This is a genomic window from Lysobacter rhizosphaerae (assembly GCF_054779795.1).
In genome coordinates this window covers 142,547-196,265 of sequence record NZ_BAAGXO010000004.1, presented here as the reverse complement: position 1 = coordinate 196,265, position 53,719 = coordinate 142,547, and the positions used below count along the sequence as shown (strand labels likewise).

The window sequence follows — 53,719 nt, the reverse complement described above, 5'->3', positions numbered from 1 at the left end:
GACGCGGCTTTGGCGATATCGCAACGTCACGTCAGTCGCGGGTCGCCTCGAACACCTTGAATCCGCGGTCCTGCGCGACCGTGCGCACGCTGGCGAACTTTTGCGCCAGGAGTTCCGCTTCATATGGCAGGTGCCGGTTGGCGACCATCCACAGGCGGCCCCCGGGGTTCAGCGCCTGCGCCGCGACCGCGATGAAACGGCGGCCGATGTCGGGACGGTCGGCGCGGCCCTGGGCATGGAAGGGCGGGTTGCTGATGATCGTGTCGTAGCGCCGGCCCAGGCCGGTGGTGACGTCATGCCAATGGAACTCCAGCGCCACCTTTCCCGCCTGGGTGGCCAGGTTGGCGCGCGCCAGATCGAGCGCCCGGTATTCCGCTTCGTACAGGTCCAGTGAGGCGATGCGCGGGCAGCGCGCCAGCAACTCGCTGGCGAGGTAGCCATATCCCGCCCCCAGGTCCGCGGCGGCGCCCTGCAGGTCGCCTGGCAGGTGTGCGGCCAGCAGGGCCGACGCCGGGTCGATCCGGTCCCAGGCGAACACGCCGGGGCGGCTCAGGAAGCGCCCACCCGCGATCTCGCGCGGCGCATCCAGGCCCAGCCATGCCTCGAACAGCGCCGCATCCGCGGTGCCGTCCAGCGGCGCGGTCCAGAACACACGGCATTTGTTCTTCGACAACTGGCCCAGCGGCCCGGCGAGCCTGGCCAGGTCCGCCTCACCGGACTTGGCGCCCTCGTCGTTGCGCACGCACGCCAGCACGCGCCCGCCCGGTGCCGTGCGCGCGATCGCGCGGGCATACAGCGCTCGCGCCTCCTCGCGCTGGCGCGGTGGCAGGACGAGCACCAGCGGGTGGCGCGAGTCCGCATCCGCTTCCACCAGCGCCAGGCCCGAGCGCTGCAGCGCGTCGGCGTCCGGCTTGAAGCTCTGTTCGCACACCAGGCCGGGCAACGCCCGCTGGTGCAGCGGCCAGCCATCACGGGCACGCAGGAACAGCGCGCCGCCCTCGCGCGGCCACGACAGGGAGCCGTCGGCCAGCGGAAGCAGCAGGGTTTCGAGCGCGGAATCGGGACCGTCGGCGTACACGCTCGGCTTTCACCTGATAAACCAGCGCGGATTCTACAGGGCGCGTTCTATAGGGCGTGTTCTACCAGCGTGGCCCCCGCCGCTCCCGTTAACGCGGCACCAACATTCCCGAGGGCATGATCGAATCCGCTGTTCAATCGGGAGATCACGATGCGTGCATTATTCGTCGGTGGTTCGGTGGACAACGCCGAACTCGACCTCGATACAGATCGCCCACCCCTGCATTACCCCGAAAACACCGGCGCCGGCCAGTCGCGCTATCGCCTCCACCACGTCGGCGTGCGCGACCAGGGCGACATCGCCTACGTGGTGTACGCAGCACCCGACCTCCCCGACGAAATGGTCAGTACCGTCAGCGACGAACGCAACTACCCGCGCCGTTTCCATGCCACCCCGGCCCTGATGGCGCGCTGATTCCTACCCGCGGCACGCGCGAAACCGGCGGCGTCTGACCTTTGTTGTCGGCAAGCGCGGCCGTGGATGCGGCAGATGAGGACGTAGCTAGACTGGATCGGATCCTGGAAGGGGAGCGGCAATGCGCGTGCAGGCGGCGATGCTTTCCACGGTACGGCTGGGCACGGGAGCCCTCGTCCTTGCGCTGGCCGCCTGCGGTGGCGGTGGCGGATCCGGTGGTGGCATGTCCACTCCGCCGCCTCCACCCCCACCCCCGCCTCCGCCGATGACCGACGCGCAGTTCCTCGTGTCCGCGCCGTCGCCCTTCACGCTCAACTGCGACGGCATGGCCGCCGCCGGAACGCTGTACCAGAACGCCGAGGTCGAGCCGCATGTCGCCGTCGACCCAAGCAACCCGGCGAACCTGATCGGGGTCTGGCAACAGGACCGCTGGTCGAACGGGTCCTCGCGCGGCCTGATGAGCGCGAGCTCGGCCGATGGCGGCCAGACCTGGACGCGCACGCCGTTGCCGGTATCGCGCTGCGGCGGCGGCACATTCGCCAATGGCGGCGACTACGCGCGCGCCACCGATCCGTGGATCACCTTCGCGCCCGACGGCAGCGCCTACGCGATGGGCCTGGTGACCACGGGCGGCTCGTTCGAACCCGGTTCCGTCAATGCCATGCTGGTAGTGCGTTCGACCGACCGCGGCCGCAGCTGGAGCGCACCGACGACTCTCATCCAGGATGGTGAAGGCTTCTTCAACGACAAGAACACGATCACCGCCGACCCGTTCAACGCGGCCTTCGTCTACGCCACCTGGGACCGGCTGGTCGCCGGCGATGCGGGCGGACCGACTTATTTCACGCGCACCACCAACGGTGGCGCCAGCTGGGAGGCGGCACGCGCGATCTACGACCCGGGCGCGGCGAGCCAGACCCTGGGCAATGTCATCGTGGTCGCGCCCAACGGCACGCTCGTCAACCTGTTCACCCAGATCGACCGCGTCTCCGCCACCGTTACGGCGGCGCACCTAGATGTGATCCGCTCATCGGATCGTGGCGCGACGTGGTCGCCGCCCGTGCGCATCGCTGACCTGCTGGCGGTGGGAACGCGCGACCCGCAAAGCAACATCCCGGTGCGCGACGGCTCCGACCTCGCGCAGATCGCCGTGGCGCCCAGTGGCCATCTCTTCGTCGTGTGGCAGGACGCGCGCTTCAACAACGGCACCTTCGACTCGATCGCGATCTCGCGCTCCACCGACAACGGCGTGACCTGGTCGGCGCCGTCGCGGGTGAGCGCCGCGAACGTGGCGGCGTTCACGCCCTCCGTGCACGTGCGCGCCAACGGCGATGTCGGGGTGACCTATTACGACCTGCGCAACAACACCGCCGCGGCCAGCCTGCCGACCGATTACTGGCTGGCGCGATCCGGCGATGGCGGACTGACCTGGACCGAAACGCACGTGGCCACGGCCTTCGACCTGACCACGGCGCCGCAGGCGGGCGGTGCGTATTTCCTCGGCGACTACCAGGCCCTGGTGAGCCGCAGCAACGTATTCGTCCCGTTCTTCGTCAAGACCAGCAACGGCGACCTGACCAACCGCACCGACGTCTATGCCGCGCCGGCCATTACCGTCACCGCGCAGAACGTGTCGCCGGTGTTGCAGTCCGTCTTCTCCCGACGCATGCGCGCGCCCGAAATCCAGTCGCGCTCCGTACCTCCCGGCTTCCGCATCGACGCCGACCTGCGCCGCGACGTGAGCGCGCGCGTCGAACGCAACATGCGCTGGCGCGTGCCGGCATGGGGCGAGGCCACGATGCGGGCAGCACCGACATCGCCGCCTTGACCACGCCTCGCGTTGCAGCTTGCGAACGACAACGGAAGAAATCCGCCGCCGCTTGCGATGACGCAAGACGACCGTTCGTCGGATTGACCCTTGCAAGAAAAAAAGCACGCGCGTAAGGTGCGCGACCTTCGCCACTGCGCGACATTTTCACAATACGAACTTCCATGACGACCTTCTTCCACATCGCCAACCCGACTGCACTGCGGCCTTACGGCCACGGGCTGGCCGCGTGCGGCTTGCCGCGTGACGAACGCGCGCAGAAGGGCTTCATCCACCAAGACTGATCCTCGCCAGCGGAGATCGGTCACCCCGATCTCCCGAGGCAACGCGAACGCCCTCGGGTTCCCACCCGGGGGCGTTTTGTTTTTTGCCGTTCGCAAAGGGATTTTCGAAAGTTTTATCGCGATTGCATCGCGCTCCCCGAAGCATCCGGACAGTGCTGGTCCGAGGCAGGGAAAGCCGCGAAAGCGCTTCATGCGCTGTGCCTGGATGCTTCGGCACGGGCGGCAGGCGGATGCACTCGCGCACGGATTGGCCTCTTCGACGAGAGGTCAATGCGGAACATCGATCGAACGGTTCGCAGCGGTGCGGGTTTGGATCCCGTCCGGTGCGCGCGGCCCTGCCGTGGCGTATGCCGAGGATCGGGAGAAGGTGTTTCGCGAGCGGACGATAGCTCAGAGGCAAGAGTAGCGGCACTTGATGCCGACGGTCGCCGGTTCGAATCCGGTTCGTCCACCACTGGATAGCTCAGTCGGGTAGAGCATCGGTCTTAAACACCGAGAGTCGCGGGTTCGAGTCCCGCTCCAAAACGACCTGTTAAGTCGTTATCCGGGCGAAAGCCCAACCAGGAAACGCCCCGTGCGGCGTTTCGCCAAGCGCCGCACCGCGTGTGCGGCGTGCAACGGAACACCGCAGCGGTGAAGTCGCCGGGCCTGCGCCCTCGAGGCAAGCCGGCGATCGCTGGAAACGTGGAACGGCAGCCGCATCGCCGTCCCTGCGAAGAACGCGATCGTCGCCTTGCGGACAGCGCGCAATGCTCCGCGGCTTCGGCGTCAGGGGCGCTTCCACCTATTTCTTCGGAAACGGAGAAAAGCCGCCGGCTGTTCGGCGGTGCCACTCGCTGCGGCTCGTTTTTGACCACCGGTTTCGGTGGGACCGTCGCGGCGCGAGCCAACAAGGAGAATTTCCAATGTTCTGGACCAAGAGGGTCGTGATCGGTGATGGCGAGCGCGGCCTGGTGTATCGCAACCGTCAATTCGCAGGCGTGCTGGCGCCGGGCGTGTACCGCTGGTTCGATCCGCTCGCGCGCATCGAAGTGAATGTGCACAACATCGCCAGGCCCGAGTACGGCGGCAATGATGCCGATGTGCTGATCGCCACGCTGGGCGGCAAGCTGGACGAGACGTTCGTGCTCGCCAACCTCGGCATGGACGAAGTCGGTCTCGTGCTGAAGAACGGCAAGCTCGAGGATGTGCTCGCACCGGGTACGCGCAAGCTGTACTGGAAGGGCCTCGTGCCGGTCCAGGTGCAGGCGGTGTCGCTCGCGAACGGCCTCGAGGTCGAGGCCGGCGTGGTCAAGCGCCTGCGCCAGCTCAATGTGCTCGAGCGCATCACCGTGTCGTTGATCGTGCCGGAGGAGAACGCCGGCCTGCTGTTCATCGACGGCAAGCTGGTGCGCACGCTCGCCCCGGGCGCCTACGCCTTCTGGAACTTCCAGAAGAACGTGGGTGTCGAGCTGGTCGAGTTGCGCGTGCAGTCCATGGAAGTCTCGGGCCAGGAGCTGTTGACCCGCGACAAGGTGAGCCTGCGCGTGAACCTGGCCGCGAGCATCCGCGTCGCCGATCCGGTGGCCGCGCGCACCAAGGTCGCCAAGTACGGCGACTACGTGTACCGCGAGCTGCAGTACGGCCTGCGTAAGGCGATCGCCGCCAAGACGCTGGACGAACTGCTCGGCGACAAGGCCTCGCTCGACGCCGACATCTTCGGCTACGCGCGCGGCAGCGTGGTGCAGCTGGGCATCGAGGTGCTCGGCGTCGGCGTCAAGGACGTGATCCTGCCGGGCGAGATGAAGGACATCCTCAACAGCGTCGTGCAGGCGGAGAAGGCGGCCCAGGCCAACGTCATCCGTCGCCGCGAGGAGGCGAACGCCACGCGTTCGCTGCTCAACACCGCGAAGCTCATCGAGGAGAGCCCGGTACTCATGCGTTTGAAGGAGCTGGAGGCTCTGGAGAAGGTCACCGAGAAGATCGACAAGCTGACGGTGTTTGGCGGCCTGGACGGCGTCATGAAGCAACTGGTCAGCCTGAAGCAGTAATCTCCACGCGACGGGACGGATCCCGTCGCGTGGAATCTTTCAACGAAGGGATTCCCCATGAACACGCAACACAACCACTACGAGTTCCTCCACGCCGAGGGCGCCACCACGCCGATCAAGGGCTGGGTGCATGGCGTCCCGCTGGAAGACAAGGCGCGGCAGCAGCTGCGCAACATTGCCACCCTGCCGTTCGTCGGTCCGTGGGTCGCGGTGATGCCCGACGTCCACCTCGGCATCGGCGCCACCGTCGGTTCCGTCGTGCCGACCAAGGGCGCGATCATCCCGGCCGCGGTCGGCGTCGACATCGGCTGCGGCATGGCCGCGGTGCGGACCACGTTGCACGCCAACGACCTGCCCGACGACCTGGCGCTGCTGCGCAACTCGATCGAACGCAGCATCCCGGTCGGCAACGGCCCGGGCGGCGACCATCGCCGCATTCCCGACAGCGTCGAGACGAAACTGGCGCAGTCGGACCTGATGGCACGGCTCGCGGTGATCCGCGACAAGCACCCGAAGATCCGTCCGGACAAGGTCGACAAGCAGATCGGCACGCTCGGCGGCGGCAACCACTTCATCGAGATCTGCCTCGACGAGGCGGATCGCGTTTGGGTGATGCTGCACTCGGGTTCGCGCGGCACCGGCAACATGGTCGGCACGTACTTCATCGAGCTGGCGCGTCGCCAGCTGGAGAAACGCGTGCTCGGCTTCCATCTGCCGGACCGGGACCTCGCGTTCTTCCTCGAAGGCGAGGCGCTGTTCGGCGAGTACGTCGAGGCGGTGTCGTGGGCGCAGGACTACGCGCGGGCCAACCGCGAGGCGATGATGGCGCGGGTGCTGCATGAGATGCGCCATCGCCTGCCGAAGTTCCAGTTGGACAAGGAAGCGGTGAACTGCCACCACAACTACGTCCAGCGCGAGGATCACTTCGGCGAGTCGCTGCTGGTCACGCGAAAGGGTGCGGTCAGCGCACGCGAGGGCGAGCTCGGCATCATTCCGGGCAGCATGGGCGCGCGCAGCTACATCGTGCGCGGCAAGGGCAACGTCGACAGCTTCCATAGCTGCAGCCACGGTGCCGGCCGCGTGATGAGCCGTACCGCCGCGCGCGCACAGATCACCCTGAAGCAGCACCGCGAGGCCACCGCGCATGTCGAATGCCGCAAGGACGCGGGGGTGATCGACGAATCACCGGCCGCCTACAAGGACATCGACGCGGTGATGGCGGCGCAAAGCGACCTGGTAGAAGTCGTGCACACGCTGCGCCAGGTGGTGTGCATCAAGGGGTGAGGAGGCGCGCTCATGCGCCACTGGCGCATGCGCCGACGAACGCCCGACGGCTGTGCCGGCGGGCCGGGACAGGAGCGGCGCTTCCCTGCCTCTCCCCGCTTGCGGGGAGAGTGCGCCCCAACGGGGCGGTGAGGGGGAGCGAGCACAGCGAGCTGCTTTGCTCTTCTGGTTCTCGCCAAAACAACGGCAGCTCGCTGCGCTCGCTCCCCCTCTTCTGCCCTTCGGGCATCTTCTCCCCGCACGCGGGGAGAAGAATTTACGTTCCCCCTCTTCTGCCCCTCGGGCATCTTCTCTCCGCAAGCGGGGAGAAGAATTCAACCGATGCGGGGAAGCGTGGCGAAGCTGTCGCCCTGCGGCACGCCATCGGGCCCGAAGCGGCGCTCGGCGAAGACGATCGCATCCGTCCCGACCAGGACGATGGTGCTGCAACGCGTGCCGTAGCGTTCACCGCGCACGAACGGCGGCGACAACCAGCGCTCCATGTCCAGGCCCACGCCGGTGTCCGGCAACGCCGCGTCGGGCGCCGGCAGCGTATCGGCCAATGCCACAAACAGCGGCTCCAGCGCCGCCGCATCCACTTCATGCGAAGACACCGGTGAATCCAGCCAGGCCCGCAACGCCCGCGTGGCATGGCCGCTCTTGGGCCAGGGCGCATCGAACGCGCCGTTGGACATCGCATGCACGCCCGGCGACACGGCACCCGACCCGGCTTCGGGATGGTTTGTGGCGAATATCAGCGCGTCGCCATCCCAGCACAGCAGGTTGTAGCGGCCGTGTTCCATGGCGATCGGCGCCAGCCGCGCGGCGTAGGACGCCGCATCGTCGTCGCCGCGGGCGAAATCGCGCACCAGCGCGCCGCGCGATCGTGGCGCGGTTTCCGGATTGCGCCCCACGCGCACATTCGTCACCGCCGCCAGGCGTCCGCGCGTGGACACCTGCAACCAGCTGCCACCCGCCTCCAGGTCGCGTCCGCCGTAGACATCCGGCTGTTCCGGATCGGGCGCCGCGGCCGATGCAGGGCGCGCATGCAATTCATCGCGGTTGGCGATGAGGGCGAGCGCATAGCGCGGATGCTGCTGCCAGGCGGCGGCGATCAGGCACATGTGCGCATGATAGGCGCCTTCACGCCTGCAATCGCGCGCGCAATGGGACACACTGCGCGCATGACCGTGTATGTCGACGACGCCGTGCATGCCTGGCGTGGCGAGCGCTGGGCGCACCTGATGGCGGACACGCTGGAGGAACTCCACGCCATGGCGGCCCGGCTCGGCATCCCGCGCCGCGCCTTCCAGAACAAGAGCAGCGGCGCGCACTACGACGTCACCACGGCGTTGCGCGCACAGGCCATCGCCCTCGGCGCGGTGGCGATCTCGCGCCACCACGACCGCGCGCAGGTCAAGGCGGTGATCGCCCGCGCCAAGGCGCAGGGCAATGGCGAGGCGCCCTAGTTACAATGCCGGCCGCACCGCCTCCTTGAACCGAGCACGATCATGTCCGAGACGCCCCCCGACCACCTCTCCAACGACCCGCGCAGCAAGTTCTACGACGAAGCCGTGCTCGAACGCGGCATCGGCATCCGCTTCAACGGGGTCGAACGCCACAACGTCGAGGAGTACTGCATCAGCGAGGGCTGGGTGCGCCTGCCGGTGGGCAAGGCGCTGGACCGCCGCGGTCAGCCGATGACGATGAAGATGAATGGCACGGTCGAGGCCTGGTTCCTTACTCCGGCTGGTGAAACGAAGGAATGACGTAGGGCGGGCGTTGGCCCGCTAAAGCCTGTCGCGCCGGTTCGTCACCGGCCGTAGTTCACCGTTATCAGCCGCGCGCGCGGCATTCGTCAGCCGGGCGCTCGCTGATACGGGAGGCGGATTCACGCCTTGAGCTTGTACCCGGTGCGGAAGATCCAGGCGATCAGGGTCATGCACAGCGCCAGGAAGCCCAGGATCGCCGCCGTGCTCACCACGACGTTGACGTCGCTGACGCCGTAGAAGCTCCAGCGCATGCCGCTGATCAGGTACACCACCGGGTTGAACAGCGCGACCTTCTGCCACAACGGCGGCAGCATGCTGATCGAGTAGAACGCGCCGCCGAGGAAGGTCAGCGGGGTCAGGATGAGCAACGGAATCACCTGCAGCTTCTGGAAGCTGTCCGCCCACACGCCGACGATGAAGCCGAACAGGCTGAAACTCAGCGCCGTCAGCACCAGGAAACAGCCCATCCAGAACGGATGCACGATTGCGTAAGGCACGAAGAAACGCGCGGTGACCAGGATCAGCGTGCCCAGCATCAGCGACTTGGTCGCCGCCGCGCCGACGTAGCCCAGCAGGATCTCGCTGGTGGACACCGGCGCCGACAGCAGCTCGTAGATCGTGCCCGACCACTTGGGCAGGTAGATGCCGAACGAGGCATTGGACACGCTCTCGTTGAGCAGGGAGAGCATCACCAGGCCCGGGATGATGAAGGCGCCATAGCCGACGCCGTCGACGTGGCCCATGCGCGAACCGATCGCCGCACCGAACACGATGAAGTACAGCGACGTCGACAACACCGGCGACAGGATCGACTCCATCAGCGTGCGGAAGGTGCGCGCCATCTCGAAGCGGTAGATCGCACGGATCGCATGCACGTTCATGCGCGCCCTCCTTTGCGGTGCACCAGGCTGACGAAGATCTCCTCCAGCGAACTCTCGCTGGAATGCAGGTCCTTGAAGTCGATGCCGTGCTCGTTCAGGCGCCGCAACAGCGTGGCGATGCCGGTCTGTTCCTGCTGGGTGTCGAAGGTGTACACGAGCGCATGGCCTTCGCCGGCGATTTCCAGGTTGAAGCCGGCCAGCCCGTCGGGCAGTACGGCCAGCGGTTCCTGCAGCTGCAGGGTCAGCTGTTTCTTGCCGAGTTTGCGCATCAGCACATGCTTGTCCTCGACCACGATCAGCTCACCGTTGCTGATGACGCCGATGCGGTCGGCCATCTCCTCGGCCTCCTCGATGTAGTGCGTGGTGAGGATGATGGTGACGCCGGCTTCGCGGAGGTTGCGCACCATCTGCCACATGTCGCGGCGCAGCTCGACATCGACACCGGCGGTGGGTTCGTCGAGGAACAGGATCTGCGGCTCGTGCGCCAGGGCCTTGGCGATCAGCACGCGCCGCTTCATGCCGCCGGACAGCGCCATGATCTTGCTGTCCTTCTTTTCCCACAGCGACAGGTCGCGCAGGACTTTCTCGAGATGGGCCGGATCCGGCGCCTTGCCGAACAGGCCGCGGCTGAAGCTCACTGTCGCCCACACCGTCTCGAAAGCGTCGGTGGACAGTTCCTGCGGCACCAGTCCGATCTTTGCCCGCGCGGCGCGGTAATCGCGCACGATGTCGTGGCCGTCGGCGAGGACGGTACCCGTGCTCGCATTGACGATGCCGCAGACGATGCTGATCAGGGTGGTCTTGCCCGCGCCATTGGGCCCGAGCAGGGCGAAGATCTCGCCGCGACGGATGTCGAGGTCGACGTGCTTGAGCGCGACGTGGCCGGACGCATAGGTCTTGCTCACGTCGCGGATGGAGATGACGGCATCCACGCGAGGTACTTCCACCGGGGCAACCGGCTGATCGTAATCGACGTGCGGTGCGGGGCCGTGGGCCATGGGCTCAGCCGAGCTCGCCAAGGCTGCGGGCGGACGCCGCCGGCGCGTCGCTCGTGAGCCGCGCCAGCCCCCCGCGCACCAGCGGCACGGTGATCCACGCCACCGGCAAGGCAACGGCGAAGGCGAGGCCCCAGTTGTTCAACCACACCTGCAGCAGGCCGGGCTCGAAACCGTGGTGGAAGGCGGACATGGCGAAGCTGATCGTGGCGGACATCACCGTGACCATGGAGGGGACGAAAGCGAACTGGGCCTGGCGCGGCGTGAGGAGCATGGCGGGCGTCTCGGCGGGGGATGCAGCAAGGCTAGTGGCTGCGGCGGACGCTGATAAGCCGTCGTGCGAGGGAGGCATCATCCCGGTCACGGGGCAATCGGGCCGGGCTCGCGGGGTACGCCCGCGCGCATGCCTGCATGAATGCGGGCCAACCCCATGGGGCGCAAAACGGCGATGGCGGTCAAGTTTCCCGAACTTCGGGCGGCGACCCACCCCACCTCGCCATAACGGCCACCTAACATCACGCCACGGAAACCATCACTCGGGGGAAAACATGAAACGACTGCTACTGGTTGCTTCGCTCGCGCTGTTGTCGCTGTCTTCGGTGGCCTTCGCCAAGGGCCACGGCAAGGGCCACGGTGGTGATCACGGCGATCATCCGCCGGGCAACCATTACGGCTGGCACAAGGGTGAGCACATCGACGTGGTCTACCTGCAGCCGCGCTACTACGTGGAGGACTACCGCGTGGTCCACCTCGCACCGCCGCCGCCGGGCCATCGCTGGATCCGTCATCCCGACGGGCGCTACATCCTGGTCGCCGTGGCGACCGGCATCATCGCCGACATCCTGCTGAACCACTGATCCCCGACCCTCCGTGCGATGCCGACCGGCATCGCACGTTCCGCAAAAGGAAGGACTCCAATGAGACGCCTGCTCCTGGCCGCCTCGCTCGCATCGCTGCTGCTCACCACCTCGGTGGCACTGGCCGACGGGCACCATCATCGTGGCGGCGACCGCCATCATCACGACCACGATGACGATGATGACGACGACGATGGCTACCGGTACAAGCACCGGCACCGCGACTACCACCGCGGCGAGCGCATCGAAGTCGTGTACATGGAACCGCGCTACTACGTCGAGGACTACCGCGACTACGAGCTGCGCGAGCCGCCGCGCGGCCATCGCTGGGTGCGCACCGAGGACGGCCGCTTCATCCTCGTGGCCGTGGCCACCGGCATCATCGCGGACATCCTGCTGCACCACTGAGCGGGCACAACGCAAAGAACAGAAGCCCCGCGATTGCGGGGCTTCTGCTTTTCACCGGCATGCATTGACGCTGCGCGCGTCCGACCTGAGACACGTTGCCGCGGGCGCGCATATCCCCCGGTTGGGGGAACGCGGCGTCGCCCGGCGGGTTTCGCACGACAATGCGCGTCGAGGGAGCCTCCACCCACCAGGAGTCCCACCATGTCCAGATCGATAGTGGCGCTCGCCGCGCTCGCCGCCGCGATCAGCGCGTACGCGGCCGCGGCCGCGACGGCCGACAAGTCCACCGCCGCCGACCAGAAGCTGATCAAGAGCGCGATGCAGGCCGCGCCCGCCAAGGTGTCGGCCAATGCCAGCATCGTCGAGATGGGGAAAGACGGCATGCGCACCGTGCGCGCCGGCAGCAACGGTTTCACCTGCATGGCCGACAACCCCGTCACCCCGGGCCCCGATCCGATGTGCCTGGACGCGTCCGCCATGGAATGGGCAAACGCGTGGCAGGGACACAAGGACCCGGCCGCCGGCAAGATCGGTTTCATCTACATGCTGGCGGGCGGTACCGATGCCAGCAACACCGATCCGTATGCCGACAAGCCCACCGCGAGCAACCATTGGGTCAAGACCGGCTCGCACGTGATGATCGTGGGCGCCGATCCGGCGTTCTACGACATGTATCCGAAAGCTGCCGATCCGGACACGTCGGTGCCCTACGTGATGTGGCCCGGCACGCCGTACCAGCACCTGATGATCCCGGTGAAGTGACGTCTGCCGTGACGGACGTTTAGTAGCTTGTCCGCCCCGTCGCCGACCGTGGCCGGCGACGGCGCGTATGGCTTCAACCGCCGAGGAAATCCGTCTTGCCGATGCCCACGCCGTTCCGGCGCAGCAGGTTGTAGGCGGTGGTGGCGTGGAAGTAGAGGTTGGGCAACACATAGGTGAGCAGGTAGGTCTGCCCATCAAACTTGAGTTCGCCGGCACGGGTCTTGAACGACACCGCACGGGTCTCGCTGCCTTCGAACTGTGCCGGGGTGAAGCCCTCGAGGTGCGCGATCGCGGCGGCGATGCGTGCATGCAGTTGTTCGAAGGTGGTTTCGTTGTCCTCGACGCTGCGCGGCTCCACCCCCGCTAGGCGCGAGGCGCCGCGCGTGGCCATGTCAGTGGCGATCTGCACCTGCCGCACCAGCGGCAGCATGTCGAAGATCAGGCGCGACTGCAGCAGCGTGTCCGGATCCGCGCCCTTGTCGCGCGCGTGCGCCTCGCCTTTTGCGAGGACGTGGTCGAGGTTGCGCAGGGCGCGCACGAACACGGGAACGGAAGCGTCGTACATGGACACGGACATGGAGGTCACCGGATGGAGGAAAGAGCGAAGGTTACCGCTACTCCCCGGTTTCGATTAGGCGGTAAATCCGGGACGCCCGATCCCATGGGCGGGCCGTGGCGTCACCGACTGCACCGGATCCCACGCGTGGGTGGATCCGGTGCAGTGGCTCCGGTGCAGGCAACCCTGGTCCGGTGGCGTGGCCCGTATGAGGGGTGCTCCGCATCCTGCAGCCGCGCGCTTACGGCGCCTTGTCCGACTTCATCCTGGCGGCATGGCCCGCTGCCATTTCCTCACGCGAAAGACTGCCATTCCCGTCGGTATCCATTTCCGAGAACATCTTCTTCGCGCCGGCGTCGTGCTCGGCCGCGGACAGCATGCCGTCGCCATTGGTGTCCATCTTCGCGATCTTCTCCGCCGACGACATCTCGCCATGACTGGGCGCGTCCATCGCGGCGTCGTTCATGGTCTTGACCTCCTTGGTCTTGGCGGTTGCCTTCATATGGCGCGCATCCATTTCCTGGGCGGTGACGTTGCCGTCGCCATTGGCGTCCATTTCGCCAAACATCTTCGTCACGGCCGCGGCGTGTTCCTGTGCCGATATCTTGCCGTCGTTGTTGCTGTCCATCATCTTGAACATGTCGCCGCCCTCGTGATGGGCGATGGCCGTCGTGGCGACACCGCACAACAGCACGCTGGCGGCGGTGCGGATCGTCATCGACCGGCGTTGTTTCGTATCGTTCATGCGCATTCTCCGTGGTCGCGCACCAGGCGCGAGGAAATCCCCGCGCGGAGCATGCTCGCGGCGGAGTGAGCGCCCTGTCATCGCGTGCATCGTTGCCGCACCGGCAAACTGAATGCGCCATGCGAGCTGCCGCAATGGCTTCGCAAAAAAAGAGCCCCGCGACGCGGGGCTCCGGAATTCCGGCGCAATGACGGATCAAAGCTTCAGCGTGCCGCTCTCGACGATCGCCTTGCCATCAAGCGTCACCGTGCTGCCGGGCAGGAACAACACCAAGCCATAGGGCACCGAGTTGTTACCGCCGGCCCAGACGTTGACACCGGTGCCGACGGTTACCGAGCCCGCTGGAACCCAGGTGCCCATCGCACTGGTGGCGGCCAGCTTCACGTTCGGATTGATGCCGAAGTCGACGAAGCCAAGATCGTTCTTGCGCGCGTCGTCGACCGCGTCGTATTCCGCCTTGAGGTCGGCATAGCCCGGGCCCTCACCGGTCATCGCCGTCACCTTGCCGCCGCTGACCGTCAGCGTGAGGTTGTTGACTTCCTTGCCGCGGAAGTAGGTGCGCGATTGCACGACCTTGCCTTCGGCGCTGCCGGCAACGGGAGTGGAATAGACCTCGCCGGCGGGCAAATAGGTGGATGCCGCGGCGGCGCCGGCCTTCATGTCCTCGGCGGAAACCACGCCATCGCTCACCAGGACCGGCCGGCCCTTCAGGCTCAACTTCAGGTCGGTGCCGTTCGGATTGGTGATGTGGACTTCGTTGCCCGCCGCAAGCGCCGTCTTGACCTGGGCCCCGCGCGTCTGCAGTTCGCTGTAGTCGAGGTTGACGCCGTTCCAGAACGTCTTCGCCAGTTCGTCCTCGCTCATGCCGTAGCGTTCGGCGCGCCACGCGGTGGGATACAGGTTGTTGCCGAGTTCGACCGTGCGCACGTTGCGGAGGAACTTCTGCATCACCGGCTCGTCGGCCTTGCCACGCGCGGCGCTGCGCTTGGGATCGGCCCCTTCGAACAGGTTTTCGGTCGCGTTGTTGCCCAGGGAGATGTTCACGTTGACCATGTCGGCCAGCTTGTTGCCCACCGCATCCATCTGCGTGTCGTACTTCTCCGGCACGTCGAAGAACATGCGCTTGGCGAGGCGGTCGCTGCTGTAGGTCACCAGCGGGAAGGCGCCCACCTTGCGCACGTTGACCGCCAGGTCCTCCAGCAGCTCCGCGTCGCTTGGGCGGCCGGAGATGAGCACGATCTCGCCTTCCTTCACTGCGGCGCTCTGGGTGACCACGCGCTGGGCGAGCTGCTCGAGATCGGTGTAGGCCGTCTTCGCCGGTTCGGCGACGGGCGTGGCCGACGCAGCGTCTGGCGCAGTGGCCGGCGTGGCGGTGGCGGCAGGCGCATTGGCTTCGGGCGATGGCGAACGTTGGCAGGAAGCGAGTGCGGCAACGACGGCCAGCGCGAGCGCGGTCGCGAGGAATGGAGGTTTCATGGCACGGGTTCCATAAGCCCGGACGGGGCGGAGCAATCGGGGGAACGCGTCGCTGCTGCGGTAACGGCCACCGCCAGTCGGGAGAGCGCCGCGCGAGGCCCGCGCACGGGTTCCGGCGATGTCCCCACCCGATCGGGGGATGGTTAGGCGTGCACGTTGCGGCACGGTTGTGCCGGTCGGGTGGACAATGAATCCGGTCCCGGCGCAACGAGGTGCATCGTGCAAGGTCGAATCATCCTCACCCTGGCGTGCCTGCTGGCCGCGGCCGGCGCCTCGGCGCGGATCAGCAACGTCACGGATCCCGATGCCCCCCGCAGCCTGCCGGCGCAGGGCCCGGTCAGCGTGCAATGGGAAGATCCCGCCCAGTTCTCCGAGATCCGCTACAGCCACAACCCCAGCGAGTCACGCCGCGGCCACTGGGTGGAGCAGCTGGCCCGCTACCTGCGCGAACAGGCGCAGGCGCGCCTGCCGGCGGGCGAACGCCTCGAGGTCGTCATCACCGACATCGATCGCGCCGGCGATTTCGAGCCGCAACGCAGCATCAACCTCCAGGACACGCGGGTCATCCGCGAGCTCTATCCGCCGCGAATCGAACTGCGCTTCCGCCGCCTCGATGCCGGCGGCGGCGTGATTGCCGAAGGCGAACGCAAGCTCACCAACAGCGCCTTCCTGCATACAGGCCGGACCGACAGCGATCCGCTGCGCTACGAGGAAGACCTGATCGACACCTGGGTGAAGCGCGAACTGCCGGCACCCGTCCGCGCCGGATCATGAGGCCCTGAAACACGAAGCCCCGCATTGCGCGGGGCTTCGTGGTCTTGGCGTTGGCCGTACGCGGGATTACTTGCGATCCGCCGCACTCGCATCGCGCGCCGCGCGGAACTCCGAGTCCTGCGCCCAGTTCGGCCACTGCGTCGAATTGGCGAGGTCGCTGCCCAGCGTGTAGAGGACCTGCAGGTCGCGCGCCATGCCGGTGAACGGCCAGCTCGCTTCCCATTCGTCGGCCGGCTGGTGGTAGCGGTCGCGGGTGTAGCTCTCGCTCCACGCCTTGCTGGCGGCAACGCCACCCTCGATGCGGTCGTCGCCCGAACCGTACGAGATCGCCGGCACGCCGCGCTTGGCGAACGGGAAATGGTCGGAGCGGAAGAAGTGGCCGGCTTCCGGCTTCGGATCCGGCGAATACGTCATGTTCCACTTCGCCGCCGTGGCGACCAGCTGGTCGATCAGATCGAGCTTGGCGCTGCCGGAGATGTTGAAGTCGCGCGCCGGTCCGTGCGGATCGAGCGCGTCCATGTTGATCACGCCCACGGTCTTGCCGAGCGGATACAGCGGCTTGGACGAGTAGTACTCCGAACCGAGCAGGCCCTTCTCTTCCGCGGTGACGTTGAGGAAGACCAGCGAGCGCTCGGGCTTCTTCTTCGCATGCGCGAAGGCGCGGCCCAGCTCGATCAGCGCGGCGGTACCGGTGGCGTTGTCGACCGCGCCGTTGTAGATGCGGTCGCCCTTGGCATCGGGCTGGCCGACGCCGAGGTGGTCCCAGTGCGCGCTGTAGATCACGGTCTCGTCGGGACGCTTGCTGCCGTCGAGGCGGCCGACCACGTTCTGCGACGTGATCACCTTCGAATCGACGTCGTAGTCCGCGCTGAAGTTCGCGCCCTTGATTTCGACCGGCTTGAAGTCGCGCGTCTGCGCCTGCTTCTTCAGCGCGTCGAAGTCCAGGCCCGCCTGCTTGAACAAGGCCACGGCGAAGTCGCGCTGGATCCAGCCTTCCAGCGGCGTGTGCGCCGCGCGCGGATCATCGCGCACCACGTCGAACATGGTGTTGGTGTTGGAGTTCTTGACCGTGGCCCAGCCGTACGACGCCGGATCGGTTTCGTGCACGATCAGCAGGCCCGCGGCGCCCTGGCGCGCGGCTTCCTCGTACTTGTAGGTCCAGCGGCCGTAATAGGTCATCGCCTTGCCGCCGAAGTCGCCCTGCCCGGTTTCGAAGTCGGGATCGTTGATCAGGGCGACGATGATCTTGCCCTTGACGTCCATGCCCTTGAAATCGTCCCAGTTGCGTTCCGGCGCCTTGACGCCGTAGCCGACGAACACCAGTGGCGCGTCCTTGATGGTGACGTGCTTGTCGCCGTTGAGCGCCGCGCGCACGGCGATCTGCTCGCCCTGCGTCAGCGCCTGGGCCTTGCCGCCCTCGCTCATCGACAGCATCGGCGTACCGGTGATCTCCGAGCGCAGCAGCGGCACGGCCTGGGTCCAGGTGCGCTTGCCGTCCTTGATGTCGCCGCCGGGCTGCAGGCCCGCGGCCTGCATCTGCGCGGAGACGTAGGCGACGGTCTTGGCTTCACCCGCGGTGGCCGGACCGCGGCCTTCGAACTCGTCCGAGGACAGCACCTTCACCTCGTCCGACAGGCGCTTGGGATCGAACGTCGGCGCCTTCGGGTTGGCGGCCAGCGCCGGCTGCAGGGCGAGGGCAATGGAAACGGACAGCAGGGAAACGGCGAGCGATTTGTTCATTCGGCACCTGGAAGGAACGCTGGCTGGCAGCGGGCGAGCGGTAGCAGGCGATGGTAGCAGCGGGACTCCGCCGGCGAAGCGATGACTGAAGGCATACCCGTGCCGCCTGATGCGGCATGGTTTTTCGTGCCCGTCGTCACGGAGCCGTCGCACGCCGCGCACGCCGTCACCACCTGGTTGAGCCGTTGCCCAATGCACTGCGAAGGCTGAATGGTTTTCACGGCGCATTAGTACTCGCGCGCCTAGGCTGAGTGCATCGCCCGCCGGGAGCGATGGAGAAGGACGATGCGCAGGCCATTGTTCGTTGCCGTCATCGCCACGCTCCTGCTGCCCTCCGTATTGGCCGCACAGCCGCAGGACGCCGACAGCAAGGAGGCTGCGCACGTTGCCGACGCGCAGGCCACCCCGGCCGCGACACCAGGCAACCACGCATCATCCCGAAGCCTGATGGGCATGGTGATGGGCGCGATGATCCAGTCCGCTGAGCAACAGTCCAAAAGCAACCCGGCCGCCGGCCAGCGCGATTCCCCCAAGCAAGATCCCGGCAAGACGAAACCAGCCGACGCCAGGAAGGATCCGGCGGCACGGACGAAGCCCGTCGCCGAGCAGGTCGCGGTGCAGTCCGAACCCTAGTCGCGAGCCGCGCTGCCACCTGATGGCTGGCCGGCTGCGTCGGCAGCAGTCTTGGCTTCACCGATCCGGAACCGGCATACGTGCCCGCCGCGGATGATGCATTCCATGTGATGGATGCGGTGCGCGGTGGCGGCTTCCATGAAGGCGAGATCGAAGCGGCAAACGTCCGGGTGCTCGCGCGCGAGGGCATGGAAGACGCAGTTGTAGGCCTCGACCTGTGCCTCGCCGCCACGCTGCGTCGGCACCGCTTCGTAGCCGAGCTGATCCAGGCGCGCGGCCAGCGCCTCGGCAACCTCTTGGCGCGAGTTCGCCTCGGCCGCGGGCTCGGCCGCGCCGAGTTGCCGGCCCAGCTCCACCAGCAGATCGCGTGCGCCGGCGTCACCCAGCCGCGCGATCACGCCCTCCAGCAGGGCGCCGGCAATCTGCCCGTAATTGCGGGGGAACAACGCGTGCGCTTCCGCCGTGAGCCGGAAGCGCGCCTGTGGCCGGCCGCCGCTGGGTTGCGGCGCGCATCGCTCGACCCAGCCGCGCGCGATCAACGCGCTGAGGTGCTGGCGCACCGCGTTGTGGCTGATGCGCAGGCGCTCGCACAACGCCTCCACGCCCGTGCCTTCGGGCTGCTGCAGCAAGTGCCGCAGCAGCGCCTGCTGGGTCGGACCGAGGTGGCGCAGTTCGGCCATGCGCGCCTCAGCTGGCCTTGTCCGGGAACTGTTTCGCCAGCGCGCCGGCCATCGCGTCGGCGATCGTGTCCATGTGCTTCTGCATCGCCGCCCAGGTCGTCGCTTCGGCCTTGGCATCACCGCGCATCACTTCACCGATCTGCGCGGCATGGTGGGCGCCGTGCGCGAGCAGCAGGCCGCGCACCGCATCCTGCGGCAGGTAGGGATTGGCGCCGGAGAGGAAGACCGCGATCTCGCCGGCGTTCTGCGTGAGCGTCGACATGGCCGCATCCGCCGCGGCGCGGTTGCCGGCGCGCTCGGCGTCGGTCATCGCCTTCACCGCACCCCAGTGTCCGGCCAGCAGGGCGAGCATGCGCTCACCGGCAGGCGGTCCGTAGAAACCGGCGACGGCACCGGCCAGCTGCTTCGCATTGGCGACCACGGCCTGCGCGGCCGCCTCGCTGCGCTTGGCATCGCCGGCCTTCACCGCGAATGCGTACTCGCGCGTGTTGGCGACGTGGCCGTGCCACAGCGTCCGCAACGTCGCCTGCAGTTTCGGCGCGGGCACCGCCGCGGTTGCGGCGGCCGGCGCACTGGCATGCGCGCCGTCGTGGGCCTGCGCCGCCGGCGCCAGCAGGCCGGTCATCAGCAGAAAGGTCAGGTATTTCATGGCATTGCTCCTGTTCGGTCGCACACCGCGACAGGCGCATTCGGACACCGTCCGACCCTACCCACAACCTTGTTATGTGTAAAGCACTTGTGGCCTTGGCAGGGCGTAGGGCAACCGGTTCCCTGCGCGGCGCCGTCAGCGCGCAGCGAAGCGCCGGAACGCCTCGATGGTGCGGGCGATGCCGTCGTCGTCGACATCCAGGTGCGTGACCAGCCGCACCCGCGGGGTGTAGCCGATCGACAGCCGGATCGCGGCGGCGTCCATCTGCTGCTTCAGTTCCGCCATGCGCGCGCTCGCGACATCGATGAACACCATGTTGGTGTGCTGCCCTGCGAGCGTGATGCCGTTGAGTCCGCGCAGGCCGTCGGCCAGCGTGGCCGCGCGCCGGTGGTCGTCGGCGAGGCGCGCGACATGGTGGTCCAGGGCATGCAGGCAGGCAGCGGCCAGCAGGCCGGCCTGGCGCATGCCGCCACCGGCGACCTTGCGCCAGCGCCGCGCTTCCCGGATCAACGCGCCGCTGCCCAGCAGCACCGAACCGACCGGCGCACCCAGTCCTTTCGACAGACAGACCGACACGCTGTCGAAATGGCGCGCGATCTCGCGCACCGGCACGCCGTCGGCGACCGCTGCGTTGTACAGGCGCGCGCCATCCAGGTGCAGCGCCAGGCCGTGTTGCTGGCACAGCGCGCGCGCATCGCGCAGGTAGTCGTGCGGCAACGCCCGGCCATGCCAGGTGTTCTCCAGGCACAGCAGGCGCGTGCGGGCGAAGTGCGGATCATCCGGCTTGATCGCCTGCGCCACGACGTCGAGTGGCAGCGTGCCATCGCCCGCCTGCACCAGCGGCTGCGGCTGGATCGAGCCGAATACCGCGGCGCCACCGCCTTCATACCGGTAGGTGTGTGCGTCCATGCCGACGATGTATTCGTCACCGCGCTGGCAATGCGCGAGCAGCGCCAGCAGGTTCGCCTGCGTGCCGCTGGGCGCGAACAATCCCGCCTCGAAGCCGAACTCGTCCGCCAGCCGCTGCTGCAGCGCATTGACCGTCGGATCCTCGCCGTAGACGTCATCGCCGACCTCGGCGCGCGCCATCGCTTCGCGCATGGCCGCGGTGGGCCGGGTGACGGTATCGCTGCGCAGATCAATCCAGTTCATGGGGGTATCCCGACAGGTGCAGGGGCGCAGGATAGCCGCTTGCGCAGGCCTGCCGGCGCAGCGCACGGCGTGAACACGGCAGCCGTGCGCACCGGGGTTTATGCTGCTCGCGTCCACCGAGGGACACGCGATGAATACGCACTCCGAATACGACCCCGACGACAACTTCGCCCGCGCCTTCGGTGCGGAATCCGTGCTCGACGAGGACGCGGCGCTCGAGGCCGTGGCCTGGCAGTTGCTGCTGCTGATCAATCCCGGCGACGAGGATGCGGCGATGCAGCAGTTCGCGACCTGCCGCGATGCGCTCGACGAAGGCACCGATCCGGTGGAAGCGTTGCGCGACGCCATCGACTGGAAGTCCGGCTTCTTCATTGCCGGCGACGATCCGGCCGGCCTGATCGACGTGCTCAACGAACTCGCCTCGCGCTACGACCTGCGCATCGACTGGGGCGTGGAGGATCCGAGCGACGAGGACTTCCTCGACGACGCCGAGGTGCCGGCACTGATCGGCACCGCCTTCGATCGCCTGCGCGAGCACCACTACACGCTGTGGACCTGGGAAACCGGTGGCGAGGACCACGCCGGCTGGATCACCCGGCAGCAGGATGACGAGGCACTGCCGCTGGTGGCCGGCGCGCTCGGCTTCCACGTGCGTCCCGGCGCCGGGTAGTCGCGCCGGGTTAACTCGCATCATGCGCAGGACGGGTGCGCGCACCCGTCCCGCGGATCGCGGCCGGCTTAGCCGGCCAGTTTGCTCAGCATGCGTACCCAATGGTCGACGTCGTCGCCGAGGGCCTTCACCGGCAGGCGCTCGTCGCGGCCGTGCGCACGCATGTCGTCGGGCACGATGCCCCAGGAACCGTCGACGCCATAGACCGGGATGCCGTTCACGCGGAACGGACGCGCGTCGCTGGCGCCGGTGCTCATTTCGGGGATCACCGGCACCTTCGGGAACATCGCGTGCACGCTGTCGGTGTAGGCCTTGAGGACGTCGGGACGCAGCGGCGAATCCAGCGACGCCACGGCGTCGTCGAGACGCGTCACTTCGACCTTGTCGCCGGCGATCTTCTGCAGTTCGTCGCGGATCGCGTCGGGCGACACGCCGGGCAGGATGCGGCAGTTCACCGTCGCCTTGGCCATCTGCGGCAACGCGTTGGGAGCGTGGCCGCCGGTGAGCATCGTCGCCACGCAACGCGTGCGGGTCAGGCCCACTTCGCCGACGTCGGCTTCGATCGTGTCGGCCGCGGCGCCGTTGGCCGGGTCCTTGAGCCAGGCGCGCATCGCATCGCCAAGCGCACCGGGCTCGCTCTTCTGGCGCTCGCCGAAGTAGGCGCGCGTGGTCGGGTTGAGCGCGGGTTCGAAGCGATAGCCGGCCAGCCGGTTGAGTGCATCGGAGAGCTGGTAGATCGCGTTGTCCGGACGCGGCTTGGAACTGTGGCCGCCGGCGTTGTGCGTGGTGAAGGCGTAATCGGCGTAGGTCTTCTCCGCGGTCTGGAAGGTGAAGCCGAGCGGGCGCTTGTCCGGACCGAAGCCACCGCCACCGCCGTCGGCGTTGAGGCCGTATTCGGCATCGAGCATCGACTTCCATTCGGTGGCACCGAGCAGCGCGCCCTTGCCCGTGGTTTCCTCGTCGCCGGTGAACAGCACGACGATGTCGCGCTTGGGCTTGAAGCCCTTCGCCTTGAGCTCCAGCAGTGCGGTGGTCACCGACACCACGCCCATCTTGTCGTCGCTGGTGCCGCGACCGTAGAAGTAGCCGTCCTTCTCGAGCAGGGTGAACGGATCCACCGACCAGTCCTCGGCCTTGGCCTCGACCACGTCCATGTGCGCCATGAGCAGGATGGGCTTGGCCGTGGCCTTGCCGGCCGCCGGCCAGCGCACGATCAGCGCCGCGGTGTGGTTTTCCGGCGTGGCGTCGTAGGGCATCACACGGATGTCGCTGTCGGCCCAGCCCGCGGCCTTGTACTGGCCGGCGAGGTACTGCGCGAGTTCGGGCACTTTGCCGCGCCCGGCTACGGTCGGTGTCTCGATGGCCTGCTTGAACAATTCACGTGCCTTGGCATGCCATGGATTGTCCGCGGGTGCGGCAACGGCGGAACCGGCGAGCAGCGCGGTGGCGAGTATCACGGTACGCATCAAAAATCCCCCTGGATGGAAACGACAGGCCGAAAGCGCGGTTATACCGTGGGCATCGGCGGCGAAATGTGCGGTGGAGCCGGCATGGCTTTGCCGGATGTGGTGGCTGCGCCGTCGATCACGCCACGTCCCGCGTGTCGCGATAGCCCTTTCCCGACAACGACAGCAGTAATCCGGCGATGCTGACAAGGCCGATGACCAGGTGCATGGTGTTGGCGCCCGAAACTCCGGCCAGCGCCAGCGGCTTCATCGCGCTGACACCGCGCTGCATGAGGAAGTGCAGCACCGCCAGCGCATACATCAGCGGAATCAGGGCGCGGTAACGCAACAGGACGACAAGGAAGACCAGGCCAAGCAGTACCTGCTCCAGCCCCATGCGTGCCATCAGTCCGATGATGTTCTGCGCCGCACCGGCGGGGTAGCTGTCGAGCGGCATGGTCGACACCGACTGCGCGCCGCCGTCCGCGCGCAACACATGCACCAGGCCGAGCGCCACCTTCATCAGCGCCAGCGGGACGAACAGCCACAACGCCAGCGCATGCCCGCGAAAGCGGTTGTTGGCGCGCGCGGGAAAGATCCTGTCCAGCATCGATGGCCCCCTCGGCGGCGCTGGGATGGCGTCGCAAGCGCTCGAGTATTCCCAGAGTGCGGGGCACGCGCGTGTGCCGGTAGTCCCGCTGGGGCGAGGACGTCACGACTGCAGTTGCGCCTCGATCGTCAGATTCTCCAGGTCCCGTCCGAGCGACGCCGCCGCCACCAGTCGGCCCGCGCGGAAATAGCGCGCCGTGCAATCGTGCGCGGCCGGGCTGCCATCGAGGCTCACTTCATCCCAGCCGTTGCCGTGTCCGACGTAACGCAGGTCCAGGCCGTAGTGATGGGTCCAGAAGAACGGCACGTCGGTGAAGGCTTGCGCGGCGCCGAGCAGGTTCGCCGCCGCGGCCTGGCCCTGGCGCTGTGCATGCACCCAATGCTCGACGCGCACCAGGTCGGCGCCGTGCCGGTAGCGCGCGACATCCCCGGCCGCGTAGATGTCTGGCAGCGAGGTCTGCAGCTGGGCGTCGACGAGGATTCCATCCTCGACCGCGAGTCCGGCGGCGGCGGCGAGCGCGGTGCAGGGCTTGACACCTGCGCCCACGATCACCACGTCGGCGCGGATGCGGGAGCGGTCGGACAACGACAGCGTCTTGCCATCGAAGCCCGTCGCGGTCGTCTGCAAGTGGAACATCACGCCGTTCGTGGCGTGCAGTCCGGTGAGGAAGCGGCCCAGCTCGTCACCGAGCACGCGCGCCATCGGCACGTCTTCCATCGCCACGACATGCACCTCGAGGCCGCGCGCGCGCAGCGCGGCGGCGGCCTCCAGGCCGATGAAGCCGGCGCCGATCAGTGCCACCGACGTCGCGTGACCCACGGCAGCAATGATCCCGCGCGCATCCGCCAGCGAGCGCAGCAGATGGACGTTCGGCAGGTCGAAACCAGGCACCGGCAACCGCACCGGTTCCGCGCCTGTGGCCAGGAGCAGCGCGTCGTAGTCGATGGGTTCGCCGGAGCGGATGGTGACCTGGCGCAGGCCGGTGTCGAGGCCGGTGACCTCGCACGCCAGGCGCAGGTCGATCCGCTGTTCGCTGTAGAACTCCGGACCCTGCAGGGGAATCCACTCTTCCGGCGCGGTGCCGGCGAGATAGTCCTTGGACAGATTGGGGCGATCGCAGGGCGGCGCGCTGTCGGCGCTGAGCATCGTCAAGGTCCCGGCAAACCCCAGCTGGCGCAGCCGCTGCGCCGCCGCGAAGGCCGCCGCACCACCTCCGACGATCACGATGCGCCCGGGGTGTTCGCGCGCAGACGCGGGCGCCGCAACACTGTCGCTTGGCGCGGACTGTGCGCTCACGAATGCGCGGTCATCGACGATTTCGACTTGCCAGGTCGCCAGCGCCGCGAACGCGGGCGCCTTCAACGCGATGCCGGTGCGCAGGCTGAAACAGGCGTGATGCCAGGGACAGTGGACCTCGTCGCCGACCACCAGGCCTTCGGCCAATGGCCCACCGTAATGCGTGCAACTGCCGCTGACGGCGAAGAGGTCGTCGCCGCGGCGCGCCAGCAGCACGGGAGCGCCGTCGACATGACCGGCGAGAACGCCCGTGGCGGGCACGCTCGCCAGGGGCACGCCCTGTGCCAGGTCGGGGCCGGTCGGAACGGTGTCGGGCTGCGCCATGGCATGACTCCTCGCGTCCGCGCGGCCGCCGGCATGCGGCCCTGTGCATTGGATGCCTGGACCGGCGGCAGGTTCCCGGCCCGGGCGCGGGTCGAGCGTACTCCTGCCGGCCGGGAACCTCTTCCGCACTCGTGCATCTGTTCGGATAACCCTCGCCGATTTGAGACCCGCCCCGATGCTCGATGCCCGCCTACATGTCGTGGAAGCGCCCGCTTCGCCTCCCGCAACTACCGAGGATGTGCGGCCCTCGCGACAGGAGGCCGAAGCCGCGGTCCGCACCCTCATCCGCTGGGCCGGCGACTCCCCCGCGCGCGAAGGCCTGCGCGACACCCCCGCGCGCGTCGTGCGTGCCTACGAGGAATGGTTCGGCGGATACACGATCGATCCCGCGGACCTGCTCGGCCGCACCTTCTCGCGCGACGGCTATGACGACATCGTGTTGCTGCGCGACATCCCGGTGCGTTCGGTGTGCGAGCACCACATGGCCGCGATCCGCGGCGTCGCCCATGTCGCCTACCTGCCGGGCGAGCGCGTCGTGGGCATCTCCAAACTCGCGCGCCTGGTGGATGCCTATGCCCGGCGCCTGCAGATCCAGGAGCGCCTGACCGCGGAGATCGCCGACACCCTCGCCAACGCGTTGCAGCCACGCGGCGTGGCGGTGGTCATCCAGGCCTCGCACGAATGCATGACCTCGCGCGGCGTGGGCACGCCCGGTGTCGGGATGGTGACGCGGCGGCTGCTCGGCCAGTTCGAGCAGGAGCCGTACCGGCGTGACATCCTCGCGGCGTTGTCCGCGTGATCCACGAGAGGCAGTTGCCATGATTCTCCCAGACGCCCGCCATGCCCTCGACTACGACGCACTCGCCGAAGCCACGCTGGTCGGCCTGGTGCAGCGCGGCGATCGCCTGGCGTTCCACCAGGTCATGCGGCGCTGCAACCAGCGCCTGTTCCGGGTCGCGCGCGGCGTGGTCAACGACGACGCCGAGGCCGAAGACGTGGTCCAGGAGGCCTACGTGCACGCATTCGAGAAGATCGCGACATTCCGCGGCGATGCATCACTGCTCACCTGGCTGACCCGCATCGTGCTCAACGAGGCCTACGGCCGACTGCGCCAGCAGCGCCCCAGCGTCGGCATCGAGCAGATCGACGCGACGCACGCCGACGACAGCCGCGTGGTCGCATTCCCATCGAAGTTCGGCAACGAGGATCCCGCCGCCGCCGCCGCGCGCGAGCAGGTGCGTCGTCTGGTCGAACACGCGATCGATGCGCTGCCCGAGCCGTTCCGCATCGTCTTCGTCATGCGCGAAATCGAAGGCTGCACGGTGGAGGAAACCGCAGCGAGCCTGGAACTGCGCAGCGAAACGGTGAAGACGCGGCTGCACCGCGCGCGCCGGCTGCTGCGCACCGCACTGCACGACACCCTGGCGGGCACGCTGACGGACGCGTTTCCGTTCCTGGGGCCGCGCTGCGATCGCATGACCCAGGCCGTGCTGGCGCGCGTCGAGGCGCACCCCTCAAACCCGGCCGAAGGCGCTTGAGGCCTTGGCCACGTCACACGCCACGTCACACCCTTCGAACTCCATCCCCTGCGACATCGTTCCGTCACGTCCCTTCATCCTGAGGAATTCGCCATGTTGACCACTGCCCTTCTGATATTCGCCGTCGCCGCCCTGGGCGGCATGATCCTCGCGACCAGCGTGCTGCGCGGTCGACTCGCACCGTGGGCCCTGTCGGCCGCGCACGCCCTGCTCGGTGCAACCGGACTGGTGCTGCTGATCATGATCACCCTGCAGGGCGCGGGTACCGCACGCGTCACCGCCGCACTGGGCGTGCTGGTCGTGGCCGCGCTCGGCGGCTTCTACCTGGCCTCCATCCATCTGCGCGGCAAGCTCGCACCCAAGGGAGTGGTGTTCGTCCACGCCGGTGTCGCCGTCGCCGGCTTCCTCACCTTGTTGAGCGCCGTACTCGCGGCATGAAGCATCCCCTGCACCCGGCCCTGGTCCACTTCCCGGTCGCGTGCTGGTCGTTGGCGACGCTGGCCGATCTGGCCAGCCTGCGCTGGGCACCCGCCTGGCACTACGCCGGCCCCCTGATGGCGGCCGGCGTCGTCACCGCCCTCGCGGCGATGGCCGCGGGTTTCGTGGAACTGCTGAAGCTGGGAGACGATCATCCCGCCAATGCCGACGCCAACTGTCACATGCTGTTGGCGATGACCGCCCTCAGCTGCTACGGCGCCAGCCTGTTCCTGCGCCTGGAAGGGATGACATTCACGCGACCGGATGCGATCGGCATCGCAGTGGGTGCGGCCGGTTTCATCGCCCTGTGCCTGACCGGCTGGCTGGGTGGAAAGCTCGTGTATGTACACGGCGTGGGCGTGGGCCGGACCCGCGCTCCAGGCAGCAAGGACGGCGACCGCCCGCCCAGGACCACCTGACTGCGCGGGGGCCGCACCCCCGCGCATTCACTCACGACGCCCGCGGGCCGAGCAGGCATCATGGCGCCCTCCCACATGGAAGGCGCGCACATGCAGTTCCTGATGCTGGTCTACACCGACAACACCCTGATGGACACCATTCCCGAGGCCGAGTACGCCGCGATGATGCGCGGCTGTTTCGCGCACGCCGACGAACTGCGCGAAGACGGCACGCTATTGGGATCCCAGCAACTCGAACCCGCTCCGACCGCGCGCACCATCCGCACGCGCGATGGCAAGACCAGCATCGTCGACGGGCCGTTCGCCGAGACCAAGGAAATGCTGGCCGGTTTCAACCTGATCGAAGCGGACAGCCTCGAGGAAGCCGTGCGCATCGCGGCGGAGTTTCCATGGTCGCGCACCGGCAGCATCGAGGTCCGGCCCATCCGCGACATGGACGCGGTGCGCCGGCATGTCGGCGCCACCATGCCCACGGCCGCCAACGCCTGACGGGAGCGCATGCGCATGGCCAACACCATTCCCGTACTCACCGTGGCGCAGGCGCGCGCCCTGGGCTGCCTGATCGAAAAGGAAGCCACCACGCCCGACGCCTATCCGCTGACGATCAATGCCGTGCAGGTGGCCGCGAACCAGAAGACGGCACGCGATCCGGTACTGGCGCTGGAGCCGGGCGAGGTCCAGCACGCCCTGCGCACGCTGGAAGCGCTGCGGTTGGCGAAGCAGGTGTTCTCTTCGCGCGCCGAACGCTACGAGCATTGCGCCGGGCAGTTCTTCAGCCTGCCGCAGCCGCAAGTGGCGCTGCTGGGATTGCTGCTGTTGCGCGGCGCGCAGACCGCGCACGAACTGCTCACGCGCAGCGAGCGGCTGGCGAAGTTCAACGACGCCGACGACGTGCGCCATCACCTGGAACGCCTGATCCAGCGCGAGCCGGCCCTGGTCGTGCTCGTGCCGCGCGGTCCCGGCCAACGCGAGGACCGCTACGCGCACCTGCTCAGCGGCCCGGTCGACGTGGCGGCGATCGCCGCGCGCATCGGTGCGCAGTCCGGCGAATCGGCAGCGCCGCAGACGGCGGCGCTGGAAGCACGCGTGGCCGCACTGGAAGGCGAAGTGGCGGCGCTGCGCGAGGAAATCGCGGCACTGCGTGGTGATCGCGCTTCGTAAGGCTGCGGAAAGCGATCACCGCGATCCCACACGCATCACCTCACGGAATCAGCAGCACCTTGCCGGCGCTGCCGCGTCCCTCCAGCAATGCATGGGCGCGCGCGCCTTCGCGCAGCGGCACGCGCGCGGCGATCGCCACCGCGAGTCCGCCGGAGCGGACCGCGGCGAACAGGCGGTCGGCGCGCTGCTGGCGGGCATCCGCGCTGGTGAGCACATTCCACAGGTCGCCGCCGACCAGCGTGAGCGAGCGGTCCATCAACACGCGCGGATCGACCGGATCGGGATCGCCGGCGGCCATGCCGTAGAAGACCACCGTGCCGCCCGTGCGTGCGAGCGCGAGGCTGTCGGCGAGCGTGCGTCCCACCGAGTCGTAGACGACGTCCGCGCCGGCGGGGACGAGCGCGCGCACGCGTTCCTGCCAGCCCGTGCCCGCATCCACCGCGTCGGTGGCACCGGCGGCGAGTGCGGCGCTGCGCTTGGCGTCGCTGGAGGCCAGCGCGATCACGCGGGCGCCCTTGCCGCGTGCCAGTTGCACCAGCAGCTGGCCGACGCCGCCACCCGCGGCGTGCACCAGCAGGGTTTCGCCCGCCTGCACCGCATGGCTGTCCTCGAGCAGGAACTGCGCGGTCAGGCCCTGCAGCAACAGCGCCGCGGCGGTGTCGAAGTCGATGTCGTCGGGCAGCGCGATCAGTTTGTCCAGCGGCACCGCCACCTGTTCGGCATTGGCGAACGCGCTGTCGGCGAAGGCGACGCGCTGGCCGACGCGGAAGCGCGGTGCCGGCTGGGCCGAATCGTCCGTGGCCAATGCGACGATCTCGCCCGCGCCCTCGTAGCCGGCGATCCAAGGCGGCGTGCCGGCAAGGTGGTAACGCCCCTGCCGCCGGTACACGTCGGCGAAATTCAGACCGATCGCGCGCGTACGCACTACCGCGACGCCCGGCGCCGGCTGCGGATCGGGAAGGGTGGTCCACTCGAGGACCTCGGGGCCGCCGAAGCGGGAGAAGGTGAGTGCGTGCATGCACCCATTGTCAGGCCGCCGCGGTGGCGATGCCACGCGCTGCGACCAACGGCGCAGCAACCCACTGTTCTACGGCGCGCGAGGACGCTGCGTCGCGCACCGGTTCGCACCGATGCACGACGGAATACGCGTGCGAGCGCTGCGCGGCTACTTGGCCTTCAATTCGATGACCAGCGCCTTCGCCGGGGTTTTGCCGGTGTTGGTGGTGTCGTGCGTGACCGGCCCGCTCCAAAGGGTGTCGCCGGCTTTGGTGTGCCGTGCCTTGGTCGTGCCGTCCGCCATCGTCTGCGATGAATCGCCGTCGGCGAGGTAGTAGACGACGTTGTCGCCATGCGAATGCATGCCGGTCTTGCCGCCCGGGGGAATCACCAGCTCGATCACCCTCACCTTGTCGTTGTCCAGCAACACCTTGGCATTCTTGCCCGCCGTCATCGCCAGGTCCTGGCTGGCAACCGAGAACGGCACGGCCACGGCCAGCAGGCAGAGGGCCGACGTGATGGATCGCTTCATGGAAATCTCCCGGTTGGGTCGCTGAATAGGCGCGGGGCCGCGCCATGGCGTTAGATCACGCCGGAGGCGAGACGGGCCATCACCCCGACGGGTGCCGCCAGGCCGCAGCCCTGATGGCAACCCGATCGCGGAACATCCCCCGCCGGAATTCAGCCGGTGCGCGCCGCGCCCAGGCCTTGCAACGCACGCACCACTGACGGCCATGCCGCGCTGAGCGGGTCGATCAGGGCGAAATGGCCGCAGCTGGCCAGCCGCTGCAGCTCGACCTCGCGATGCGTCGAAACGTACGAAGCGGATACCTCGAACGGCACGACGTTGTCCGCGTCTCCGTGCAACAGCCGCGTCGGGACTGCAGGCGCGGGACGCTGGCATGGATCGAGTTGCGGATGCGCGCGTGCCTCGCCACCCAGGAAATCGAATACCGCATTGCTTCCCAGTCCGAGTTGTTGCGCCAACACCAGGTCGGCCGCGGGCGCCAGCCCCAGCACGCCGCGCAGCGATGGCACCACGACTCCCGTGGCTGCGAGCAGCGCCAGGTGTCCGCCGGCCGAATGGCCCACAACGATGACGTCGCCGCGATGCATGCGCACGCGTGCCGGAAGCAGCGACAGCGCAGCGGCAACATCGGCAACACTCAGTTGTGGCGTTCCGGGCACGCGGCGATAGCCGATCGCCGCCACCGTCCAGCCCGCTGCGGCGAGTGCCGCCGCCATCGGCCCGGTCTGGTCGCGACCGTACTGCGGACGCCAGAAGCCGCCGTGGACGATGACGAGCAACGGACGCGTTCCGGCATCGCCGTGGCCATGGCGGACATCGGCGACCTGATCAGCGGCGTCGCCATACGCGACGGTGTCATCCGGCGCGGGAGCCGCGCGGGTCAATACAGACTCGTCTTCGTGCATGCGGATTTGACGGCAGACGTCGCAAGCGGGGCGCCGTAGCGTACAGGCCTGCACGCCGCCCATGGAACCGGCCGCTGGGATACTGCGTGCGATGGATCGATCAGCGCGGATGCAGCCACGCTGGCAGCAGGCTCTCGGGCTCGACGCGCGCGCCCTCGTCGAAGGCGACACCGCGCGCGCGCAGCCGTTGCTGCAGGCGGCCATCCCGGAACATGTCGAACGTTTCCGTGCAGCCGCCGATGAATTGACCACCGACGAACACCTGCGGAATGGTTCGACTGCCGGTGCGCGCGGCCAGCACGGCGCGGATCTGCCCGCCGCGGTCGTCCCGCTGGTACGCGGTCGAATCGAGGTCGACCGAGCGATAGGGCATTGCGCACTGCGCGAACAGTTTGCGCAGCGACCAGCAGAATTCGCACCACTCCAGGGCGAACAGCACCAGTGGCTGCTCTGGATCGGCGAGCAGTTGCGCGACGAAGGCCTCCACTTCGGCCGACGCCGCCGGCGCCGCGACCTTGTCCTCGCCGCTCGCCGTTGCCGTTGCCGCCACCGCGGGCGGCGGCGCTGGTGTCGGCGCATCGAAGCGGCACCCGGGCGTCGAGCGCGACAACGCCCATTCCTCGTCGGACATGTCGACGCTGACGCCTTCGAACAGCGGCGTGCTCAGGTAACGCTCGCCGGTGTCGGGCAGCATGCACAGCACCGTGGCTCCGTCCTCGGCCGCGGCTGCCAGCTGCAGTGCCCCGGCCAGCGTCGCGCCGGCTGAGATGCCGACGAAGATGCCTTCGCGCTGCGCCAGTTCGCGCGCCAGCCGCACCGCATCGGCGCCATTGATCGGCAGGACGCGATCGACCAGCCGTGCGGTCAGTGCGTCCTCGGTGAGCTTGGGGATGAAGTCGGGCGACCAGCCCTGCATGAGGTGCGGACGGAATGCCGGGTGGCTGTCGCTGGGCGTGCCGTCCGGCCGGCGTGGCTGGGCGATGCCGCTGCCCAGGATCGGCGAGTTGTCCGGCTCGCACACCACGATCTTCGTTTCCGGGCGTTGTGCCTTGAGCACGCGCGCGACGCCCTTGAGCGTGCCGCCGGTGCCGTAGCCGGTGACCCAGTAATCCAGGCGTTCGCCGGCGAAGGCTTCGAGGATCTCCGGCGCCGTCGTGCGCGAGTGCATGTCGGCATTGGCTTCGTTGTCGAACTGGCGGCACAGGAACCATCCATGCGCCTGCGCCAGCTCCACCGCCTTGGCGAGCATGCCGCTGCCCTTCTGCGCGGCCGGTGTCAGCACGACCTTCGCACCGAGGAACCGCATCATCTTGCGGCGCTCGACGCTGAAGTTTTCCGCCATGGTCACCACCAGCGGATAACCCTTCACCGCGCACACCATCGCCAGCCCGATGCCGGTGTTGCCGCTGGTCGCCTCGATCACCGTCTGTCCCGGTTTCAGCGTCCCACGCTGTTCCGCGTCCTCGATGATGCCGAGCGCAAGCCGGTCCTTGACCGAACCCATCGGGTTGAACGCCTCGACCTTGACGTACACGTTCGCGTGCGGCGGCGCGAGCTTGTTGAGGCGGACGATCGGCGTGTTGCCGACTGTCTTCAGGATGTCGTCGAACTTCGCGTTTCCGGGTTGGCCTGGCATGGGAGCGACCTCCGCGATCGGTGGGCGCACTCAGCATCGGGGCGCCGCAGGCGCACAGTCGTCCCGTTGCCATGTGACTGTCAAACATCCTTGCCCGCTTGGGGCGCGGCCTTCACGCCGTCGCGGCATCGCTGAACCGTTGCGACGCGTTCATCGCGGCGTGTCACCGCATTCATCCCGGTCTGCCTAAGGTGCCCACACCGTACGAGCAAGGAGATCGACATGAGGAAGCACACACCGATGGTCGTTGCGTTCGCCATGCTCGCCTTCGGCGCCATGCCGGCATTCGCCGGCAAAGGCCATGGGCACGACAACCATGCCGTGGCAACGGGCCAGGTGCCGCCGGGCCATGCGCCGCAGGCCGAGGGCCGCCACGACAACGGCCTGCACCGGGGCTGGCAGAAGCAGGCGTGGAAGCGCGGCGATCGCGTCGTATGGGCGGAAGTCGATCCGCGCTATTACGTGAACGACTACCGCGTCTACCGCCTGAGTACCCCGCCGCAGGGCTATCGCTGGATCCGTCCGATGGATGACCGTTACCTGCTTGTCGACGTGGCAAGCGGCATCGTCGCGCAGGCGCTCGGCTATTGATCCATCTGCACGCGGCCAGCTGGCTTGGCTAGCTGCATCATGCGAAGGCTCCGCAAGCGGGGCCTTCCTTTTTGGCTGGGGACTCACCTGGCCGAAGCCGGGTTACACCGGTGTCGCCATCGACGGCGCCTTCCGCACCGACGGGCGCAGCGCGACGGTGTGCTCGGTATTCATCAGCTGCAGTTCGCCGTCCTGGATCATCGCGGTCATGCGCATGCTGCGCTCGTACAACGCGGTGACCGCGGCGACGCTGTCGGCATCGATATCGATCACGGTGAGGTTCTTCAACCGCGCCAACGTTTGCGCGTTCTTGTTCCACCACACTTCGGCGCCGTGGCCGCTGTAGGTGATCACTACCACCTGTTGCGCGCGCCCGCAGGCCTTGCGGATGCGCGACTCGTCGGGCTGGCCGAGTTCGATCCACTGTTCGATCTCGCCGGTGTAGTCGCGGCGCCACAGCGCCGGCTCTTCCTCGTCGCTCAGGCCGCGGCCGAATTCCAGCCGTTCATCGGCGTGCAGCGCGAATGCCAGCAGCCGCACCATCAGGCGTTCCTCGGTCTCCGATGGATGCTGGGCCAGGATGAGGTTGTGCGACGCGTAGTAGTGCCGGTCCAGGTCAGTGACCTGTAACTCGGCTTTGATGACGGTGGCCTTGGGTGCCATGGTTCTGCCTGGCTGCAAGGCCGGTCGAAAGGGGCTTCATTCTAGGCGCATGCAGCGAAGGAAAGACGGCAATCCAGCGATTGCCGTCCTCCCGCCGCTTCAGGTCCGTCTCAGCGCAGGCCGCCGCTGGCCAGCACTTGTTCCCCGGTGAGCCAGCGCGAATCGTCGGAGGCCAGGAACACGGCGAGCGCGGCGATGTCGTCGGGCTGGCCGACGCGGCCCAGCGGCGTCTGTGCGACCGTGCCCGCCTCGAACTCGGAACCGACGAAGCCCGCGGTGTGCGTGCCCTCGGTTTCGATCATTCCCGGGTTGATCGCATTGACGCGGATCCGGCGCGGGCCCAGTTCACGCGACAGCACGCCCGTGATCGCATCCACCGCGCCCTTGGTGCCGGTGTACACCGCGCTGTGCGGCGGCGTGATGCGTGAAACCACCGAACTGATGTTGATGATGCTCGCGCCTTCGCCCAGGTGCGGCGACGCGGCCTGCGTGGTCAGCAGCAGGCCCAGCACGTTGATGTTGAAGTGGCGGTGGAAATCGTCCTCGGTGATGGCCTCCAGCGGGGCGAAGCCATAAACGCCGGAGTTGTTGACCAGGATGTCGAGCCGGCCGAACTTCTGCACGGCGGTATCGACCAGGGCCTTGGCCTCGGCCTGCTTCGAGACGTCGCCGCGCGCGGCGATGGCTTTACCGCCGGCCGCATTGATGCGGGCGACGACCGCTTCGGCGCCCTCCTTGCTGGAGGCATAGTTGACGACGACGGCCGCGCCTTCAGCGGCCAGTGCGGTGGCAATGGCGGCGCCGATGCCTTTGGATGCGCCGGTGACGAGGGCGACTTTGCCGGTGAGCTTGCTCATGGTGGTTCCTGTGAACTGAGGGAGGTCGGGCGACGACGGCGCATGCAGAGCGCACGGCCGATTGGTGCCCACACGACGTGGAGGTGGCCCGGCCCGGCAAAAGTGCGGAAATCAGGGAAGCAACATCCCGTCGGCGGGACACGCCTGCCGGCCGGCGAAGTGCGCGTACACTTGCCAGCGAACTCCAGCCCCGGAGGCCGCATGAAAGCCGTCGCACTCACGACCCTGTCCCTGCTGACACTCGCCTCCGGTTGCGCCAGCACCGAGCCCACACCGCATGTAAGCAGCGGTGCCTGCCAGACGGACACTTTGGGTTGGGTCATCGGGCTTCCTGCGAACGAAGAAAATGGCCGTCGCGCCTTTCGTGAAAGCGGGGCCGGGTTGTGGCGCACCGTCTCACCGGACCAGGCCATGACCAAGGACCGGCGCCCCGATCGCCTCACCATCCGCGTCGATGATGCCAGCCGGATCATCGACGTGGGCTGCTACTGATCGATTCCCACTGCCGCTTTCACGCGGCGAGCGGCTGTCCATCGCATTCAACTTGCGCGCGACGCGTGTCGCGCATCGTCCATCCCCCGACCGGGGGAATGACAGCCCGCGGTCGCAACGCCTGAATAAACCCAGCGCACCGTAGTCTGCGCGTGCGCGTCAATGGTTTCCCGTGAGGTGTCTGATGAACCTCATCTATTCGCACAGTTACAACAGTGCGCGCGCCTTCGCCATGCACCACGACTTCATGCCAGGCGACTGGAAATGGCTCCGCGATCCCGACGTTCTGCTGCACAACCCGCGCTCCGATGTGTTCAAGGTGGAACACTGGGAAGAAAATCCACAGCGGGACAAGATCGACGAGGCCATGGAGCGCTTCCAGCGCGCGCATCGCCTCGGCACCGTCGTCGATGTGGATGCCTTCCACGGCACGCTGGGAGTCTCGGGCACGTAATGCGCGCCACGATGTGACAGATCACGTGGATGGCGGTCTGCGATCCATGGAGAATGTGCGCTCCGTTTTCATGGCGCACTTCCCCCATGCTCCGAGCTCCCCGCTTCCTCCAGGCTGTCCCCCTTGCCGCGATCTTCACGACGATCGCAGCGCTCTCTGCCTGCGCCACCACAGCACCGGCGGCAACCCCGCTGGTCGTCGGCGAGCAGGCGACGATCGCCGGTGAAGTGGTCCGCGTCGACACCGGCCCGTGGGCCTACGACGGCCACGCGGTGGTCAGCGTTGCCACCGCCGCGGGCACCGTCAACGTGCAGCTGCCGGCGCGCTGGAACCTGTGCAAGGCTCCGCCGCCCGGCGACGTGCAGGCCTTGAAGCCCCACGATCGCGTCGAGGCTGTCGGCACCGTGACCGCGGCGGATGCGCTGATGGTCTGCCAGCAGCCGCAGCACCATCTGCGCAAGCTGGACTGAGCGTTGCCGAGGCCATGAGCTCCGATGCGCAGTCCCGCCGCCTCGCGCTGCATGCCAAGCGCGAGGCGCTGCGCGCGCAACAGGCCGGGCGCATGGCGCAACAGCAGCGCGCGGAGGAGATTGCCGCCTTCCAGCGCCATACCGGCGGCGCACTGCAGGCGGCGGGCGTGCATTACGAAATGCTGTGGCCGGAAGATTCGGGGCGACGCGGACCTTTGCCGACCTATCCCATCGGCCTGGCCAGCATCCACTGGCCACTGGTGCCGACCGCCGTCAGTACATACGGCGGTACCGCAAATGCGTTGAAAGCGTTGTTCGACGAGGCACTGCGTGCATTGCATCTCGCGCCGGCCACAATAGTGATCGCCGACTGGTGCATCGGCGGCATGCCGCGCGTCGCGCTGTCGGCAGCCGACGCATCCACGCATGCCATCACCTTGATGCATGCATCGTCGGACCTGTGGGTATACGCCGCCGACGCGAGCTGGGTGATCGAGGTCTATCACGAAGGCACGCTGACCTACGCGGATCGACCTGGTTCGCCGGAGCATGCCGGCGACGGCTGGCGTCCGCGCAAGGGCTCGCCGCAGGGCGGCAATGCGGGCTCATGACCGGGTCAACAGCCCGTGAAACGCCTCCGACGCCCGGTTAACCTGCATTTCGCGGGGTCGTAGCAGGAGCGCGCCTACGTTCAAGTCCCCCCGTCCAGAGTCATCTCGATGAACACGATCCAGTACGCGGCCGCCGCCGTGCTCGTCGCGACTGCCGCCCTGCCCGCGCAGGCGGGCGAACTCATCCTGCCGGACTTCCACCTTTCGGACTTCCATGCGCCGCTGCGCATCGACAACCCGCTCTCGCCGATGAAGGCGGGTACGTTCACGGTGGCGCACGAACTCGAGGACGGCGAGTGCAAGGTCAACGACGTCATCATCACCGATCGGTCCAAACACGACTTCATCGGCATCTACGCCGGCCTGTCCGCGCGCGTGGTCCGCGACCTCGTGTACCAGGACGAGGAGTGCAACGGCAAACGTGGCCTGCTGCTCGAGGACACCTCCGACTTCTACGGACAGGACGACAGCGGCAATGTCTGGTACTTCGGCGAAGAGACGGTCGAGTACGAGTACGACGACAAGGGCAAGCGCATCAGCAGCAGCACCGAAGGTTCGTGGGAGGCCGGACGCGACGCCAAGGCCGGCATCGTGATGTTCGCGGACCCGCAGGTGGACGTGCGCTATCGCCAGGAGTTCTCGCCGGGCGTGGCCGAAGACAACGCGAAGGTCAAGGCGATCGACATCCACGTGAATACCTCGCTGGGCAGCTTCAAAGGTTGCGTCAAGACGCGCGAGACGACGCCCTTGTCCCCGGGTGATGTCGAGTTCAAGTACTACTGCCCCAACATCGGCCTCGTGAAGGTGGTGTCGCCCACGGTGGATGGCGGTGCGGAGACGGTCAGGCTGGGTGTGCACTGACTCACCGTGCGCTCCGTGATGTCCGCGCGGCCCTTGCTTGCGCGAACGTCTTCGCGCCTACCAGGGCAATGGCGTGCCATTGGCATGCTGGAAGCTGCCGCTCTGCGCGAGCGTGAGTGCGTCCAATCGTGCGATCAGCTGCGTCGCGGCCTGCTCCGGACTGACATCGCCATTGCCGCCGACCATGTCGGTGGCGACGTAACCCGGATGCAGGAGCACTACGGCTATCCCGCGCGATTCCAGATCCAGCGCCAGCGACTTGCCGATTGCATTCACCGCCGCCTTCGAGGCGCGGTAGCCGTAATAGCCGCCGGAACCGTTGTCCGCGACCGAGCCCATGCGGCTGGTGATGATGCCGATCTTGCCGCCCTCGGCCATGCGGTCGCGCAGCGCCTGGGCCACGCGTAGTGGGCCCAGCGCGTTGACTTCGAACTGGCGGCGCATGCGCTCGAAACCCGCCGCGTCGATCGCGCCCAGCGACTCCTGGCCCAGGATGCCGGCATTGAGCACGAGCGTGTCGATGCGCGTGTCGGCCAGGCGCGTCGCGAGCGCATGGACTGCGGCATCGTCGCTGACATCGACGCCCGCCTCCACGGTTGCGGCGGTGGCATCCAGCGCCGGACTCGATTGGCGGCACACCGCGATGACGCGGTCGCCGCGTGCCGTGAACTGCTGTGCCAGGGCGAGGCCGATGCCGCGGTTGGCGCCGGTGATCAGGACAGTGCGCATGACAGGCTCCTATGGGAATGGAGATCGTGGCCCCGTGCACGTAATGCACAGGCGAAACCTCAAGCACCCGAGCGGGGGACCGGTTGCGGAGACCGGCTCCCGCATGCCGCGGCGTTGATACGAGAGGACCGCAGGCAATGCCTGCCGACGACCAGCGCCACGGACCCGACGCTCGCCTGCTTTCAAGGGTCCGCCCCATTCCCAAGGGTCCGCACAGGAGCAACCGACCATGGCGACGTACATCGCACTGTCCACCTTCACCGACCAGGGCATCCGCAACGTCAAGGACACCACCAAGCGCGCCGCCGCCGTCAAGGAAATGGGGAAGAAATTCGGCGCCGACATGACCCAGATCTACTGGACGCTGGGCTCGTACGATCTGGTCGTGATCATCGAAGCGCAGGACGAACAGGCAGCGACCGCGTTTGCCATGGCCATCGGTGCGGCAGGCAATGTCCGCACCCAGACCCTGCGCGCCTTCAATGCCGACGAGATGAACGGGATCATCGGCAAGATGCCCTGAGCGTGATGCGGACTGCGACGCACGGCCTCGGCGCCAGTCGGCGCTAATGGGCGCCCTCGACTCCCGTCGACCCGAGCACCTTCTCGAGACGCACCGCGTCGACAACGCCGCGGTAATAGCCTGGCACCCGGCTTCGCGCGCCATACCCCAGCGCCGCATAGAAACCGATGGCGCCTGGGTTGTCGGCCCTGACTTCGACGCCGATTTTTTCCAGTCCGGCGGTCAGCGCGCATTGCTCGAGCCACAGCAGGATGTGCCGGCCCAATCCGCGGCGGCGTTGCGCCGGTTGCACACCGAGAAGGACCAGGTGCGCCGCCGTGTCGCCGTAATCCATGATGCCGACGGCAAGCAGGTCGCCGCGGTCTTCGATAACGGCAACGTTCGTCGTCCTGCTGCGGATGGCGCGCAGGATCCGTTCCGGCGTGTAGCTCCAGCCGAGGCCGTATTCGATGAAGTCGCGCGACAGTCCGGCAATGGCACGAGCATCGCCCGGGGTCGCGAGCCGAACGGAAGGAATCGCCAACACGAGGACGATCTTACGCCCGCGGCGATGGCGCGGAGCATGTGCACGTTCGCGTGTTCGTCGCACTGACACGCGCAGCCTCCGGTCGGCGCCACCAAAAAAAGCCGGACCGCGTGACGGTCCGGCTTGATTCACGCGTCGATCGCTACTGGAGCGATGACGCACACGGTTACTTGGCGACGGTGAAGCTGCTGGTCGCCTGCGTGGTGAGGCTGCCGCTGGTCGCCGTGGCGGTCAGCTTGTAGGTGCCGATCGAGCTCTTGCCCGTGCCCGACGTGAACGAGACCTTGGCATAGCCATTGGCATCGGTCGTGCCGGACAACTTGACCGTGTTGATTCCGTTCGGCTTGAGCGCGTCGAAGCTGACCGTGGCACCGGCAACCGCGACGTTGTTCTTGAGGACGCGCGCGGTCATCGAAACCACTTCACCCGCCTTGTAGCTGCTCTTGCTCGTGGCCACGGTTTCCGTCAGGACGGGCGCCGCGACGGCATAGGTGCTGGAAGCATTCGCCGTATGGACGCTGCCCACGGTGCTGCTGGTGCCCACGCCGATGGCGTTGCTGCCGGCGGCGGCATTGGCGGACGAGGTCACGGCGAGCGTGGCACTGCCGCTGCTACCCGGGGCAAGCGCGACCGAGGAGGCCGACATGGCACCGGTCCAGCCCGAGGGAACGCTGCCGGCGAGGGCGAACGTGGTGGTGCTGCAGCCGCTGCTGTCGTTGTTCTTCACGCTGACGGCATAGCTGTTGGTGGTACCGGCGGCGACCGCGGTGGTCGGGCCGGTCAGGGTCAGCGTCGGCGCGGCGCGGGTGCAGACCGGCGGCAAAACGGCATAGGTGCTGGAAGCATTCGCGGTGTGGACGCTGCCCACGGTGCTGCTGGCACCCACGCCGATGGCGTTGCTGCCGGCGACGGCATCAACGGACGAGGTCACGGCGAGCGTGGCGCTGCCGCTGGCACCCGGGGCGAGCGCGACCGAGGGCGCCGACAGCGTGCCGGTCCAACCCGAGGGAACGCTGCCGGCGAGGGCGAACGTGGTGTTGCTGCAGGCGCTGCTGTCGTTGTTCTTCACGCTGACGGCGTAGCTGTTGGTGGTACCGGCGGCGACCGCGGCGGTCGGACCGGCCAGGGTCAGCGTCGGCGCGGCGCGGGTGCAGACCGGCGGCGGGACCGGGGCCGGGGCACCGGCGCCATACTCGTACGCACCCACGTCATTGGCGGCACCGGTCGGACGCGCGCCCATGACGAAGTCGGTCGTGACCGCACTGATCATCGGCGCCTTGTCGATCACCGGGCTGCCGGCGAGCGGCTCGGCATCGAAGCCAGCCAGGGTCGCATTGGTCAGCTTCGGATCGCTCGCGCAGGTGGCGCCGGTCGGGCAGGTACGCACCTTCCAGCCCATGTTGCCGGAGAAGGACTTGGCCGCCGGAGCACCGCCACCACTGAACAGCGTCTGCTTGGTCGTGTCGGCGTAGTACGGGAAGCCGACCACCAGGTTGTTCTGGATGTAGATCTTGTCGGTGGACGTGCCTTCGCCATAGGCGATCTGCGCGTCGCCTTCGCCGGCGATGGTGTTGTGGCGCACGGTGGCGACGTCATCGCCGGTGAGGATCAACAGCAGCGAGCTGCCATAGGCACGGCAGAGGTCGGCTTCGACCATGAAGTCCTTGCCGCGGAAGTAGGTGCAGTTGCCGACCAGCACCGAGTTCTCGATCAGCGAGTTGCCCTTGAGCTTCACCTGGTTGCCAGCGTTGGCGACCGAGTAGATGCGACGCAGCGTCACATGGGTGGTGTCGGCGCCGTCCATGTAGCGCAGGTCGATGCCGTCGGAGGTGTTGTGGTGGACGAACGCATCTTCGATCAGCCAGTCACCGCCGGTGTCGGTGGTGCCCATGCCGTCGCCGTAGCCGCCGGTCTGCTGCGCCCAGCACGCCCACGGCGCGCCGGTCGCGACCTTCTCGCCGCAGCCGTTCCACGCGATTTCGATGTCGCGCATGGTCATCTTGCCGGAGTTGGACGCACCGGTACCGATGTTGCCGTCCCAGCCCGCGGCGCCGTTCTTGTTGAGCTTGAAGTGCTCCATCGTCCAGTTGCTGAGGCCACCGGCGTTCATGCCGTTCTTGGCCATGCCGTGGATGTTGACGTCATGCACCCAGACGTTGCTCGAGGCACGGGCATACAGGCCCACGCGCGCCCAGGGCATGCTGCTGGTGCAGACGGCCGCGGCGTTGGAATGGTTGTAGACGCAGTCGCTGTTGTCGGTGACCTCGAGGTTGCCGAGTTCGACATTCGAGCTGCCGTCGAGGTTGAGCACGCGGTGCACGCCGCCGATGCCGATGAGCTTCGGGGTCGTGCCCGGCTTGCCCAGGACCTTGGTCGGGGCCGAGCTGGTGCCGCTCGGGATCGGCTGCATGTAGCCGCCGCTGCCGATCTGGTAGGAACCAGCGCCAATCAGCAGGGTGTCGCCACCCGCGATGCGCAGCGCGCCGGAAGGCGGCAGGGCGATGTTCGGATTCTTCCATGCGCAAGCCTGGGCGGTGCCGCTGCCCGGATAGGCAGCGTCGGCGCGGCCGTTGCACTGGCTCGCATCGCCACCGTCGGCGCGCACGTAATAGGTTGCCGCCTGGGCGGAGCCGATGGCGGCAAGGCCAGCCGACAGCGAGAAGAGAAGCTTGGGCAGCTTGCGGCTGCGGAAGGGAACAGACTTCACACACGGTCTCCGTAAGACATAAAGGGCAACCAGGAGCTCCCTCAAACCCCTGATGGGCGCGGACTCTAAGAAGGGGGGTTCGGCGTCGTTGTGCGGTTGGACACAGTTCGTGCCGACCCCACGAATGCGTGCGCCAAGTGCGACGCACGTCGCTTGACGGGCGCGCATTCATGTAAAGGGGGCGTTAAAGGCACGAAAACATGAATAGGGCTTCGCCTATTCAGGTTTTGCCGACACTGTCTGATTGCGCGAAATTTCCGGCCTGCGCAGCCGAAAAGGCGTGGTCAGGAAGCGTGGCGCGCGTCACGCTCGCGAGGGCGTCGGCTCAACCCGTGCCACCGCATGAGCCAGAGGTCGTCGCCCGATCTCCTCGCAAGTCGCCCCCCTGCCCAAACGGAAAACGCCGGCGCGGGGCCGGCGTTTTCGTTGTCGCAACTGTCAGTCGAAGACTGACGTGAGCTGTTTGCACTATGCCTTGGCGCGACGCGGCAGTTTCCACTCGGGACGCACGAAGTGGCAGGTGTAACCCTCGGGATAGCGCTGCAGGTAATCCTGGTGCTCGGGTTCGGCTTCCCAGAAATCACCGGCCGGCGCGACTTCGGTGACCGCCTTGCCCGGCCACAGGCCCGACGCATCGACGTCGGCGATGGTGTCCAGCGCGATGCGCTCCTGCTCGGGCGTGGTGTAGTAGATCGCCGAGCGGTAGGACGTACCCAGGTCATTGCCCTGGCGGTTGCGCGTGCTCGGGTCGTGGATCTGGAAGAAGAATTCCAGCAGGTCGCGATAGCCGATGCGCGAGGGATCGAACACGATTTCGACCGCCTCGGCATGGGTGCCGTGGTTGCGGTAGGTGGCGTTGCGCACGTCGCCGCCGCTGTAACCCACGCGCGTACCGACGACACCGTCCATGCGGCGCAACAGATCCTGCACACCCCAGAAGCAACCGCCGGCGAGGATCGCGCGCTCCAGTCCCGTCATTTCGTTGCTCATCGCACATCCTCCACCTGGTCCAGGTACACACCGTAGCCGGCGGCTTCCATTTCCTCGCGCGGGACGAAGCGCAGCGATGCCGAGTTGATGCAGTAGCGTAAGCCGCCGCGATCGGCCGGGCCGTCGTTGAACACATGGCCGAGGTGGCTGTCGCCGTGCGTCGAGCGCACTTCCGTGCGGATCATCCCGTGCGAGGTGTCGCGCAGCTCGCGCACGTTGGCGATCGGCTTGGTGAAGCTGGGCCAGCCGCAGCCGGAATCGAACTTGGCCGACGAGGCGAACAACGGCTCACCCGAGACGATGTCCACGTAGATGCCGGGGCGGTCGTTGTGCTCGTACTCGCCCGTCCCCGGACGCTCGGTGGCGCCTTCCTGGGTGACGCGGTACTGCTCGGGGGTCAGCCTGGCGAGGGCTTCGGGGGTCTTGCGGTATTCGCTCATGGGGGCTCCTGTGAAGCCGGGTCATCGGCCCGGCAAGGCATGGAACGGCGGTTCCCACTAGATGGGGCCTGCCGCACGGACACCAAGGGAGGCAACGGCCGAACCGACCATTCCGGCCACGGAACAAACCACGCGGCTTTTCTTCTCCTCGTGTGCGGCGGGTGATGCCGAGAACCGTTCCTTCTCCCCGCTTGCGGGGAGAAGGTGGCGCGAAGCGCCGGATGAGGGGCGGCCGTTACCTCGCTGCAGGCGCGAATCCGGGCTTTTCGCCCTGGCAGGGGAGCTCGCTTACTCCCCGCCGCGCACGATCGCGCCCTGCTTCATCACGAACGTCGGGTGCTCGGTCGCACGGATGTGTTCGAGCACGTTACCGGGCACAGCGACCACGTCGGCGAACTTGCCGGTTTCGAGCGTACCGGTCTCGCCATCGACGCCGAGCAGCTTCGCGGCACCCTGGCTGCTGGTCATCAGCGCCGCCGCCGGGGCCATGCCGAGGTCGACGTAGTCGCCGAACTCCTGCGCGTTGAGTCCGTGCGGGAACACCGCCGCATCGGTGCCGAAAGCGATCGGCACGCCGATCTTCAGCGCGTTGCGGAACATCGCTTCATGCGCGGTGCCGGCCGCGCGCGCCTTGGCGCCGATCTTCGGCGGATAGGTATTGGCCTTGTCCAGCACCCACACCTGGGTCATCCGCGTCGGCACCAGGTACACGCCCTTCTGCTTCATCAACTGCAACGTCGCCGGCTGCAGGAAGCTGCCGTGCTCGATCGAATCGACGCCGGCCTCGACTGCCTGCTTCGCGGCGAGGTCGCCGTGGGCGTGTGCGGCTACCTTGCGGCCCCAGGCGTGTGCTTCGCTCATGATCGCGCGCAGTTCCTCGGGGGTCAGCTGCGGCACGTCGACCGGATCGGACTCCGACAGCACGCCGCCGGACGCGCAGATCTTGATCACGTCGGCGCCGAACTTCATCTGCTGGCGTACCGCGAGGCGGCACTCTTCCGGACCATTGCACACGCCTTCGAGCGGACCGGACGGCTTCACCCGCTCGGGCGGAAACGGCGAGCTGTCGCAGTGGCCGCCGGTCGAGCCGATGGCGTGGCCGGCCACGAGCATGCGCGGCCCCTGCGTGATGCCGGCATTGATCGCGTTGCGCAGGGCGACGTCGACGAAATCGGCCGCACCGACATTGCGCACGGTGGTGAAGCCCGCATCGAGGGTGACCTTGGCATTGCGCCCGGCATGGAAGGACTGCTCCACCGGGAAGCGCAGCATGTTGTCGTAGAAGCCCTGCGCCCAGTTGTCGTCGTGGTCGTCGGCGATGTGCACATGGGCATCGATGAAGCCGGGCAACAGCGTGGCATCGCCGAGATCGATGACGCGACTGCCCGCCGGCACGCTGGCGCCCGCGCCGACGCCGGTGATGCGTCCGCCCTGCACCACCACCAGGCCGGGCTCGCTGAGGCGGCCGCTGCGACCGTCGAACATATGCGCGGCCTTGAGCACGATGGTGGCCGGCGGCGGTGCACTGGCCGGTGCCGTGGCGGGCGCCTGCGCGTGGCCGGCGAGCGCCAGCACCAGGCCTGCGGACAACGCTGCAATACGAAGCTTCATGCGACCCCCGATCGATGTGGATGCGCCGAGTGTAGTGACGTCCCGGCGGAATTGAACCATCTCCGTTTTGCCGCCCCGGCATGGCCGCCCTGCCCGGCCACCGTCGTTGTCATCCAGTGGCTGGCACGCAAGGAGCGCTGCGATGAGCACCCGCGAAGGACCCGCGCCGAGGCAGGGCATCCAAGCGGTGCTGCCGGTCTTCCTGCCAGTCCTCCTGCTCTGCACCAGCGCCTGCGCGGGCTTCCCCGCCATGCTTCGACCTGATACACACGCCGATGCGGATCGCGATCCGGCGCCGTGACGCATTGCAGGCCTGCAGGAGGCAACCATGAACCCACCGCTGACAGCAAACGACACGCTCGTGCTTTCCTACCTGAGCCTGCGCAAAGCAGTGGGGCTGATCGGCATGGCCCTGCCGTTCGTGCTGGCCATCGGCAACCTGCTGGTGTCGGGCCCGGGCCTGCGCGGCTCGATGAGCAGCTACTACTACACAGCGATGGGCGACGTCTTCGTCGGCAGCCTGTGCGCCATTGCCGTTTTCCTCATGTCGTACCGCGGTTACGAACACCGCGACGACCGTGCCGGCAACATCGCCTGCATATCCGCGCTGGGCGTGGCCTTGTTCCCCACCACTCCCGAAATGGGGGCCCTGCCTCGCGACCAGATGGTGGGCACGCTGCATCTCATCTTCGCCGCGTGTTTCCTGCTGACCCTGGCCTACTTCTCGCTCGCCCTGTTCCGCCTGATGGCCCCGAACCCGACGCCCGAGAAGCTGCAACGCAACAAGGTCTACACCGCGTGCGGTTACACCATCCTGGCCTGCGTGGCGCTGTGCGCGGTGGTGAAGCTCCTGCCCGGTGATGCGCTGTTGTTGAAGTTCTCCCCGCTGTTCTGGCTCGAAGCCGTGGCCGTGTTCGCGTTTGGCGTGTCGTGGCTGACCAAGGGCGAAGTCATCCTGGCGGACAAGTAACCGGCGCAAGCGCGACGAGGACTGCGCACCAGGCGCACGCGATCGCACTCGTCACGCGCAACGAATGAACCGAATCCGCTGATTGCGGCATCCATCAGTGTGGTCGTCGCGCGACCGGGGCGCTCGCGCGCATCCTTCCCGCTCCTGTGTCCCGGTTGCGTCTTGCGTCGTCAAGGGTCGGAGATCCATTCAACAAACAATTGACGCCATTTGAACGCAATCGCCTGTTTATGTTCGCAACGCATTGCGATGTTCACGGTAAATGAATCCCGGGTTTGATCCCGTAATGCATCAACGAGTTGTTGCGAGTGATGTGGTGACCCATAAGAGTCGACGGCCGCGTTTGATAGGAATGTGCCGAGCGCAACTCGCACCTGCGCCGTGTTCAGGCGCCTTCGTCAGCGACGGGTGCCCCTGGACCTCAAGGAAAACATGTAGTGACTGAGCGCACCAAGGACGAGACGAGCCGCCGCGAGGCCGGCACTGTCTGTCATGACTTCCCCCTCATTCTTCCCCGGAGCAGTTTTCGCCGCTGGCTCAAGGTCGCGGTGGGCAGGAGCGTGCTGCACGCGCGGCCGCAGCTGGTGAGTCGTTTCGAAGCCGGCGAATTGCCGCGGGGCCACTTCCTGGAACGGGCCGCCCTGGCCGCCCTCGCCGACCAATACCGTAAGGCCGGAACCCTGGATCGACTGGCCATCCAGCACGCCCGGTTCTGGTCGCGACAGGACCTGGGCGAACTGTTCTACGACCGCACCGCTGAACGCCTGCAACGGCAGCTCTTCAGCGGCCGCCATCGCCCTGCCCTGGACACGATCGAACACGAGCTGGCAGCGGGGGGCTTTCATACGCTCGTCGAGATCGGCTGCGGAACCGGCGATGTGCTTGCGCACCTGCAGACGCGCCTGCCCGGCCTCAAGCGATGCATCGGCCTGGATCTCAACGGCGTCCAGATCGCACGCAATCGCAAGCGATTCGCCGCGCGCGCGCAACTGGAGTTCCTGGCCGAAGACGCGGGCGATTGGATCAAGCGCAACGCGCAACCCGGCATCGCCTATTTCTCCTATGGCGGCGTTTTCGAATATTTCACGCAGGAGAAATTCCAGGACCTGCTTGCCGCGATCGCCGACGGACCACCGGTGTTGCTGGCCCTGGTCGAACCGATCGGCATGGACCACGACATGGACTCGGCCATCGCCTCGGTACCCTTCGGGCGCGAGATGTCGCACAGCCATGCCTACCCGATCCTCCTGGAAGCAGCCGGATTCGAGATCGCCTGGCGACAGGAGAGCGCCGACCAGCGCTCGCGCTGGATGATGCTCGTTGCGCAGAAGCGCGCCCGCCTGGTGGCTGCCTGCTCGAGCCTGCTGAGCCCGGGCCTGCTCAGCCTTCTGGTCTAGTCGCGGAGGCTCCATCCACGCCCGTTGGTCCGAAGTTCGCCGGCGACCGCGATTTCCCCAGTCTGTCCACGGCTTATCCACAGGGTTATCTGCAGCCCCTCCGGTCGCAGGGGAGTAGCGTGCACACGCTGCATTCCCCTAACGAGGTGTGTGCCCATGAATTGGAACGCGACGGCCAGCAAGTACTACCAGGGTCCGATCGACCGGGTGTTCGTCTCGATGCGCGAGGCGCACGACGTCGACTTCTTCATCGACGAATACCTGCGCACGCGCCGGTTCCCCTTGGACGACGCCAACCGGCGGATGGTGGGCGAGAAGCTGGAAGCGTTCCTGGGCCGCGTGCCGTACCTGTGGGGCGACCTGGCGGCCTACCTCGATTTCAGCTGGCGCACCGAGCACGGAAGGGTTCCGGGCATGAGCGGCGCGCGCCGCTCCGAAGGCCGCTGACCGCTGCGGCCGCTGTCACAAGTGGCCCACCCACCACGCGCTAGATTCTCGCCGCCGGGAAGTGACGCCCCCGGCGCTCAAAAGCCCCGGTGCGGACTCCGCCTTGCCTGCGCCGGGGCTCAACGCAACCAGGGCTTGCTTCGCAGGGACCACCTCCACGCGCGCCGACGCGCGATCCGCAACCAGCCCCCGCTCGCGCCATGCCCGATCCGTGGAACCTGCAACGCTTCGTCGATGCCCAGGCCGCCGTCTATGACGACGTCGTCGGCGAACTGCGTGACGGCCGCAAGGCCAGCCACTGGATGTGGTTCGTGTTCCCTCAACTGCGTGGGCTCGGCCACAGCCCGACCGCGCAGCACTACGGCCTGGCGTCGCTGGACGAAGCGCGCGCCTATTTCACCCACCCGCTGCTGGGCGAGCGCCTGCGCGAATGCACCCGGCTCGCGCTGCACGCAGGCGATGATGCGCATGCGCTGTTCGGCTCGCCGGACGATCTCAAGTTCCGTTCGTGCATGACCCTGTTCCGGCACGCCGCTCCGGACGAGACGCTGTTCGCCGATGCCCTGCGCCAATACTTCGGCGACGCCTCTGACCCACGCACGGACGCGCTGCTGCGCGAGCGTTGACGGACGTCCGACCGCTGGCGGCCAGCGCGCCTGCCGTTTACAACGCCTGATCCCTTTGTTCCGGTTTCGTAAAAACGGCCTTGCATTGCCTGGCGCGCGGCCGCTATCGCGCCGATTTCACATGGTCAGGGCACCGCTTCAGGCATGTTTCCCTGCTATCGCACCTTCCGGGAATCGCGTCCCAAGACCATCCCATACGGAATGGGAGCGTTGGATGGAGGACATACCGAGGAGTAACGATCATGGCTGACAAGAGTATTGCGCTGAGGGCCATTCCGGTCGGGCTATTGCTTGCACTGGCCAGCGGAGGCGCCGCCTTCGCCCAGGGAACCAAGCCGACCGAGGTCAAGGAAATCACCGTCGTGGCACCGCGCATCACGTACCAGACGAAGCGCGAAGGCGGGTCCGTGATACCGAAGGAAGTGGCCATCGCGAAGAAGACCGCGCTAGTGAGCTACGACGACCTCGACCTGAGCCGGAGCGCGGATCTGTACACACTGGAAGACCGCATCGCCAAAGCCGCGGCCACGGTGTGCGAGGAGCTGGCCCAGGAACTCCCCGACGGCGAGCCTGCCACCGCCGTCTGCACACGTCGTGCAACCGATGACGCCATGGCCCATCTGCGGATGATGACCCGAGGTATGGCGACGCGGCCGTAAGCGGAATCGTGTGGGCAGGCAAGTGTTCGGGGAAGAAAAGGGGACGGAGGCGTGATTGCTTCCGTCCCCTTGTATTCGACCTGACCCACTCATTCCTGTGCGGCGAACAACTCAGTCCAGATCCAGGAACTCGCGCATGCGTGCGAGCTCGACGTCGAGACCCGCGCGAAAGGCGGCATCGCGCGGCGCGCGGCCGCCGATGTAACCGAAGTCGCTGGCGAGCGCGCCATCGGCCACGGCCAGGTTGCCCCAACCGATCACGCGGTCGTGCCAGAGCAACGGCAACGCGTAGTAGCCCAGCTTGCGTTTGGCGGCGGGCGTGTAGGCCTCGAAGCGGTAGCTCCAGTCCCAGAACAGCGTGAAGCGGCGGCGGTCCCACACCACCGGGTCGAAGGGCGTAAGCAGGCGCACCGCCGCATCGGGTTTCCAGCGCGTCGAGGTCGGCTTCTCGTCGGCGGGCCAGTACCAGTCGACACCGTCCACGCGGGCATGACCGAGGCGCTGCTTCGCCCGCGCCAATGCCGCCGCACGTTGTGCCGCCCATTGCGGCGCGCCGCCGCGCAGGTAGCCGACGAGCTGCACCAGGCTGGATGCAGGCAGGGGGGCGTATTTGCGCACCACCAGGTCCACGAGGGCGTCCATGCGCGCACTCGCCGTGATCGCATCCGGCGGCGTCGCGTCAACCGCATGGGTCGCATACACGCGCGTGCCGCCCTCGCGGCGCGCGCGGATGCACCGCGCCGCGCGCGGCGATGAAATCGCGCACCGCGTACGCCTGCTTCCAGCGCGCCGGCGTCCAGGCCACGCGCGGCGTGCGCGGATGCATCAGATAGTGGTGCGCGCGCGGCAGGAAGCCGTAATTGACGAAGAAGTCCTCTTCCAGCGGCAGCTTCGGGTAGCGACGCTCGAGGTCGCCGGCGCGATAACCCACGACGCGGTGGCGCAGCGTCAGGTCCTGCGCACGCGCAGGCGCGCGGATCGGATCGGCCTGCACGAAGCCAAGCCGCTCGATCGCCCGCGCGAGCGTGGTCGGCTTGAACAGCGAGCGTGCGACGGCGTAGCGGCGCAGGTGGTCGAGGGTGATCGCCATGCGCTGAAGTCTAATTCAGACCTTCCCTGGCCGGTCCTTGGCCGCTTTGAAGTTGATTCGGACCTACAGCTCTGCGTCCTGGCGACACTCGTCAATATCGTCCTGGGACAGTGCCGCGTAGGGGGCGAATGCTGGCAGCGATGCCTTCAGTTGTTGCTGCAGCGCCATTAACCTCGGCAACCGGTCGCACAGCTCGACCACCGACGTCTCAATCCGGGCAAACTCGGTGTCGATACCCTTCTCGACTTCACCGCCAAGACTGGTGAAGACGCTTTTCAGCGCCTCCCAAACCGCCACTTGGGCGACTTCCGCGCCTCGCGCGCCGATCTTGATGCCTTGCTTGCCCATGTCCGCGGCGAGTCTGCGGTATTCCTGCAGCATCGAACGCTGTTCCGGTGTAACGACAACCGTTTTGCCGTCGATTAAGAGGTCGCCGTCATGCGTGATCTCTGCCTTAGCCTGCCGGTCGTCACGCGAGAGGACGATGCTGCCAGTGTCGGTGTAATACGAGAGAGAGCCACTGCCAAAGGCGAGCTCGGTGTTCGGGACTTTGGCGCCGTGCGTGGCATTGGATTGCATGCCTTTGACCCACGCAGCCACCGCTGCATCAGTCATCGGGCCTCCCGGCCATTGCTTCGCCGGTGTGTACCATTGATTGTTGCCACGCACTCGATTGCGATAGACCTTCAGCGAGTAGCTAAGCTGGGCTTGTCCTGAAGGAAGCTTGGCGGGCACATTGTCGATATAGATCGTATCGGCCGACGTCGGCATTCCCACATGCACGACACCGGGCATGCGGGTGACGATGTCGGCGAGGTCCAGGCATGCGCTCGCACAGCGATCATCCGTCAGGAAGTAAACCTGACCGGCAAATGGCGACTTGAACCCGGCGGAGAGACCTTTCGACGTGGGAGGAGCCGAGCTCCGGTAATAGTCATGCTTGGCTTTCAGCGCAGTCTCGATGCCGTCAGCTACGGAGAAGCGGTACTGAGCCTGGTCCTTATATCCTTGATCTGCGTTGTACTGACCGTCCTCACGCTCGATCGCCGCATTCTGAGCGGATGCGCGCCAATCGGTCGTCCAGTCGAAACTGTTATCGATCGCCGAAGTCGCCGTTTCTCCCCACAAGGCCGACGCGATCTGGCGACCCCAGTCGCTATTCCCCCCGCCGTTACCCCGAACATCAAGTACGACATAGGGTGCGGCGTGCAGGGTCGATACTTTCTTCTCCAACGCCGCGATCAGAGGTTCCATCCCTTTGCCAAGATTCAATGTCGGCACCGAAACAAACCAGACGCCATCGACCTCGCGGACGCCAAGCTCAGGTGTTTCGAGGCCGCGGGCGGCGTCAAGGAAGGGGTCAAAATCTTCGTCACGTAGCGGACGCCAATCAAGCTTGATCGAGCTGACTTTGTGATCGACCTCGATCCGGCATTGCCGGAACTGCGCCGCCTGGTCGTCGCTATAGCTGACGAACAGCCTGACTGAGGCAGCCATTCGGGAGTGTGGGATTCCTGCGTTTGCGCGGTACGGATAGACCCACTGGTTCAGCAGACGGTCCACCGGCTGGGCGTCGCACGACAGCACTCGTGCGCCCTTTGGTACCTGCGGAACTTGCGAGACGGTAACGCGGGTGACGCCAGCCATGTCAGAGGAGCTTAGAAATCCGGGCCACGAAACGTGCACGTCTTGCATTGGAAGGACAAGGAGATGCCCATCCTGGAACCCATTTGTATAGAGCTTGAGTGCACGCCAATAGTCGCCGCTCGACGAGGCCGTGGCGGCAGCTGCCAAAGCACGCTTGCGCCCCTCCTCCAGCCAACGATTGAAAGATGGATCGGCTTTGTTCACCGGCCCGGGATGGTTGTCGCGAATGGTGTCGTGGATCGCGTCGATGTCACGCCTTGCTTCCACCGACCACTTTACCGGCGCTTGCGCCGAAGCTTGGCCTGCGAAGGCCATGGCCGCAGCCAGGACAAAGCCCATTCGCCGGAGACGCGCTGTGTTTCCCGGTTCGTCACAGGCGAGGCCACTTCTGCGTGCACCCGCGTCCTTGGAAGCGCCGGCGATGGTGGTGGTGAGAGGGATGGACGGATTCATTGGATGTGCTCTTGGAAGTCGGCGTATGCCCTGCCTGCGACATGTGCAACCAGGACTCAACGTGTGATTCCAAAGCTACGCGACGGGTTGCAACATAGTGGTTGCAAATATCCGAACATCGCGTTCTTGTTCTGCGAACAAGATGAGTAATTCGCCACATGCCATGTCTGCCGACACGCAACATGCGATGCATGGGTCGACTGCATCATGCATCTCAGCGGCGCGGCCGCAATGTGGCGCGATGCGCTCTATTGCGCCCTGCGCCACGTTTCATTTCACGCCACCATGATTTCACGTGCCCCGACCTGAAGCCGCGGCGGCGGAATCGGCTGCGTACCCATGCAGTTCAGTCAACGGCATCGAGACTGGCGCCGCTTCAACTCGAGGCTGCTCAACAACAGGAGTTCGCAATGAACAGGACATCCCTACCGCTGCTCGCCGTACTCGCTTGTGCGCTGGCTACCACCGGCGTATCACCGGCACAGGCTGCCCATCGCGAAGTCGACTGCACGTTGCACTACAGCCTCACAGGCTGGTCGCTGGTCTACAAGCACACCACCGGCAATGGCCGCATTACCTGCGACAACGGCCAGTCGATGCCGGTGAGCGTCAGTGCCAAGGCCTTGGGCGTGACCGCCGGTAAGTGGCACATCGACCATGGCAAGGGCCATTTCACCGACGTGAACAACATCAATGAAACGCTGGGCCGCTATGTGCAGGCCAGTGCCAATGCCGGTCTGGTCAAGTCCGGCGAGGCGCAGGTGCTGACCAAGGGACCGGTAACGCTCGCACTGGCGGGTGCCGGTGCCGGTGTGAACCTGGGCGTGGATGTCGGTGCGTTCAACATCAAACCGGCGCGATGACCGGATGATCGCAGGATGATCATCGTTTGATTGTCCGTGCGGCGCGGTGAGCCGGAGGC

The 53,719-nt window shown here is 67.1% G+C and carries 60 protein-coding genes, 2 tRNA genes and 2 pseudogenes; 34 read left to right on the top strand and 30 right to left on the bottom strand.

The genetic code is table 11. The features are described from left to right. Window positions 1–31: 31 nt before the first annotated feature. Entirely contained in the window at window positions 32–1,078 is a 1,047-nt protein-coding gene (locus ACYVGE_RS08050) for a class I SAM-dependent methyltransferase (RefSeq protein ID WP_460728780.1), read from the bottom strand. Window positions 1,079–1,228: 150 nt separating this feature from the next. Between ACYVGE_RS08050 and ACYVGE_RS08045 the strand changes: the two genes are divergently transcribed. The 6 genes from ACYVGE_RS08045 (at window position 1,229) to ACYVGE_RS08020 (ending at window position 6,918) form a co-directional block, all read left to right on the top strand. Continuing rightward, window positions 1,229–1,492, top strand: a complete 264-nt coding sequence (locus ACYVGE_RS08045; RefSeq protein WP_310055469.1) for a hypothetical protein — start codon at window positions 1,229–1,231, stop codon at window positions 1,490–1,492. 265 nt (window positions 1,493–1,757) lie between these two features. Beyond that, a complete protein-coding gene (locus ACYVGE_RS08040) occupies window positions 1,758–3,320 on the top strand; it encodes a sialidase family protein (protein WP_460728778.1) in 1,563 nt (520 codons plus the stop codon). A gap of 664 nt (window positions 3,321–3,984) precedes the next feature. Then, window positions 3,985–4,058, top strand: a tRNA-Gln gene (locus tag ACYVGE_RS08035). A gap of 2 nt (window positions 4,059–4,060) precedes the next feature. Beyond that, window positions 4,061–4,126: transfer RNA gene (locus tag ACYVGE_RS08030), tRNA-Leu, on the top strand. Window positions 4,127–4,509: 383 nt separating this feature from the next. Next, on the top strand, window positions 4,510–5,634 hold the full coding sequence (locus tag ACYVGE_RS08025; RefSeq protein WP_460728775.1) for a slipin family protein: 1,125 nt from the start codon (window positions 4,510–4,512) through the stop codon (window positions 5,632–5,634). Between the two features lie 57 nt (window positions 5,635–5,691). Further along, the gene (locus ACYVGE_RS08020) at window positions 5,692–6,918 is read left to right on the top strand and encodes an RtcB family protein (protein WP_460728773.1); all 1,227 of its coding nucleotides are present in this window, start codon (window positions 5,692–5,694) and stop codon (window positions 6,916–6,918) included. 314 nt (window positions 6,919–7,232) lie between these two features. Here the strand turns inward: ACYVGE_RS08020 and ACYVGE_RS08015 are convergent, their stop codons facing one another. After that, complete coding sequence (locus tag ACYVGE_RS08015) at window positions 7,233–8,021, bottom strand: NRDE family protein (protein ID WP_460728771.1); 789 nt, start codon at window positions 8,019–8,021, stop codon at window positions 7,233–7,235. Window positions 8,022–8,081: 60 nt separating this feature from the next. Between ACYVGE_RS08015 and ACYVGE_RS08010 the strand changes: the two genes are divergently transcribed. Continuing rightward, on the top strand, window positions 8,082–8,366 hold the full coding sequence (locus tag ACYVGE_RS08010) for a DUF4031 domain-containing protein (RefSeq protein ID WP_310055455.1): 285 nt from the start codon (window positions 8,082–8,084) through the stop codon (window positions 8,364–8,366). 42 nt (window positions 8,367–8,408) lie between these two features. After that, window positions 8,409–8,666, top strand: coding sequence for a DUF3297 family protein (locus ACYVGE_RS08005; RefSeq protein WP_310055452.1), 258 nt, complete (start codon window positions 8,409–8,411; stop codon window positions 8,664–8,666). A 122-nt stretch (window positions 8,667–8,788) separates the two neighbouring features. Here ACYVGE_RS08005 and ACYVGE_RS08000 read toward each other — a convergent pair whose 3' ends face one another. The 3 genes from ACYVGE_RS08000 to ACYVGE_RS07990 are packed head-to-tail and all read right to left on the bottom strand — an operon-like array spanning window position 8,789 to window position 10,819. After that, the gene (locus ACYVGE_RS08000; RefSeq protein ID WP_457096767.1) at window positions 8,789–9,550 is read right to left on the bottom strand and encodes an ABC transporter permease; all 762 of its coding nucleotides are present in this window, start codon (window positions 9,548–9,550) and stop codon (window positions 8,789–8,791) included. After that, complete coding sequence (locus ACYVGE_RS07995) at window positions 9,547–10,548, bottom strand: ABC transporter ATP-binding protein (RefSeq protein ID WP_460728768.1); 1,002 nt, start codon at window positions 10,546–10,548, stop codon at window positions 9,547–9,549. Before ACYVGE_RS07995 ends, ACYVGE_RS08000 begins: the two co-directional genes overlap by 4 nt. Before the next feature lie 4 nt (window positions 10,549–10,552). Continuing rightward, window positions 10,553–10,819, bottom strand: a complete 267-nt coding sequence (locus ACYVGE_RS07990; RefSeq protein ID WP_460728766.1) for a DUF2798 domain-containing protein — start codon at window positions 10,817–10,819, stop codon at window positions 10,553–10,555. Window positions 10,820–11,093: 274 nt separating this feature from the next. Between ACYVGE_RS07990 and ACYVGE_RS07985 the strand changes: the two genes are divergently transcribed. From ACYVGE_RS07985 to ACYVGE_RS07975, 3 genes are all read left to right on the top strand, one after another. Continuing rightward, window positions 11,094–11,402 (top strand): RcnB family protein, encoded by a 309-nt coding sequence (locus ACYVGE_RS07985; RefSeq protein ID WP_457096766.1) that lies wholly within the window; start codon window positions 11,094–11,096, stop codon window positions 11,400–11,402. 60 nt (window positions 11,403–11,462) lie between these two features. Then, complete coding sequence (locus tag ACYVGE_RS07980) at window positions 11,463–11,810, top strand: RcnB family protein (RefSeq protein ID WP_457096765.1); 348 nt, start codon at window positions 11,463–11,465, stop codon at window positions 11,808–11,810. A gap of 201 nt (window positions 11,811–12,011) precedes the next feature. Then, window positions 12,012–12,572: a hypothetical protein gene (locus ACYVGE_RS07975; protein WP_460728763.1), complete on the top strand. Its 561-nt coding sequence runs from the start codon at window positions 12,012–12,014 to the stop codon at window positions 12,570–12,572. A 73-nt stretch (window positions 12,573–12,645) separates the two neighbouring features. Here the strand turns inward: ACYVGE_RS07975 and ACYVGE_RS07970 are convergent, their stop codons facing one another. The 3 genes from ACYVGE_RS07970 to ACYVGE_RS07960 form a co-directional block, all read right to left on the bottom strand. After that, a complete protein-coding gene (locus ACYVGE_RS07970) occupies window positions 12,646–13,149 on the bottom strand; it encodes a DUF1993 domain-containing protein (protein ID WP_460728761.1) in 504 nt (167 codons plus the stop codon). Window positions 13,150–13,369: 220 nt separating this feature from the next. Beyond that, the gene (locus tag ACYVGE_RS07965; RefSeq protein ID WP_460728759.1) at window positions 13,370–13,873 is read right to left on the bottom strand and encodes an EF-hand domain-containing protein; all 504 of its coding nucleotides are present in this window, start codon (window positions 13,871–13,873) and stop codon (window positions 13,370–13,372) included. A gap of 195 nt (window positions 13,874–14,068) precedes the next feature. Continuing rightward, complete coding sequence (locus ACYVGE_RS07960; protein WP_460728757.1) at window positions 14,069–15,349, bottom strand: aminopeptidase; 1,281 nt, start codon at window positions 15,347–15,349, stop codon at window positions 14,069–14,071. Between the two features lie 219 nt (window positions 15,350–15,568). On the opposite strand from ACYVGE_RS07960, the gene ACYVGE_RS07955 reads away from it, so the two are divergent. Then, on the top strand, window positions 15,569–16,123 hold the full coding sequence (locus ACYVGE_RS07955) for a DUF3016 domain-containing protein (RefSeq protein WP_460728755.1): 555 nt from the start codon (window positions 15,569–15,571) through the stop codon (window positions 16,121–16,123). A gap of 66 nt (window positions 16,124–16,189) precedes the next feature. Here the strand turns inward: ACYVGE_RS07955 and ACYVGE_RS07950 are convergent, their stop codons facing one another. Beyond that, window positions 16,190–17,863 (bottom strand): M28 family metallopeptidase, encoded by a 1,674-nt coding sequence (locus ACYVGE_RS07950; RefSeq protein ID WP_460728753.1) that lies wholly within the window; start codon window positions 17,861–17,863, stop codon window positions 16,190–16,192. Between the two features lie 285 nt (window positions 17,864–18,148). On the opposite strand from ACYVGE_RS07950, the gene ACYVGE_RS07945 reads away from it, so the two are divergent. Then, entirely contained in the window at window positions 18,149–18,496 is a 348-nt protein-coding gene (locus ACYVGE_RS07945) for a hypothetical protein (protein ID WP_460728751.1), read from the top strand. Here the strand turns inward: ACYVGE_RS07945 and ACYVGE_RS07940 are convergent. The 3 genes from ACYVGE_RS07940 to ltaE all read right to left on the bottom strand — a co-directional run bounded on the left by ACYVGE_RS07940 (window position 18,493) and on the right by ltaE (window position 20,977). After that, window positions 18,493–19,176: a helix-turn-helix transcriptional regulator gene (locus tag ACYVGE_RS07940; RefSeq protein WP_460728749.1), complete on the bottom strand. Its 684-nt coding sequence runs from the start codon at window positions 19,174–19,176 to the stop codon at window positions 18,493–18,495. The two genes, ACYVGE_RS07945 and ACYVGE_RS07940, sit on opposite strands and share 4 nt — an antisense overlap. 7 nt (window positions 19,177–19,183) lie before the next feature. Continuing rightward, window positions 19,184–19,825 (bottom strand): hypothetical protein, encoded by a 642-nt coding sequence (locus ACYVGE_RS07935; RefSeq protein WP_460728747.1) that lies wholly within the window; start codon window positions 19,823–19,825, stop codon window positions 19,184–19,186. Window positions 19,826–19,960: 135 nt separating this feature from the next. Beyond that, window positions 19,961–20,977, bottom strand: coding sequence for a low-specificity L-threonine aldolase (gene ltaE, locus ACYVGE_RS07930; RefSeq protein ID WP_460728745.1), 1,017 nt, complete (start codon window positions 20,975–20,977; stop codon window positions 19,961–19,963). Window positions 20,978–21,107: 130 nt separating this feature from the next. Between ltaE and ACYVGE_RS07925 the strand changes: the two genes are divergently transcribed. Then, a complete protein-coding gene (locus ACYVGE_RS07925) occupies window positions 21,108–21,647 on the top strand; it encodes a DUF6630 family protein (protein WP_460728743.1) in 540 nt (179 codons plus the stop codon). Window positions 21,648–21,715: 68 nt separating this feature from the next. Here the strand turns inward: ACYVGE_RS07925 and ACYVGE_RS07920 are convergent, their stop codons facing one another. The 3 genes from ACYVGE_RS07920 to ACYVGE_RS07910 all read right to left on the bottom strand — a co-directional run bounded on the left by ACYVGE_RS07920 (window position 21,716) and on the right by ACYVGE_RS07910 (window position 25,322). Next, the gene (locus ACYVGE_RS07920; RefSeq protein ID WP_460728742.1) at window positions 21,716–23,113 is read right to left on the bottom strand and encodes a M20/M25/M40 family metallo-hydrolase; all 1,398 of its coding nucleotides are present in this window, start codon (window positions 23,111–23,113) and stop codon (window positions 21,716–21,718) included. Between the two features lie 118 nt (window positions 23,114–23,231). Continuing rightward, entirely contained in the window at window positions 23,232–23,702 is a 471-nt protein-coding gene (locus tag ACYVGE_RS07915) for a hypothetical protein (protein WP_460728740.1), read from the bottom strand. Between the two features lie 102 nt (window positions 23,703–23,804). Further along, window positions 23,805–25,322 (bottom strand): FAD-dependent oxidoreductase, encoded by a 1,518-nt coding sequence (locus tag ACYVGE_RS07910; RefSeq protein WP_460728738.1) that lies wholly within the window; start codon window positions 25,320–25,322, stop codon window positions 23,805–23,807. A 175-nt stretch (window positions 25,323–25,497) separates the two neighbouring features. Between ACYVGE_RS07910 and folE the strand changes: the two genes are divergently transcribed. From folE to ACYVGE_RS07880, 6 genes are all read left to right on the top strand, one after another. Further along, window positions 25,498–26,121 (top strand): GTP cyclohydrolase I, encoded by a 624-nt coding sequence (gene folE / locus ACYVGE_RS07905; RefSeq protein ID WP_460728736.1) that lies wholly within the window; start codon window positions 25,498–25,500, stop codon window positions 26,119–26,121. A 19-nt stretch (window positions 26,122–26,140) separates the two neighbouring features. Beyond that, entirely contained in the window at window positions 26,141–26,860 is a 720-nt protein-coding gene (locus tag ACYVGE_RS07900) for an RNA polymerase sigma factor (protein ID WP_460728734.1), read from the top strand. A 93-nt stretch (window positions 26,861–26,953) separates the two neighbouring features. Continuing rightward, window positions 26,954–27,298 carry a hypothetical protein gene (locus ACYVGE_RS07895; RefSeq protein ID WP_460728731.1) on the top strand — a complete coding sequence of 115 codons (345 nt, stop codon included), beginning with the start codon at window positions 26,954–26,956 and terminating at the stop codon, window positions 27,296–27,298. Continuing rightward, window positions 27,295–27,756: a DUF2231 domain-containing protein gene (locus ACYVGE_RS07890; protein ID WP_460728729.1), complete on the top strand. Its 462-nt coding sequence runs from the start codon at window positions 27,295–27,297 to the stop codon at window positions 27,754–27,756. The genes ACYVGE_RS07895 and ACYVGE_RS07890 overlap by 4 nt, the downstream gene beginning before the upstream one ends. 90 nt (window positions 27,757–27,846) lie before the next feature. Continuing rightward, window positions 27,847–28,245: a YciI family protein gene (locus ACYVGE_RS07885; protein WP_460729115.1), complete on the top strand. Its 399-nt coding sequence runs from the start codon at window positions 27,847–27,849 to the stop codon at window positions 28,243–28,245. A 9-nt stretch (window positions 28,246–28,254) separates the two neighbouring features. After that, window positions 28,255–28,917, top strand: a complete 663-nt coding sequence (locus tag ACYVGE_RS07880; RefSeq protein WP_460728727.1) for a YceH family protein — start codon at window positions 28,255–28,257, stop codon at window positions 28,915–28,917. Window positions 28,918–28,957: 40 nt separating this feature from the next. Here the strand turns inward: ACYVGE_RS07880 and ACYVGE_RS07875 are convergent, their stop codons facing one another. The 5 genes and pseudogenes from ACYVGE_RS07875 to cysK all read right to left on the bottom strand — a co-directional run. Further along, window positions 28,958–29,935: a quinone oxidoreductase family protein gene (locus ACYVGE_RS07875; protein ID WP_460728726.1), complete on the bottom strand. Its 978-nt coding sequence runs from the start codon at window positions 29,933–29,935 to the stop codon at window positions 28,958–28,960. A 147-nt stretch (window positions 29,936–30,082) separates the two neighbouring features. After that, window positions 30,083–30,445, bottom strand: coding sequence for a cupin domain-containing protein (locus tag ACYVGE_RS07870; protein WP_460728725.1), 363 nt, complete (start codon window positions 30,443–30,445; stop codon window positions 30,083–30,085). Window positions 30,446–30,594: 149 nt separating this feature from the next. Further along, window positions 30,595–31,347 (bottom strand): alpha/beta hydrolase, encoded by a 753-nt coding sequence (locus tag ACYVGE_RS07865; RefSeq protein WP_460728724.1) that lies wholly within the window; start codon window positions 31,345–31,347, stop codon window positions 30,595–30,597. Between the two features lie 100 nt (window positions 31,348–31,447). After that, on the bottom strand, window positions 31,448–31,978 hold the full coding sequence (locus ACYVGE_RS07860; RefSeq protein ID WP_460729113.1) for a glutaredoxin domain-containing protein: 531 nt from the start codon (window positions 31,976–31,978) through the stop codon (window positions 31,448–31,450). Further along, a pseudogene (gene cysK, locus ACYVGE_RS07855) lies at window positions 31,961–32,983 on the bottom strand (cysteine synthase A); the annotation flags it as partial. The gene ACYVGE_RS07860 and the pseudogene cysK, both read right to left, overlap by 18 nt. A 222-nt stretch (window positions 32,984–33,205) precedes the next feature. Here cysK and ACYVGE_RS07850 point away from each other — a divergent pair. Next, window positions 33,206–33,574, top strand: a complete 369-nt coding sequence (locus ACYVGE_RS07850) for an RcnB family protein (protein WP_460728722.1) — start codon at window positions 33,206–33,208, stop codon at window positions 33,572–33,574. Window positions 33,575–33,676: 102 nt separating this feature from the next. On the opposite strand, the gene ACYVGE_RS07845 is transcribed toward ACYVGE_RS07850, so the two are convergent. Together ACYVGE_RS07845 and ACYVGE_RS07840 are read right to left on the bottom strand one after the other, a co-directional pair. Next, window positions 33,677–34,237: a YaeQ family protein gene (locus ACYVGE_RS07845; protein WP_460728720.1), complete on the bottom strand. Its 561-nt coding sequence runs from the start codon at window positions 34,235–34,237 to the stop codon at window positions 33,677–33,679. Between the two features lie 110 nt (window positions 34,238–34,347). After that, a complete protein-coding gene (locus ACYVGE_RS07840) occupies window positions 34,348–35,094 on the bottom strand; it encodes a glucose 1-dehydrogenase (RefSeq protein WP_460728718.1) in 747 nt (248 codons plus the stop codon). Between the two features lie 201 nt (window positions 35,095–35,295). On the opposite strand from ACYVGE_RS07840, the gene ACYVGE_RS07835 reads away from it, so the two are divergent. The 5 genes from ACYVGE_RS07835 (at window position 35,296) to ACYVGE_RS07815 (ending at window position 37,982) form a co-directional block, all read left to right on the top strand. Then, on the top strand, window positions 35,296–35,586 hold the full coding sequence (locus ACYVGE_RS07835) for an I78 family peptidase inhibitor (RefSeq protein ID WP_460728716.1): 291 nt from the start codon (window positions 35,296–35,298) through the stop codon (window positions 35,584–35,586). A gap of 184 nt (window positions 35,587–35,770) precedes the next feature. Continuing rightward, entirely contained in the window at window positions 35,771–36,040 is a 270-nt protein-coding gene (locus ACYVGE_RS07830) for a hypothetical protein (RefSeq protein ID WP_460728714.1), read from the top strand. Window positions 36,041–36,126: 86 nt separating this feature from the next. Then, the gene (locus ACYVGE_RS07825; RefSeq protein WP_460728712.1) at window positions 36,127–36,510 is read left to right on the top strand and encodes a hypothetical protein; all 384 of its coding nucleotides are present in this window, start codon (window positions 36,127–36,129) and stop codon (window positions 36,508–36,510) included. Window positions 36,511–36,524: 14 nt separating this feature from the next. Continuing rightward, a complete protein-coding gene (locus ACYVGE_RS07820; RefSeq protein ID WP_460728710.1) occupies window positions 36,525–37,121 on the top strand; it encodes a hypothetical protein in 597 nt (198 codons plus the stop codon). Between the two features lie 108 nt (window positions 37,122–37,229). Further along, entirely contained in the window at window positions 37,230–37,982 is a 753-nt protein-coding gene (locus tag ACYVGE_RS07815) for a hypothetical protein (RefSeq protein ID WP_460728708.1), read from the top strand. A gap of 57 nt (window positions 37,983–38,039) precedes the next feature. Here the strand turns inward: ACYVGE_RS07815 and ACYVGE_RS07810 are convergent, their stop codons facing one another. After that, entirely contained in the window at window positions 38,040–38,711 is a 672-nt protein-coding gene (locus tag ACYVGE_RS07810) for an SDR family oxidoreductase (RefSeq protein WP_460728706.1), read from the bottom strand. A gap of 229 nt (window positions 38,712–38,940) precedes the next feature. Between ACYVGE_RS07810 and ACYVGE_RS07805 the strand changes: the two genes are divergently transcribed. Beyond that, the gene (locus ACYVGE_RS07805; RefSeq protein ID WP_460728704.1) at window positions 38,941–39,234 is read left to right on the top strand and encodes a GYD domain-containing protein; all 294 of its coding nucleotides are present in this window, start codon (window positions 38,941–38,943) and stop codon (window positions 39,232–39,234) included. Window positions 39,235–39,277: 43 nt separating this feature from the next. On the opposite strand, the gene ACYVGE_RS07800 is transcribed toward ACYVGE_RS07805, so the two are convergent. From ACYVGE_RS07800 to ACYVGE_RS07780, 5 genes are all read right to left on the bottom strand, one after another. Then, entirely contained in the window at window positions 39,278–39,760 is a 483-nt protein-coding gene (locus ACYVGE_RS07800) for a GNAT family N-acetyltransferase (protein WP_460728702.1), read from the bottom strand. Between the two features lie 166 nt (window positions 39,761–39,926). Further along, on the bottom strand, window positions 39,927–42,467 hold the full coding sequence (locus tag ACYVGE_RS07795) for an NEW3 domain-containing protein (RefSeq protein WP_460728700.1): 2,541 nt from the start codon (window positions 42,465–42,467) through the stop codon (window positions 39,927–39,929). A gap of 468 nt (window positions 42,468–42,935) precedes the next feature. Next, window positions 42,936–43,457 (bottom strand): peptide-methionine (S)-S-oxide reductase MsrA, encoded by a 522-nt coding sequence (gene msrA, locus ACYVGE_RS07790; protein WP_460728698.1) that lies wholly within the window; start codon window positions 43,455–43,457, stop codon window positions 42,936–42,938. Then, a complete protein-coding gene (gene msrB, locus ACYVGE_RS07785; protein ID WP_460728696.1) occupies window positions 43,454–43,897 on the bottom strand; it encodes a peptide-methionine (R)-S-oxide reductase MsrB in 444 nt (147 codons plus the stop codon). Before msrB ends, msrA begins: the two co-directional genes overlap by 4 nt. A gap of 288 nt (window positions 43,898–44,185) precedes the next feature. Then, entirely contained in the window at window positions 44,186–45,508 is a 1,323-nt protein-coding gene (locus tag ACYVGE_RS07780; protein ID WP_460728694.1) for a metal-dependent hydrolase family protein, read from the bottom strand. Window positions 45,509–45,650: 142 nt separating this feature from the next. Between ACYVGE_RS07780 and ACYVGE_RS07775 the strand changes: the two genes are divergently transcribed. The 6 genes from ACYVGE_RS07775 (at window position 45,651) to ACYVGE_RS07750 (ending at window position 49,607) form a co-directional block, all read left to right on the top strand. After that, on the top strand, window positions 45,651–45,809 hold the full coding sequence (locus ACYVGE_RS07775) for a hypothetical protein (protein WP_460728692.1): 159 nt from the start codon (window positions 45,651–45,653) through the stop codon (window positions 45,807–45,809). A 27-nt stretch (window positions 45,810–45,836) separates the two neighbouring features. Beyond that, the gene (locus ACYVGE_RS07770) at window positions 45,837–46,478 is read left to right on the top strand and encodes a hypothetical protein (RefSeq protein WP_460728691.1); all 642 of its coding nucleotides are present in this window, start codon (window positions 45,837–45,839) and stop codon (window positions 46,476–46,478) included. A gap of 437 nt (window positions 46,479–46,915) precedes the next feature. Then, window positions 46,916–47,875, top strand: coding sequence for a class I SAM-dependent methyltransferase (locus ACYVGE_RS07765; protein ID WP_460728689.1), 960 nt, complete (start codon window positions 46,916–46,918; stop codon window positions 47,873–47,875). Between the two features lie 156 nt (window positions 47,876–48,031). Beyond that, window positions 48,032–48,322 (top strand): hypothetical protein, encoded by a 291-nt coding sequence (locus ACYVGE_RS07760; protein WP_460728687.1) that lies wholly within the window; start codon window positions 48,032–48,034, stop codon window positions 48,320–48,322. A 200-nt stretch (window positions 48,323–48,522) separates the two neighbouring features. Next, window positions 48,523–48,948, top strand: a complete 426-nt coding sequence (locus ACYVGE_RS07755) for a DUF1810 domain-containing protein (RefSeq protein WP_460728685.1) — start codon at window positions 48,523–48,525, stop codon at window positions 48,946–48,948. 242 nt (window positions 48,949–49,190) lie between these two features. Next, complete coding sequence (locus ACYVGE_RS07750) at window positions 49,191–49,607, top strand: UrcA family protein (protein WP_460728683.1); 417 nt, start codon at window positions 49,191–49,193, stop codon at window positions 49,605–49,607. Window positions 49,608–49,718: 111 nt separating this feature from the next. Here ACYVGE_RS07750 and ACYVGE_RS07745 read toward each other — a convergent pair. Beyond that, a pseudogene (locus ACYVGE_RS07745) lies at window positions 49,719–50,697 on the bottom strand (DNA glycosylase AlkZ-like family protein). 63 nt (window positions 50,698–50,760) lie between these two features. Then, window positions 50,761–52,797, bottom strand: a complete 2,037-nt coding sequence (locus ACYVGE_RS07740) for a S41 family peptidase (protein WP_460728681.1) — start codon at window positions 52,795–52,797, stop codon at window positions 50,761–50,763. 410 nt (window positions 52,798–53,207) lie between these two features. On the opposite strand from ACYVGE_RS07740, the gene ACYVGE_RS07735 reads away from it, so the two are divergent. After that, window positions 53,208–53,660: a hypothetical protein gene (locus ACYVGE_RS07735; RefSeq protein WP_460728679.1), complete on the top strand. Its 453-nt coding sequence runs from the start codon at window positions 53,208–53,210 to the stop codon at window positions 53,658–53,660. Window positions 53,661–53,719 lie beyond the last annotated feature (59 nt).

Bases quoted from the DNA above. Each gene is read 5' to 3' on its own strand.
- ACYVGE_RS07835 (WP_460728716.1), top strand. From the start codon at position 35,296: ATGAAAGCCGTCGCACTCACGACCCTGTCCCTGCTGACACTCGCCTCC.
- ACYVGE_RS08040 (WP_460728778.1), top strand. From the start codon at position 1,758: ATGACCGACGCGCAGTTCCTCGTGTCCGCGCCGTCGCCCTTCACGCTC.
- folE (WP_460728736.1), top strand. From the start codon at position 25,498: ATGCTCGATGCCCGCCTACATGTCGTGGAAGCGCCCGCTTCGCCTCCC.
- ACYVGE_RS07960 (WP_460728757.1), bottom strand. From the start codon at position 15,349: ATGAAACCTCCATTCCTCGCGACCGCGCTCGCGCTGGCCGTCGTTGCC.
- ACYVGE_RS07740 (WP_460728681.1), bottom strand. From the start codon at position 52,797: ATGAATCCGTCCATCCCTCTCACCACCACCATCGCCGGCGCTTCCAAG.
- ACYVGE_RS07850 (WP_460728722.1), top strand. From the start codon at position 33,206: ATGAGGAAGCACACACCGATGGTCGTTGCGTTCGCCATGCTCGCCTTC.
- ACYVGE_RS07845 (WP_460728720.1), bottom strand. From the start codon at position 34,237: ATGGCACCCAAGGCCACCGTCATCAAAGCCGAGTTACAGGTCACTGAC.
- ACYVGE_RS07825 (WP_460728712.1), top strand. From the start codon at position 36,127: ATGCTCCGAGCTCCCCGCTTCCTCCAGGCTGTCCCCCTTGCCGCGATC.
- ACYVGE_RS07940 (WP_460728749.1), bottom strand. From the start codon at position 19,176: ATGGCCGAACTGCGCCACCTCGGTCCGACCCAGCAGGCGCTGCTGCGG.
- ACYVGE_RS07735 (WP_460728679.1), top strand. From the start codon at position 53,208: ATGAACAGGACATCCCTACCGCTGCTCGCCGTACTCGCTTGTGCGCTG.
- ACYVGE_RS07895 (WP_460728731.1), top strand. From the start codon at position 26,954: ATGTTGACCACTGCCCTTCTGATATTCGCCGTCGCCGCCCTGGGCGGC.
- ACYVGE_RS07950 (WP_460728753.1), bottom strand. From the start codon at position 17,863: ATGAACAAATCGCTCGCCGTTTCCCTGCTGTCCGTTTCCATTGCCCTC.
- ACYVGE_RS07750 (WP_460728683.1), top strand. From the start codon at position 49,191: ATGGCTGACAAGAGTATTGCGCTGAGGGCCATTCCGGTCGGGCTATTG.
- ACYVGE_RS07915 (WP_460728740.1), bottom strand. From the start codon at position 23,702: ATGCTGGACAGGATCTTTCCCGCGCGCGCCAACAACCGCTTTCGCGGG.
- ACYVGE_RS07780 (WP_460728694.1), bottom strand. From the start codon at position 45,508: ATGAAGCTTCGTATTGCAGCGTTGTCCGCAGGCCTGGTGCTGGCGCTC.
- ACYVGE_RS07910 (WP_460728738.1), bottom strand. From the start codon at position 25,322: ATGGCGCAGCCCGACACCGTTCCGACCGGCCCCGACCTGGCACAGGGC.
- ACYVGE_RS07775 (WP_460728692.1), top strand. From the start codon at position 45,651: ATGAGCACCCGCGAAGGACCCGCGCCGAGGCAGGGCATCCAAGCGGTG.
- ltaE (WP_460728745.1), bottom strand. From the start codon at position 20,977: ATGAACTGGATTGATCTGCGCAGCGATACCGTCACCCGGCCCACCGCG.
- ACYVGE_RS07860 (WP_460729113.1), bottom strand. From the start codon at position 31,978: ATGTCCGACGAGGAATGGGCGTTGTCGCGCTCGACGCCCGGGTGCCGC.
- ACYVGE_RS08010 (WP_310055455.1), top strand. From the start codon at position 8,082: ATGACCGTGTATGTCGACGACGCCGTGCATGCCTGGCGTGGCGAGCGC.
- ACYVGE_RS08005 (WP_310055452.1), top strand. From the start codon at position 8,409: ATGTCCGAGACGCCCCCCGACCACCTCTCCAACGACCCGCGCAGCAAG.
- ACYVGE_RS07985 (WP_457096766.1), top strand. From the start codon at position 11,094: ATGAAACGACTGCTACTGGTTGCTTCGCTCGCGCTGTTGTCGCTGTCT.
- ACYVGE_RS07920 (WP_460728742.1), bottom strand. From the start codon at position 23,113: ATGCGTACCGTGATACTCGCCACCGCGCTGCTCGCCGGTTCCGCCGTT.
- ACYVGE_RS07805 (WP_460728704.1), top strand. From the start codon at position 38,941: ATGGCGACGTACATCGCACTGTCCACCTTCACCGACCAGGGCATCCGC.
- ACYVGE_RS07890 (WP_460728729.1), top strand. From the start codon at position 27,295: ATGAAGCATCCCCTGCACCCGGCCCTGGTCCACTTCCCGGTCGCGTGC.
- ACYVGE_RS07990 (WP_460728766.1), bottom strand. From the start codon at position 10,819: ATGCTCCTCACGCCGCGCCAGGCCCAGTTCGCTTTCGTCCCCTCCATG.
- ACYVGE_RS07840 (WP_460728718.1), bottom strand. From the start codon at position 35,094: ATGAGCAAGCTCACCGGCAAAGTCGCCCTCGTCACCGGCGCATCCAAA.
- ACYVGE_RS07815 (WP_460728708.1), top strand. From the start codon at position 37,230: ATGAACACGATCCAGTACGCGGCCGCCGCCGTGCTCGTCGCGACTGCC.
- ACYVGE_RS08020 (WP_460728773.1), top strand. From the start codon at position 5,692: ATGAACACGCAACACAACCACTACGAGTTCCTCCACGCCGAGGGCGCC.
- ACYVGE_RS08025 (WP_460728775.1), top strand. From the start codon at position 4,510: ATGTTCTGGACCAAGAGGGTCGTGATCGGTGATGGCGAGCGCGGCCTG.
- ACYVGE_RS07820 (WP_460728710.1), top strand. From the start codon at position 36,525: ATGAGCTCCGATGCGCAGTCCCGCCGCCTCGCGCTGCATGCCAAGCGC.
- ACYVGE_RS07980 (WP_457096765.1), top strand. From the start codon at position 11,463: ATGAGACGCCTGCTCCTGGCCGCCTCGCTCGCATCGCTGCTGCTCACC.
- ACYVGE_RS08000 (WP_457096767.1), bottom strand. From the start codon at position 9,550: ATGAACGTGCATGCGATCCGTGCGATCTACCGCTTCGAGATGGCGCGC.
- msrA (WP_460728698.1), bottom strand. From the start codon at position 43,457: ATGAGCAACGAAATGACGGGACTGGAGCGCGCGATCCTCGCCGGCGGT.
- ACYVGE_RS07760 (WP_460728687.1), top strand. From the start codon at position 48,032: ATGAATTGGAACGCGACGGCCAGCAAGTACTACCAGGGTCCGATCGAC.
- ACYVGE_RS07935 (WP_460728747.1), bottom strand. From the start codon at position 19,825: ATGAAATACCTGACCTTTCTGCTGATGACCGGCCTGCTGGCGCCGGCG.
- ACYVGE_RS07865 (WP_460728724.1), bottom strand. From the start codon at position 31,347: ATGCACGAAGACGAGTCTGTATTGACCCGCGCGGCTCCCGCGCCGGAT.
- ACYVGE_RS07975 (WP_460728763.1), top strand. From the start codon at position 12,012: ATGTCCAGATCGATAGTGGCGCTCGCCGCGCTCGCCGCCGCGATCAGC.
- ACYVGE_RS07945 (WP_460728751.1), top strand. From the start codon at position 18,149: ATGCGCAGGCCATTGTTCGTTGCCGTCATCGCCACGCTCCTGCTGCCC.
- ACYVGE_RS08015 (WP_460728771.1), bottom strand. From the start codon at position 8,021: ATGTGCCTGATCGCCGCCGCCTGGCAGCAGCATCCGCGCTATGCGCTC.
- ACYVGE_RS07925 (WP_460728743.1), top strand. From the start codon at position 21,108: ATGAATACGCACTCCGAATACGACCCCGACGACAACTTCGCCCGCGCC.
- ACYVGE_RS07900 (WP_460728734.1), top strand. From the start codon at position 26,141: ATGATTCTCCCAGACGCCCGCCATGCCCTCGACTACGACGCACTCGCC.
- ACYVGE_RS07880 (WP_460728727.1), top strand. From the start codon at position 28,255: ATGCGCATGGCCAACACCATTCCCGTACTCACCGTGGCGCAGGCGCGC.
- ACYVGE_RS07970 (WP_460728761.1), bottom strand. From the start codon at position 13,149: ATGTCCGTGTCCATGTACGACGCTTCCGTTCCCGTGTTCGTGCGCGCC.
- ACYVGE_RS07870 (WP_460728725.1), bottom strand. From the start codon at position 30,445: ATGAAGCGATCCATCACGTCGGCCCTCTGCCTGCTGGCCGTGGCCGTG.
- ACYVGE_RS07830 (WP_460728714.1), top strand. From the start codon at position 35,771: ATGAACCTCATCTATTCGCACAGTTACAACAGTGCGCGCGCCTTCGCC.
- ACYVGE_RS07755 (WP_460728685.1), top strand. From the start codon at position 48,523: ATGCCCGATCCGTGGAACCTGCAACGCTTCGTCGATGCCCAGGCCGCC.
- ACYVGE_RS07885 (WP_460729115.1), top strand. From the start codon at position 27,847: ATGCAGTTCCTGATGCTGGTCTACACCGACAACACCCTGATGGACACC.
- ACYVGE_RS07770 (WP_460728691.1), top strand. From the start codon at position 45,837: ATGAACCCACCGCTGACAGCAAACGACACGCTCGTGCTTTCCTACCTG.
- ACYVGE_RS08045 (WP_310055469.1), top strand. From the start codon at position 1,229: ATGCGTGCATTATTCGTCGGTGGTTCGGTGGACAACGCCGAACTCGAC.
- msrB (WP_460728696.1), bottom strand. From the start codon at position 43,897: ATGAGCGAATACCGCAAGACCCCCGAAGCCCTCGCCAGGCTGACCCCC.
- ACYVGE_RS07965 (WP_460728759.1), bottom strand. From the start codon at position 13,873: ATGAACGATACGAAACAACGCCGGTCGATGACGATCCGCACCGCCGCC.
- ACYVGE_RS07995 (WP_460728768.1), bottom strand. From the start codon at position 10,548: ATGGCCCACGGCCCCGCACCGCACGTCGATTACGATCAGCCGGTTGCC.
- ACYVGE_RS07875 (WP_460728726.1), bottom strand. From the start codon at position 29,935: ATGCACGCACTCACCTTCTCCCGCTTCGGCGGCCCCGAGGTCCTCGAG.
- ACYVGE_RS07810 (WP_460728706.1), bottom strand. From the start codon at position 38,711: ATGCGCACTGTCCTGATCACCGGCGCCAACCGCGGCATCGGCCTCGCC.